This is a genomic window from Shewanella sp. M16 (genome assembly GCF_018224605.1).
Classification (GTDB): Bacteria; Pseudomonadota; Gammaproteobacteria; order Enterobacterales; family Shewanellaceae; genus Shewanella; species Shewanella oncorhynchi.
This window is the reverse complement of sequence record NZ_JAGTUL010000007.1, coordinates 115,343-173,013: the sequence shown is the minus strand read 5'-3', so window position 1 is coordinate 173,013 and position 57,671 is coordinate 115,343. Positions and strand designations below refer to the sequence as shown.

Genomic DNA, 57,671 nt, shown 5'->3' with positions numbered 1-57,671 from the left:
GTACTTGCTTGAGCACGGCTTGAATTTCATCCATAAACCCCATGTCGAGCATACGGTCAGCTTCATCGAAAACAAGCACACTCAATTGCTTAAGATTTAATGCACCTTGTCTAAGGTGATCAAGTAAGCGGCCCGGAGTTGCGATTAACACATCAATCCCTGCATTAAACACGGCGACCTGCGCATCGATACTCACGCCGCCGTAGGCGATGCCGATACGAATATCAGTCCCTTTAGCGTACTGAACAAAACTCTGCTGTACCTGCACCGCCAGTTCACGTGTCGGCACTAAGACTAATCCGCGTACGGGTCTCACAGCCGTTAACTCTTGCGAAGGGCTGAGTGTCATCAAATGATGCAAGATAGGCAAGGCGAACGCAGCGGTTTTGCCTGTACCCGTTTGGGCGCCAGCCATCACATCCCGTTTAGCTAAGATGGCAGGGATCGCTTCTAACTGGATAGGCGTTGGCGATTCATAACCAAGAGCCGCTAAGGTATTCACTAACGTGGAGTTTAAGGGTAAGGCACTAAAAGACATTGCGGTTAACCACTGAAAATAATGGCCAGAATTTTAGCAGACACAACCCTAAGCGACTAGCGGCATAGCGTTAGTCCTATTGTTCTATCGGGTGAAACTAAATCAATTTCAGGATAGTCAGCCTTACCATAAGTCAGTCTCGCAATACGCCAGCATCACGATAGAAATGCGTCGAGATCTGCAGCTAGTTGCGGACGACTAAAAAGGTAACCTTGGGCTTGATCGCACTGGTTTTGTTGCAGAAAATCAGCTTGGTCTTTAGTTTCAACCCCTTCGGCGATAATTTCCAGCTTCAACGCATGTCCAAGTGCAATCACAGCCTTAGCGATAGCGGTATTGTTAGTATCGAAGGGAATGTCTCGCACAAAAGATTGATCAATTTTCAATTTATGAATAGGCAGTTTTTTCAAATAGTTGAGCGATGAATAGCCAGTACCAAAATCATCAACCGATAATTCGATACCCAGATCGCCAAGTCGCTTTAAGTCACGGATAGCAAGATCAGGGTTCTGCATCATCACACTTTCGGTCACTTCAAGCTCTAAATGCTTGGCGGGCAAACCCGTTTCAGCTAAGACACGTTTCACATCATCCACAAAGGAACTGCGCTGTAACTGTTGTCCTGCCACGTTCACGGCAATACGGCCAAAATGTTTGCCTTCACCAAGCCAACGCATGCCTTGACGGCAAGCGGTTTCTAACACCCATAAGCCAATTTCATGGATAAGACCTATTTTTTCTGCCACAGGAATAAATATCGCAGGCGAAATCAACCCCAGTTGAGGATCGTGCCAACGCAGTAATGCTTCAAATCCCACGGTTTGTCGAGTCACTAAATCAAGTTTTGGCTGGTACATTAAGTACAAGGCATTTTGCTCAATCGCGCCATAGAGAGCACTTTGCAGCTTAAGATGTTCAAAAGACTGTTGAGTTAAGGACTCAGTATAAAAAGCATAATTATTGCGGCCATCATTTTTGGCGCGATACATGGCCGCATCGGCGTTACGCAGTAAAGTGTCCGCATCGGTTCCATCATTTGGATACAAAGAAACGCCCATACTCGCCGTTAAACGTAAGTGGTCGCCCGTGCTCACAATAAAAGGTTGCTCAAACACTTGGCGCAATTGATTTATGGCAACTGCGGCATCTGCACTATTGTCGATCCCTGAAATCAATGCCACAAACTCATCGCCACCAATCCGTGATAACACATCCTGATCGCCTACTTGGCTGCGTAAACGCTTGGCAAGCTCAACTAACATTTCATCGCCTATACTGTGGCCAAAACTGTCGTTGATATGCTTGAACAGATCGACATCAATCATCACAGTCGCTAATTGCAAATTCAGCCGCTTAGCTTGTCGCACTTCTTGCTTAAGCTGCATCATGAACTTCATGCGATTGGGCAAATGCGTTAGCGGGTCAAAATACGCTAAGTGCGTGAGTTGCGCTTCATTCTCTTTCTGGGCTGAAATATCGGCAAACACAGCGACAAAATAACGCACATCTCCAACGTCATCATAAATAGTGCTTATGGTGATATTTTGCGGAAAAATCGTGCCGTTCTTGCGCCGATTCCAAATTTCGCCATTCCATTTACCTTGAGTAAACAAGGTATTCCAGAGTTTATCGAAAAAATCTTTATCATGCCGACCCGAACTAAAGATCCGAGGATTCTGGCCGAGTAACTCTTCCCTCACATAACCTGTGATCTCAAAAAATGCACCGTTAACGTCGGTAATATTGCCATGCCGGTCGGTCACAACGACACCTTCAACCGAGTTTTTAAACACATTGGTCGCCAGTGTCAGCTGTTCTTCAACTGCTTTATGCTTGGAAATGTTGCGAGTCATACCGATAACGCCTACGAGCTCACCCAGAGCATTGAGTGTTGGGAGTTTTAGCGTTTCTAGCCAAAGATGATTTTTAGCTTCACTGCCATCTAAACACTCAGCAACAATGATAGGCGTACCAGATTCGATAGCGAGCCTATCACCCTCTAGAAAAATCTCTGCAATATCAGCACCAAAGAGTTCAACATCGGATTTACCAACAATCTCACTACGGGGCATTTCCCACGCATTCTCAACACTACGATTGCAAAGAGTGTAAATGCCAGCGGCATTTTTCATCCAAATATGTTCGTCAAAACTATCGATAAAAGTTTGTAAATCGACCGTATCGACACGACTCGGTGAACCTCGGCTTAATGCTTCAGCCGCATTATGTTGGCTCAATATCTCGCCTAACTGGTGTTGAATGCTATCGCTGATAAGCTTAGCGAGTTGTAGCGTTTTTGAATCTACACCTTGTGCCTCGTTGTGATAGAAGCATAAAAAGCCAAAATTTGCCCCAGATGGCCGAGCGAGAGACAAACAAATCACGCTGCCGATTGCACTACAAGTGTGCCAATCTGAGTGCTGCCGAGTATCCATAATTAACAGAGGCTCACGTACCTGCTCAGTTAGCTGTGATACAGATAATGCAGCCGTGATTTGATGACGACCTAATCGCGGCAATGCTGAAATTGGCGCGCTCAAGCTGTACAACTTAGCATTGCTTAGCGGGGAAATAGTAGGTTTATCAATAATATCAAAGGGGTTAGGAACGATTTCAGATGGTGTGAGCATTGAGGGCATCACAACGGACTGGCTTATAGCAGGCTGAGGGTTAGCCAAATGATTGCCACTTAGGTGGCTGAGTATTGCCTGTATTTCACTTTCAGCCGCAGAGTCTGAACTTAACATGCTGCTAAGTTCACCCGCAGCATTCCATGCTAATAACATTGCTTTACTGCTTGATATCTCAGCGACTAAATTTAAGTCACTCAACCAGTTATCCAGCTGTTGCTGCGTAATAGGTACATCTATCATCATCTTGCCAACTCAGATCTCGTTACTGCTCAATCGGCCTATGGCGAGAATACCGTAAGACCTTAAACACATGCCCAATATTGCTACAGAGGGAAAACGTTAACCAAGCAGTAAAATCTCATAAAATTTTACGTTTAACATCAAATCAATACATCTCAATTGGCACTAAGGTTGGATCTAAAACTTACTCCATCATATCCACCTTTTAGGGTGGTAGAGGTCAAACCATCAAAATTCACACTAACTTACTCACACCCAGCAGACTGCTTGCACGGGTAAATCCAACTAACATTGCATTTGCTACTTTAGCACAAAATTTTAGTGTCAGTATCGCGATAAGTTTATTGAGTAACAATTAGTTAGACTTAATCAATTAAGTCTTCCCCCGATAATTCAGCACTTTCTTAGCGAGAGAAAACCATCCCTAAAGACATATATCAGCAATAACAGGGTTTTGATTGACAAAAATGCTATCTTATTGTCTACAATGGAAATAATAAGGCTGAAAAACCAAGGATATTTATGCCCACTGACGTCGTATCAAGCCAAGCTACCCTGCTCAACAGTAAACAATTATATCGCATTTGCGAACTCGACCAATTAAGCACAGATTGCCAATCGACAGCAGAACTCACACCTCTCAATGACATTGTCGGCCAAGAACGCGCCCAGCAAGCGGTAGAGTTTGCAATGGGAATTAAAGAAAAGGGTTACAACATCTACGCCATAGGTCAGAACGGCCTCGGCAAACGGACCATGATGCTGCGTTACCTAAGCCGTCACGAGCCAAACGACCATACCCTGTACGATTGGTGCTATGTGGTTAATTTCGATGATACCCGTTGCCCTAAAGTACTGAAACTGAGTGCAGGGACTGGGCTTGAATTTAAAAAAGCCGTCGAAAAGTTGATGCTTAAACTTGTCAAAGCTATGCCTTTAGCCTTTGATAATGAAATGTATTATGCCCGCACCGAAAAGCTCAAAAGCCAATTATCACAGAAGCAAGAAGTCGCACTCACTGAATTAACCGAAGAAGCGAAACAGAAAGGCATCAGCCTCAGTTTAACCATGCAGGGCGACTATCAAATGGTAGCGCTCAATGGTGAAGAACCCCATGACGAAGCTTCATTCGAAGCATTGACAGAGACTGAACGTAGTCAATTTGAAAGTAATATCAATGGTCTAGAGGTTAAACTACGGGGTATTATTCGCCAAATCACTGAATGGGAAGAAGAATTCAGCGACAAGCAGCAAGAGCATGACGAACAAGTCGCCAAAGAAGTGTTAATTCATTTTATTAAGCCACTCAAAGATAAGTTCAAGCACCAGCCCGAAGCGCGGACTTTCCTAACCGGTATGCAGGCGGATATCTTAGACAATTTAGATATCTTTTTAGAAGAAAGTGAAGAACAACTGGGCCTAGCCTACGCTTCCCTTGAAAAGAAAATGCCCCGCCGCTACCAAGTTAACGTTTTGGTCGCTCAAGGGACTCAAAAATTCCCTATTGTCGTAGAAGAAAGCCCAAGTTATCACAGCCTATTTGGCTATGTGGAAAACGCCACATTTAGAGGCACAGTGTTCACCGACTTCTCGCTTATCCGTCCCGGCAGCCTGCACAAGGCGAATGGTGGCGTGTTATTAATGGATGCCGTTAAAGTATTAGAGCGCCCTTACGTGTGGGACGGACTAAAACGCGCCCTGCGTTCACGCAAACTCGATTTAAGTTCACTCGAACGGGAAGTGTCACTGTCGGGCACGATTTCATTGGCGCCTGAGCCTATCCCCTTAGATGTGAAAATTATTCTGTTTGGCGATCATGAAACTTATCAGCTATTACAGCACTATGATCCTGACTTCAGTGAGTTATTCCGCGTTACCGCCGATTTTGAAGATGTGATGGACAGAACCTCAACTTCTGAGGCGCACTATGCCCGCTTTATTTCGAGCATAGTTCACGACAACAACATGCTACATTGCGACCGTGCGGCTATAGCACGCATCATCGAATACAGCTCGCGGGAGGCCGAAGATCAACAAAAACTGTCGCTACACTCGGCCAATATTGCCAACCTACTGCGGGAATCAAACTACTGCGCTAAATCTTCGGGCAGTCAGCAAATTTTAGTGCCGCACGTTGAGCAAGCACTGCGAAATCAAGAGCAAAGAGTCTCGCGTCTTCACGATAACATAATGCAAAGCTTTACCAACGGCACGACCTTGATTAGCACTCAGGGTAAAGTGGTTGGGCAAATCAATGCCTTATCCGTAATCTCGACCTCAGATCATCAGTTTGGTATGCCCAATCGCATCACAGCAACCACTGCCTTTGGTAAGGGTGAAGTGATGGATATCGAGCACAGAGTCAAACTTGGAGGCCGGATCCATTCTAAGGGCGTGTTGATCTTAACCGCTTATTTAGCCTCAGTTTTAGGTAAGACGGCGCAAATCCCGCTCACCACTTACCTCACCTTTGAGCAATCATACAGCGGAGTGGACGGTGACAGCGCGTCGATGGCCGAATGCTGCGCCATTATCTCGGCTATTAGCGAGCAAGCAATTAGGCAAGATATTGCCATCACAGGTTCGATGAACCAATTTGGTGAGGCTCAACCCATTGGCGGCGTGAATGAAAAAATTGAAGGCTTCTTCGATGTTTGTAAAATAAAAGGCCGTACACCGGAACAAGGGGTGATTATTCCTGCCTCGAACATGGCCAACCTTATGCTGCGCAAAGACATTGTCGATGCAGTGGCACAGGGGGAATTCCATATTTGGGCTATTACCCATGTGACTCAAGCAATGGAATTACTGCTCGGTAAAACCGCAGGAAGTTTGCCGCAAACGGCCGCACCTAGCCAAGGGCAATATTCTCCCGAGAGTATTTTCGGCATAGCTCAGCAAAAACTCACCGCACTCAGATCCTTAGTTAAAGCGGATTAAATAAAAGGCACGAGACAAACGAAAAGGGTTAGCACATGCTAACCCTTTCTTTATTCAGCTATTAAATGAAATTACACTAAGCTTGCTAGCATTTCGTCGCTGTAAGGAACCAGTTCAACGCCATCACGCACGCGAGCAACATAGTCAGGATTGGCAATGAATGGGCGACCAATAGCAATCAAATCAAACTTATTCGCCGCAATCGCTTCACTGGCAGTTTCAGCGCTGTAGCTTCCAACTCCCACTAAGGTTTTGCCATAGTGTGCGCGCACATAGCTTGAAGCTCTGCCACCAAGATAATCGAATTCCATGCTGTCATCGAAAATCCCAATATGCACAAAAGCGATATCGCGGGATTCCAGCTCAGGCAAGAAGTAATCGAACACTTCGCGGTCACGACTATCTGCCGCCATATTGAAATAAGCCCCTGGAGAAATCCGTAAACCGGTTCTGTCTTTGCCGATACGAGCCACAACAGCATCGACAACCTCAAGCGCAAAACGGGACATATTGGCAGGTGTTCCACCGTATTCATCGGTGCGGCGATTGCTGTCATGGTGTAAGAAAGTATCAATCAAATAACCATTTGCACCATGGATTTCGACGCCATCAAACCCAGCTTCAATGGCATTTTCCGCCGCTTTGGCGTAATCACGCACTAGGCCTTGAATATCCTCAAGTGTGGCAGGTTTTGGCGTGACATATGTCAGTTCGCGCATTCTTGGCACGCTGCCTTCAATCTTCTGTGCTGATGCCGCAAGCACATCACCACCACCGAAAAAGTGTGGATGAGCAACACGGCCCGTATGCCATAACTGCACAAAAATCTTACCGCCATTGGCATGTACCGCATCGGTCACTTTACGCCAGCCAGCAATTTGCGCTTGAGTAAAAATACCAGGGGTATTTGGATAACCTTGAGCATCGGGACGAATAATCGTCGCCTCTGTGATGATCAAACCCGCTTCGGCGCGGCGTGCATAGTAGGCAACCATATCATCGGTCGGCACTAAATCGGCATCCGCCATACAACGGGTTAAAGGTGCCATTAAGATACGATTATTTAAGGTAATAGTGTCATTAAGTGAGTAGGTATCGAACAGATTCACCAATGAATTTGGCGTGGTTTGTGTGGTCATTTTCTCAGTTCCATTCTTGAATATGCATTCAAGATATTATTATTTGAACGATCATTCAAGTTCATTTTTGAATGTTTATTCAAATTTAGGTAGAATCTGGCCTAAGCGTTTCTATATAAGTGAATTAAATTCGATGCGTAATGCAGAGTTCGACCGAGAACTGGTACTTCGCGGCGCTATGGCCGCCTTCATGCACAAGGGTTACACCAAAACGAGCATGCAAGATCTTACTCAAGCCACGGGATTACATCCGGGGTCGATTTACTGTGCCTTCACCAATAAACGCGGATTACTAATCGCGGCCATTGAGCAATATCAACTCGACAGAAACGAGCAATTCAACAATCTATTCGGCAATGGCGAGAATGTGCTGACTAATTTGAAAACCTACTTAGATCATCTCGTTATTGAATGTCTGAGTTGCGATAGCGCCCAAGCTTGCTTACTGACAAAAGCGTTAAATGAAATTGCAGAGCAAGATGTTGAGATCCGAGACATCATCAATCAGTATCTACAATCTTGGCAGCAAGCACTCACACTACAATTTGCCACCGCAACGTTACAAGGACTCCTCCAAGGCAATCGCAGCAGCGAGCAAAGAGCCCAATATTTAATGATGGGAATTTATGGTTTAAGAACCTTCGCCCACACCCATCCTAATGCCGAAACCTTACAGTACCTTGCAGACCAATTATTGGCAGAAGTCTGCCATTAAAGTGCGTTAATTTGTGGGACAGTAAATATCTGAATGACTAACCGAATATGATTAGGCGAACAAGCGCTAACATTAATAGAAATAGATGGATTGAATAGAATTTTTGCAGAAGATGTCGGGACGATAATTTAGCAAAGCGAATTATTCGTCCCAAGAATGACGATTAGTTTAAAATGTTAACCTATATTAGCTTGAGCAAACACTCGCTCGCCTAATGAATTCAATATCTTACACTCACCTTCAAGTACAGCAATGATAGATTTTCCCTTGCGGAAACTTGCAGGTATCATCACACGCCCAGCTTCACTCACTGGCAAATTACCTAATACGGCGTTGTGCATAATTAACCCTACGGGGGCATCATAATATAAAACAGTTACAGTCGCTTGATTTGCTTGCATCACATTTAACTCACATTAAGCAGCATCTACTGCGTTATATTTACGTCGCAAGAGAGCTCCCTGTCCTCAACATTTTAAAATATCCAGGAAGATATTTTAAACATTTTAAATCAATTACTTAAGGTCTTATTCAAATTTTATGATTTTTTATTGGATACAATACTGTCTTATACTGTACACCTTGGGCTATTTAAGCACTTCGGCAAAAAGATGCCAATCTATTTCTATTATGTTAATCAATTACCCACTATCGATCACATATAAGACACAAATAAAGATGCGTTTTTATGCATTTTTTAGAGTAAATAACCTAAATTTGAGTTATCAGTAATCTACTTAGCTTTAAATCCCACTCGAAATCCGCCCCAATGTTTACCGTTTACAAAAATGGGCACCGACAAGTCGTGCATCACTTCGCCCGTATCGCGTTTATAAGTTTGCAATAGCACAGGTTCAGTATGGGCGCCGCAACGGATCCCTGTCGGATCATTAAACAAGCGTTTGGTTCGATTGTGCACCATATCAACCTCAACTTTGCCTGTCAGTGCTTGGCTAAAGCGTTTATTATGGGTCGGAAAATAACCTTTCCTATCAACGGCTCCCGCATAAATAATTTCGCTGTGTTTTGCCAGAATGGGCTCTTGAATCGTTGGAAAATGCTGATCGGTATAACGATCGAAAGCCGTGCTGTATTTCTGCGGCTGAGTATTGGTAATAGGTTGGTATTTAGGATTAAACAAATCAGCCTCGCTAAAACTGCCACTGGCTAAACCTTGTGCTAACTTGTCACCGCACGCTTTAGCGGCAACATTCGCCAATTGCAGAACCTGCTGATCGAAGGTTTGTGTATCCCATTTAGACAGCGCTTTAAAAATACCCTCAGTGGTCAAGGATAAAGTAAAGGCCTGCTCGGATACGCTATGACTCTGTTTACCCGTCGAATTTAACGAGTCACGTATTTGAGTCACCGAGCGGCTAATGTCGTTAGTAGTGTTGTTATATTGTTTGAGTGAATCTTCCATATCACCTAAGGCATGGGCCGATTGAGTCACAGAAGCCGAAATCTCAGTGAAGTGCGCGTCTAACTCGCCCATGGCGGCGACCACATCGGCGGTTTGCGTCACGACTCGCTCCATCAGCCCAGAAGTTTTATCCGTTTCACTGCGGATTTCTAATAGCATTTTGCCAATATCTTGGGTTGCACCCGCCGTTTTCCCCGCAAGGCTGCGTACTTCGTCAGCCACTACCGCAAAACCTCGACCCTGCTCCCCCGCACGAGCCGCTTCGATAGCCGCATTTAAGGCCAGCAGATTCGTTTGCTCGGCAACGGAGTTAATCACCTCGGTAATTTTTTGGATTTCTTCGGCTCTTGATTTAAGCGCCTGCACTTGCTCAGCGGCGGTATCAATATCCGTACTCAGTGAACGAATAGCCGCAACACCTTTCTGAGCTTGACTTCGTCCCTGCACGCTAACGCGCTCAGCCTCTTGAGCTTGGCCTAAAATATCTGCCGCATTATCGCCAAGTTGGGCCGTAGTGTGGCTCAATTGCCCCGCGGCAACCGCAATGGCACTGGCATGCTCGCCATTTGATTTTATTGATTTATTCAATAAATCAATAAAATGCGACACCTCAGCCGAACCGATAGCAATTTTGCTGGTTTGCACACTAATGTCGTGGGCGGGGATGCTTTGCTCTTGTAATGCCTTAATGTTTGCCTCATCGGTGTCGAGCTTAGCCTTAGATGCGCGCAAACACACCCTCACCACTAAGCCACAGGCAAGAACGCCCAAGATCACCGCCTGCACAATACTCGGAAGATGCAGTCCCTCAAGTAATAAACTCCCCAGAGTGACCAGCGTAAAACTGATGAAAATTAAAATTTTGTGCTGTATTTCCATATACTTCCCGTAACTGCGCAAGGTAAAAATGAAAGGGAAATGCTAAGAGTCGAATCATTAGCCTTCGTTCAGTTGGTATCAATTACAGCGGCTATTGCTTACAACTGACGAGGGAGGGCTAACTATGATAGCGCTCAAGATTTATAGTTTTAGTCTATTTCTCTGAATAAGCTAGATAATTTATCTCGCTAAATAAACAAAGTAGAAGTTAGCTATCATCAACAGTCTCACGAGCGTATGGCATTAGACATTAGTATTAATCTATCGCGATATAGTCCTAGCCTATCTAAAAGCGGATCTTCCTTGATAAAACCAACTTTGCCCTGAAATGCGTGCCCCGTCGCCTTCTCGGTAATAAATCACATAGGGACGACTGCACTTATGCCAAGAAAACTGCTAATATCGGCGCAATTTTTTTGAGCTAACGAGATCAAGATGGGCAGAGCATATCAAAACAAGAAAGAATCCATGGCGAAAACAGCCGGTCAAAAAACCCGCATTTATTCACGCTACGGTAAAGAGATTTACGTTGTCGCTAAGCAAGGCGGCGTTGAGCCCGATGGAAACTTATCACTGCGTCGCTTAATTGAACGCGCTAAGAAAGACCAAGTGCCTGCGCATGTTATTGAACGCGCAATTGAAAAAGCCAAAGGCGGCGGTGGTGAAGATTACGATACCGCCCGTTACGAAGGTTTTGGTCCTGGCAACTGCATGGTCATTGTTGACTGCTTAACCGATAACGTAAAACGTACCTTCACCGAAGTGCGTCAAGCCTTCGTGAAAAACGATGCCAAACTCGGCGGCCCAGGTACAGTTGGCCACATGTTTGATCATCAAGCCGTGTTCGTGTTTGCGGGTGATGACGAAGATGCGATTTTAGAACTGCTGATGATGGCTGACGTTGATGTAAGCGATGTTGAGCTGGAAGATGGCTTAATCACAGTTTACGCGCCGCACACTGAGTACTTTAAAGTCAAAACTGCGCTGACCGAAGCGATGCCAGAAGTTAACTTTGAATTTGACAATATCACCTTCGTACCGCAGGACATGACTAAAGTTGAAGGTGAAGATGTCGTTATGTTTGAAAAGTTTATTGCCGCACTTGAAGATTGTGACGACGTACAAAACGTCTATCACAATGCGGAAATTGATGAATAAACGTTTCTTTCGCCTGAAACAAAAACGCAGCCAAGAGCTGCGTTTTTTATTTATAGATCAAAATATTAAGCTTCAATAAAGCAGCCATGAAACCCTAGTGGCAATACCCTGTTCATTTGAGCTGAAGCGATGGGGCCCGCACTGATATCACTTGCACGAAACAAAGACAAACCAGACTGTGCATTATGGTAATCGAGCCAAGTCATCAGTAAATAGGCTTCGTGCTGCTCAGTGGCGGGGATATAGAGCGGCTCTTCGGCAATTTTGCCTTTGCCAAGATAAAACGCGCTATAGCTCGCGTCGCCAAGTGTATCCGCACTGTGCTTGCTGCTGTCTTTTGCATTATGAATACAATACAGAGTGTTACTTAGCCCTGATTCAGATTCGGCTTCTGCTTCATATTTAAAGTTAGAGCTGGAGCCAGAGTTAACAGCTGAATCTGATCTTGCTCCAACGCCAAATAACGGAGCAAACGCCGAAGCCCCGCCTGTTTTCTCTGCAAACGTTTTTTCACCGCTAGTTTGTTTTTTACCCATAATGTACTGCGAAAACTGGGGAAACTCCATCATCACGCCGCTGCGGTTAATACGTGCAGAGGAAGACAAGGTCTCTGCAAACTGCGCTTTGCTAGCTGCTGTGAGTGGTACTGTGAGCGGTACTGTGATAGTCACTAACTCTGCATGGGGTGTCTTAGTTTTACGCTCCCCCGTCAGTAACCCCTTCATCCCTTGGGTTAAAATAGCTGAATTGGGGTAGAGGCAAAGCTGCACAGAAAGTTCGTCATTCTTCTCAATGGCTTGACCAAAGTGAAACACAAATCCCGCAGGCAGCGGGTGTAACTGGCGCGCTTTAAAGTCGGCTTTGTCGATAACCAGTAATTGCGATGGCAATTCGGGGCGCCATTTAAAAGCATCAATATAAGTTTCGCCCTCTTCATACACGCAGGATGAAATGTAAAACACCAGCTTATTCTCACTCTGCGCGAAGGCATGTAAGTAACTCGCCTGTGGTAATTCAATCACTTCCATTCTGGCTATGCTGTCATCGGGCGCCACTTGATACACAAGTAATTGCTTCTCACCACCGACATACCAGACACCAAAATTCCATAGTCCACCTTGTCCGTCATCGAGCGGGTGAGCAGAAAAGGGCAAGCCCTTAAACTTGTCACCAAAGCTTTTCACGCCAAGCGTGGTTAAGGTCTGGGCATCAAGTCGATAGGGTGAACCCGCCTCCCATAAAGCGAGCAACTCGCCGTAGCGCGGCAATAAACTGGTATTGGCCACATTCAAGTCATCGTTATTTCGAATAGGTAAAGCATTGGGGATCACTGTGCCTGCGGTCGTGTACTTAAACGCGCCAGCGGCCTCTTCCACTTTAAACTTCTTTGTTTGGATAAACTTAGCCTGATGCTGAATTTGCCCATTGCTCACACTAAACTGTTGCACCATGCCATCGCCATCGAACCAATGCTGATATGCCTTACCTGCCCGAGACATTTTCGCTGGCCCATTACGATATAGATTCCCACTCAACTGCGCTGGCCACTCACCCGAAACCTGCATAGTGAGTGGCGGATAGTCGCCTTCAGCACCACTAAATCCAATCGCCCAAGGCTCACGTGCGACCTTTTGTGCGCTATCCAGCGCCAATAACTTATCCACTGAACTGGCCCAAACAGCGGTCGTCATTAGGACGGCTGAGCCTGCTAGAAATTGACGTCTATCCATGGTGCAGCCCCCCTCTTAGCGAATGTGTATGGTGATTTGCGCATCGGCCTGCAAACTAAAGCTGGCGTCTTTAAAGCTCGCAGGTCCAAAACTGCCAGCGTTATTGCTAAAGCCATAGCCTTCACTCGGCACACCTAACATATTGGTATCTAAACTGTGATTGTTGTTTTCATCATGAAAGACCTTTACCGCGTATTGGCCATCGGCGAGATCGCTAAATACCAGCCTATGCTCTGTCTTAGTGACGGGTTTTATCATAGAAGCGCTAGGATTATGGCCTGCAGCGTAATCCTCGGCATTGGCATAAAGCTCAACCATCAAGGCGCCGGTTTGTACTTGAATATTATCGATATCGACAGTCAAGGTATGTGCCTGAATCCCCGTGGAAATGCTCGCTGCAGACAAGAGCAAGCAAGCTAAGCCTGCGCCCCAAATCGCTGATAACGCCCTTTTCGTCTTATTAGCTTGGGAAAACTGTGTTTTTGTCATAGCCGAGTTCACGTGTTTCATGTCTTACTCCTGTTATTTGCGCTCATAAGTAACTGCGATGGAGTTAGCTTAAAAAATCACAAGACGAAAAACAGGTGCCAAAAGTCATGAAACAAAATGATAACAACATGACTTTTGGCATAGTGACATCTGGCGGTGATACCCTAGAATGGTCGGCAGAATTGGATTAAGGAATAGACATTCGTGCTAGAAAATCGATTAGCGAAAGAAGAAAACATGTTGATTGCCGCTGGAGTGCTCACTTGGGCATTAGTCGCTTGGGTTGGGATAAACCAAGCCGCATTACATACATGGCAAGGCATGCTCAATGTAACACTTTATGGGCTGTATTTAGTGCAATTTATACTGATAGCTACCGATAAAGTTGCGCATAATAATATTCAACTTCGCCGCATAACCACGCTAGTGATGCCGTTGACCGTGATGAGCTTAATGCTCACAGCAAACAACGCATTACTGCCTATCCTCTTCGTCATTTGGGCGTCACTGTTGCCTGAGTTTTTTAGTCGTCGCCAAGCCATTTCACAGCTAGTGTTGGTCAATGTTGTTTATTACCTACTGCAGCAATGGCAATTGCATGAACAAAGCAATGTGTTCAATATTTTGATTTATCTTGGTTTTCAATTCTTTGCCTACAGCAGTAGCCAAGCAAGGCTTTCTGAACGTAAATCACGTTTGATACAAGAACAGCTAAACCAACAGCTTATTGCCACTCGCGCGCTGCTGAGCCAAGCCAGCGAACAGCAAGAAAGATTAAGGATATCACGCGATTTGCACGACATTCTCGGCCACCAACTCACAGCGCTTTCCCTGCAATTGGAAGTACTAAGCCATACAGCGCCCGAGGAGCTCAAACCTCAAGTCAATCAAAGTAAATCCTTAGCTAAACAGCTACTTGAAAGTATTCGCGCCGTCGTCAGGGCTCAAAGAGTGCAAGTGGGATTGGATTTAGTCCCACCTTTAGAGGCACTGATGACCCGCTTACCCAGCGTGACTCTTCACTGCAAAGGGATGAAGCCACTGCAATCAGCCGAACTGACTCAGGCACTACTGTTAGTGCTGCAAGAAGGCATCAGCAACGCCGTACGTCACGGCAAGGCGAATCAACTGCAACTGAGCATGGAAGACTCCCAAAGCGCACTGGTATTACAACTGAGCGACAACGGCGTTGGGCTAACACGGGGAGCTGCGCGAAACGCATCAGCTAAAAGCGGCACTGGACAGTTCGGTACTGGGCTCGGCGGCATGCAGGAAAGGCTACAACCCTTTAATGGCACCTTGGAGTTAAGGGCAAATGACTCGGCGTCCGGTTGCCAACTCACCCTCACACTCCCAGCACTCGCTTAACTTTTTATTAAAAAAATCTTTGGAATAGCTATGGATATGCAAAACAACATCATCAGTGTCGGTTTAGTGGAAGATCAGCAATTGGTTCGCCAAGGGATCGCTAGCCTGCTCGCTATTTCCGACAACATTCGCGTGTTATGGCAAGCCGAAGACGGTCAAGATGCACTCAAAAAGCTTGCCAGCAATCCCGTCGATGTGCTGCTCAGTGATATCCGTATGCCAAATCTTGATGGTATCGCCATGCTCAAACAGATACGGCAAAGTGCCAATCGCTTACCTGTCATCATGTTAACCACCTTCGACGACAGTGAGTTATTCCTCAATAGTTTACAGGCGGGAGCCAACGGCTTTTTGCTCAAGGACGTGTCACTCGACAAGTTACTGCACGCCATCGAAACCGTCGCCAAAGGCGGCTACTTGATAGAGCCTTCGGTACTCAAACAGATGAGTGAGCCTAAACCTGCACCTAGCGTTGGGGTAACTAGAAATGAATTATTGTCGGAACGGGAGCGGGAAATTCTCAGTTTTATGGCGGGCGGCTTCTCCAACAAGGAAATCGCCAATGCGGTATTTTTAGCCGAGGGCACAGTGAAGAATCATGTCTCTAACATACTCACTAAACTCGATTGCCGAGACCGTACCCAAGCTGTGCTCAAGGGATTACAACTGGCATTGATTTAACCCATTAGCATTAAACCAAACCCGATTGCCAACAAAAAGGGCCATTTAAGGCCCTTTTTGTGCTCATCTAAAGCGATGAGTTATAGCTAAAACCTAACGAAGATCCATCTCTTGGATAATTTCATGGGCAATAGCTGGCGTTGTACAGCTCGGGGTTTCATGCAAATCCGCTTTTAACTGACCTTTACGGTGCTTAAGTGCTGCATCTAATTTTTTCGATGCTGCTTTGATTGCTGGGTACATAACCTCATCGGTACCTGAAGCAGAAATACGGCTTCCTTCATAATTCGTACGAAGCTCAACCTGATACTCGCCATGCTCTTTCGCAATAATAATGTCCAGTGCGATCAGAGAGGGGAAATGGGTGGCGATTTTTGCAAATTTTTCGTTAACATCTTCTCTAATAGAATCAGTAACATCGACGTGGTGACCAGAAATATTTATTTTCATAGGTTGTCCCTTTTAGTGTCATTACTTTTATTTTTGCTTCACTAATAGAGCTTGGGGCATGCAGGATAAAACACAAGGGTTATTGGCAAATATTTCGGTCAACTCAGGTATTAGCATCTCCTAAATGTGACCTCCATCAAGAAGTCAAAAATAAAACAGCGAGAAAAACATGATTAAGTGATTGATTTATAAACAGGCATTAATAATAAATCAATCACAAAATGCAATACGACATAAGGTAAATACGCTTAATATTTACGTTGCACACTCTGCTGCCAAAACTGTTGGGACAAATGATGCGTCTTGGTCGATAAACGCGACACTTGATCACCCCGCGCCGCCGCATCGAGCGTCTGCTCTAAACTCTGCTGAGCCAAGTCGCTGATCACATGGATAGCTCGGCTAATTTCTGCGGCCACCGAAGTCTGCTGCGTCATCGCCGCCGCATTATCATCACTCAAAGAATTAATTCGCGAAATAGATGAAAGCAACTCGCCAAAAGCCACACTCGCATCTTGCGCTAAGCTTACCGAACGTTTTACCTGTTCCTGCCCTGCCATCATGGTCGAGGTCGCCCTTTGAGTGCTTTCCCTAAAACGGCTAACAATTAACTCGATTTGCGAGGTGGATTGGCTAGTACGGCTCGATAACTGCCTGACCTCATCGGCCACCACGGCAAAACCACGACCACTCTCCCCTGCCCGTGCCGCTTCAATTGCCGCATTTAAGGCTAATAAGTTAGTTTGGTCGGCAATGGCACGTATGACTTCGAGCACTTGGTGAATCGCACTGCTATCTTGTTCAATAGCTTGTACAACATCGGAAAAGTGGCTCACTTGTACACTTAACTGATGTATCGCATCAATAACCGTTTCTAAACGAGAATGCCCGCGTTGAGCCGCCTCATGGCTCGACACCATTTCCGAGGCAGTGCGATGAATGTTTCCCGTTACTTCAGCAAAACTGGCACTCATCTGCTCCATCGCAGTCGCAGCTTGCGTGGTTTGTTCACTCTGACTATCGGCATGCTCCCAAGTGTTTGTAATGGTTTGTTTAAGGCTGACACTTTGTGCTTGGATCTCACTGGCAGAATCAGCCATACGGCCAACAACGCCACCAATTTCAGTGATCAAAAAACGTAGGGCGAGGTCTAATTTACCGATCTCATCTTGGCGGCCGGTGTACACGCCCGTAGCGACGGGATCGTCAATAATGTTGGTTGCCATAGACACAAGCTTTTGCAGCGGCTGCATCAGGTAATACCATGCTAGGCACGCGAGACTCATCCCTACCATCGCGGCAACTATGGGGGAATAACTGGCAATCATCGCCGTAGCCGTAATCGAAACCAACATGGCCAGCAGTATTTTGCCACTGAAACCTAACCTATCTTTACGCAATACTTTAGGTTGCTTGCCTTGATTAATATCACTGTAAATACTCTCAGCGGCTTTAATCTGCTCAGGGGTAGCTTGGCGACGAACAGATTGATACTCATGAACTTTACCATCTTCATACACAGGCGCGACATAGGCATTCACCCAATAATAGCCGCCCGTTTTGGTGCGATTTTTAACTATCCCCATCCAAGGCTTGCCCTGCTTAATTCGCTCCCAGAGGATCTTAAATGCAGCCGCAGGCATATCTTGATGGCGCACTATGTTATGTGGATTCCCTTGCAACTCAGCAACACTAAACCCACTGATCTGCGAAAAGGTCTGATTCACATATTTAATATTTCCCTTCAGATCCGTCGTTGATAGTAAAATCGCATTATCTGACAGGTGTGTTTCACCATTTGTAGAATTTTTATGCATAGGGTTATCAGGCTAGGTCTCGGTAAAAAAGATAACGCATTCTGCCAAAACCGTCGTCTATCAAAATTGATAAAGCTCACATTGGCAGCATAAAAATTAACCTAACGCTAAACAAGCAGTAACCACTAAACACATATCAACAAATAAAAACAAACAATTGTGACAGGGCGCTCGTTACGCTACATACGTTAAACTCGTCACCCTACACTCGCTAAAGCAGATCAGCTTAAGATCACAAATTCACATTCGAATCTAAATGATATCGTTTATCATTTGAATTAACTAAGTTATACTTCTCGCGGTTAGCTATCTACTGCTATAGAAATGCATTTGTCGTTAAGCCAAAAAGCTCAAGCACACTTTGCAGAATCAACAGTAACGGATAGCCATAACAGACCCATATTGGCTCGAAATGAGAAGTGGCACTTATGTCTAATACACCCGCGTTTGAAACCTCAACGCAATCTTCTACAACTCAAATGCGCTCGTTCTCGCTGATTTCGCGGGGAATTGTGCAATGGTTTAAACAAGAGCAATCGCAGTTTGCCTTCAAAGTCTTTGCCCGTGCGAGTGCCGCTCTAGTGGCGGGTTATGTTGCGGCAGCAACCTTGGCTTGCCTGCTGACATTAGTGCTACCTATGCCGCGCTTTGAAAGCACGATAACAGCCAATATGTTAGCTTTCCTGTTTTATGCCATCGCTATTATTTATGCCTTTTGTGTGCGTAAAACCTGGCATGCATGGCGAGATTTAGGCTTAGTGAGTTTGTTATGTTTTGGATTGATCAAAGTATGTGGGCAATAAGATGAAAGAGACATTTTTTAGAACTTTATCTTGGCTACATACCTGGGCAGGCTTGCTCGTATGTTGGGTATTATTGTTGATCTTTTTTGCCGGTAGCTTGAGCTATTTTCGCCATGAGATCAGCCTTTGGAATGAACCCGAATTACACAAAGGGGTTTATCAAGACTACCGAGCCGATACCCTCGAAAACCAATTAGATAAAGGTCAAAGTTACATAGAAGCGCATTCGCCGGCAACAGCGCAGCGCTGGATGATAGGTTTTCCAACTGAACGAACCCCCTTTCAAAGCGTTAGCTGGCAACTGCCACCAGAAAAAGGTCAGCGTCGTGGCAAGACTGAAGAACATGTAGCCTTAGCAGATGGCAGCGGCATGATCTCAGAAGTGCGTGAGAGTCGCGGCGGTGATTTCTTCTATCGTCTGCACTTTGACTTGCACTATATGTCTGCTATTACAGCCCGCTATATCGTCGGCGTTTGCACTATGTTTATGCTGATCGCCCTTATCAGTGGCATAGTGATCCACAAACGGATCTTCAAAGATTTGTTCAGTTTTAGACGGGATAAAGGCGCTCGCTCTTGGCTAGACGCGCACAATGTGAGCTCTGTCATCGCCCTGCCCTACCATTTGATGATCACTTATACAGGGCTTATTACCCTAATGCTTATCTATATCCCATGGACGGTTAATACCGCCTATTCGGGTGATAACCAAACTTTTTTAAAAGAACTTAATCCCGCCAGACAAACCGAGAAAGCCGCGGGGATTAGTGCGCCACAGGTGCAACTGAGCCAATTACTACCTCAAGTGAAAGCCGCATGGGGCGATGCGCCAATTAAGCAAGTGATAGTGTCATACCCTAAAGATCAAAATAGCCAAGTGACCTTTTACCAAAACACAGGTAAAGATGTGACCGATGAAGCCAATATTTTGATATTCAACGGGGTAAATGGTGAGCTTAAATATGCCAGCCCGCACGAGGCCTCAGGAGCATCCGCGACTTACGATACTATGATGTCGCTGCACACGGCACGTTTTGCCGCCCCGCTGCTAAGATTTTTATTCTTTTTCTGCGGTTTATTAGGCTGCGCTATGATCGCGACAGGCACTTTGATGTGGGCCATTCGTCTACGTCAAAAACAGCAAAAATTGATCGATAAAGGCGAGAAACCAAGCTTTGGATTACGTTTAGTTGAAGGGTTAAACTTCATGTTTATCTTAGGATTACCCTTAGGCACTGTAGCCTTCTTTTACGCCAATCGTCTCTTATCGACAAGTTTTGCAAGCCGCTCTGAATGGGAAGTTCACAGTTTCTTTATCGCGTTAGCGGCAATGGGAGTTTGGGCTTTCTTGGGTCGTTCACGTCGCCAGTGGCAAACCGCATTACGACTCACAGGGACTTTGTGCTGTGCGCTGCCCGTGCTCAATGCCTTCACATCACCAAGCAATATCATCGACAATATCCAATCCCATCAATGGGCTTTAGTCGGATTTGACGTGCTCGCAGTGCTACTTGGTGGCGCTATGCTATTTGCCAGTAAAAGAGTGACTTTGATTGCTAAGGCCCCCACTAAACGCCCAGCAAAAGCAAAAAATGCACGTAGAAGCGAATCCCAAACATCCCTTGCCAGCGACCTTAGTTCGTCATCTTCATTGGAGGAAGCCAAATCATGATGCCAGAATTTATTCCCCTACTTGGGATCTTAGGTTTGAGTTATCTTTCCCTCGCCCTGTTTGCCTTAGCTAAATTTGGTCACTTCAAGGATGTGTTCAATCGTCCACCAGCACAATGGCAAAGTCGTTTGCTAACCTTGTTTGCTTGGTTACTACTAGCATTTAGCTTAAGTGCCTGCGCGAGCGATCAGGGCTGGGCCTACGGGAGCATTTTGTTTATGGGAATAATTTCCCTCGCGGCAATGCTGGTCATCCTAACGTTAAGCTACAGCCCGCGCCATTTACCGATAGGAATCGTCACTGGCAGCGTGCTCACTGGCACTCTATTACTGAGTGCTGGGATCTAATGTCCAGCTAACACTGGCATGGCGATCATGGCTAAGTGAGCACCGCTAGGCTATAGTGCCCTGATGTCCTTCAGATAGGAGAAAATAATGGGCTTTAACTTAACGGTTAACTGGCAAACCTCGCCCGCCGAAGAAGGCGAATTTTGTCGAGACCACAGTATTACCTTTGGCAGCGGCCAGACGATTCAAGCCTCGTCGGCACCGGAATACAAAGGCAATGGGCAAAATGTCAATCCAGAGGAAAGCCTGTTGGCTGCATTATCCTCATGCCATATGTTGACCTTTCTAGCAATTGCGCATCTTAAGCGCTTACCTGTAACCTCCTATGTGGATAATGCCACTGCAGAGCTGGGTAAAAACGATGCGGGCAAGTTGGCCGTGACAAAGATGGTGCTCAATCCTAAGGTCATTTTCGCTGAAGGGGTCGAAGTCAGCCAAGAAACCCTTGAGAAAATTCACGAGAAAGCACATGCAAATTGCTTTATCGCTAATAGTTTAGCAACAGATATTCAAATCAAGTTTTAGGATTTGAGTAGATCTTTATGGCCCGCTGATGGTTTTCCTAAGCGGGCTTTTTTATTGCCGCACCGTAACTCAATACCTGTCCGAATCATTGCTATCACCGAATTATCCGCGCCACCTAACCATCCACAGAGTCTAAATTTTCACCATTATTCAGCTCAGGTCCAGCTTTTAAACAGTACGATAGAAGCCAATCTTAGCTTGGTATCATCTGTTGGAGTTAAAAGATGCACATTCAACCACTGCGAAATTCCCCGTCTGTCAGCCCACAAAAAAATGTCTCTAATGCTGAATTTGCACAGGTTAAAAATCCAGTTCAAACCAGCGCACCAGCATCAACTGATACAGTAACGCTTTCTAGCGATGCAAAACAATTGGCGGCAAATGCGCAAAAACCAGCAGAAATGCCAGCACTGAGGGACAACATAGAAACCTTAGTCGAATTGAAACACGCGAAGATGAAGTATCAAGTGATCGCCGACATGACCAATTTAGCGACAGGAACGAGCCAAGGAATTTCAGCGCCAACGGCCTATTATCTAAGCCATAACGAAGACGCGAGAGCAATGACAGTTAATCACCTTGCCCAACAACAGCAAGTGAACACTATGCAAACCTATGCGGAAACAAGTAAAAATGGGAATAGAAGTATTAATGAATGGGCATAAAAATGGGTGTTGTCTCGGGAACCAAGAGACAACACCCTAACTTTGTACGCGGACATGCTAGCCGAGATACCTTAAATTTCGGTTAAATACTGAATTTAAATATCAATTACTTAGCTTTAATATCCTGTGCCATACCTTTTACAGGCAAAGGTTGCACTTTTAAGGCTGGGATTGGCTGTTTAACCAACTCATCCTTCAAATAACTTATTGCAGTTTCAAGCTGCGCATCTTTGCCATTAAAGGTAGCGAAAGGTAAGTTATCAACTTCAATATCCGGCGTTACGCCATGGCCTTCAAGCACCCAGCGGCCATCCATTGCATACTGTGGATACTCGGCCACCCGCGCCATCCCTTTATCGGTCAACGCATTTCGCCCAGATAACCACACACCCGCCCCTGCCGTTTGCTTACCAATTAAGGGCGCAATACCGAGTGCTTTAATCCCTGCGGAGAAGGTTTCGCCGTCGGAATAGGTCAGTTCATCGGTTAACACCACTAAATGACCGCGGAAGGTTTGTTGCATATTGGTGTTTGGCGTGCCGTGGGTCGGTTGCCAAAACGCCCAAGCGCGGCGTAGTAACTTCTCGATAATCCAACTGTCAATATTGCCACCGCGGTTACGGCGAACATCGATAATCAAACCCTCTTTATCGTAGTTGGCATAAAACTCACGGGCGAAACTTTCAATATCACCACCGCCCATGGCATATAAGTGCAAATAACCCATCTTGCCCTGACTTGCATCCTCGACCACAGCCGCGTTATGGCTCACCCAATCTAAGTAACGTAATTGACTGTCCACCACAGCGCTAACGGGCATGACGATGGTTTTATGGGTTTGGCTACCACGCTTAAGCTGTAGTAATACTTGCTTATCCTGTTGATTGCGCAGAAGACGCGTGACGTCGGCCACATTCACCACTGGCGTGCCATTAATAGCCAACAGCATATCGCCTTCTTTAGCATCGACTTCGATACGATTTAACGGTGAAGCATTAGCCGGTAACTCAGGATCGTTACTGTAAATGTGCGCGATTTTAACGCCATCTGCAGTTTGTTGTAGGCGCGCGCCAAGGCTTGCCGCTTTAGCCGCATCGGGATCTTGAGGTAAATCACCACCGCGCACCTGTGAGTGCAAAGAATCTAACTCGCCCATCATTTGCATGAAGATGTCATTCAGTTCGTTACGATCGGTCAGGCGGTCGAGCAAAGGCTGATACTTAGCCTTAGTGGCTTGCCAATCGAGGCCGCGCATCTTCTTGTCGAAGAAAGATTCTCGGTGCATCAACCACGCATCTTCAAACATTTGCTGCCATTCAAGCTGCGGAGAAATCGCTAGCTGCCATTGTTCCGTTTGCACTTTGGCATTATCCGTATCGCCTAATTTATCACCGCCATCAACAATCAGGAGTGATTTTTCATTACTGTGCTTACGTAGCATCAGCTTTTTACCATCGGCAGAAACCTCATATTGGCCAATGTCCTCGGCAAAAACCTCGGCTTTGGGGCTTAATCGGTCAAATTTGATGGTCATTAAATTAGGTGCGACATCGTCGCCAATAGCTTGATCTAACAAATAAAGTCTATCATCGACGACGCGCAGCTTACTGTAATTTCCTGAATCGACAGGCACTTGCCATAAACGCTGAGAGATCCCTGCCCAATCGATTTTTACTGGATTCGGTTTATCCTTAGCATCGGTTTTTTCAACTTGATTAGATTCGAGTTCATTGGGTTTACTAAAGGGGAATTTGGCATTTTTGACCAGTGCGATGGCAAAAATTTGGCTGCGTTTATCAAACACAGGGCCCATGTTTCTATCGCCCCAAGGTGAACTTGGTGTTGCGCTGAATTGGCGGTTTGACAGGAAATATAGCCACTGGCCGTCACTGCTAAAGGTTGGCGAATAGGACTCGTATTTGTCGCTGGTGAGCGTCTCGGCCTTATTTTCATCCACAGAATACAGAACGATTTGCGGACGTTGTTTACCGATTTCCGACTTAGTGAATGCAATAAAACGGCTGTCACCGGACCAGCGGATATCGGCGTAAGGCCCAAGTCCCTCGCCGTTAGTGATGATTTTTTGATTGGTATTTTTCTTTAAGTCGAGCAGCCAAACGTTACCATCGTTATCGTCATGGGCGATAAATCGACCGTCACTGGACAAATTAAGACTCATTCTTAAAGTATGACTGTCTTTGGTTAATTGTTTAGCGCCACTGCTGCCATCAGCAGGGAATTGCCAAATTTCCTGCTGACCTGTCATGTCGCTAATCGCATAAACCGACTTGCCATCTTGGCTCAACACAGCTTCCCTTACGCGATAAGTTCCCGGCAGTGCAACTTGAACTAAACGCGAGCCATCAATACCCGCGATCGCCACGTGGCTGCGGGCGGTGATCACTACTTTATCGCCAGCGGGGGCCAAATTAGTTGAAGAAGCGTAATCCATAGGATCTTTTACCCAATGCTCGCGGCGCTCGGCAAAATCGGAAATGAGTTCAATATTGAGTAACGAGTCTTTAGCGGCCGCAATATCAAACACATGGATATCCGCACCTAACTGGAATACCACTTTGCCTTGGTCCATCCGCGCACCGCGGACTTGCCAATCTTTAAATTGAGTCAACTGTTTTGCATCTGAACCATCGAGCGCCATCGACCAGAGGTTGTCGTTGCCATCGCTGTCGCTGATAAAATAGAGTCTGTCCTGCCATAGCATAGGTTGGCGCACTGAGCCGTCGTGTTGGCCGCTAAGCAACTGTGCTTCGGTTTTACTGCCGAGTTTAAAGCGCCATAATTCACCTTTTGCGCCGCCACGGTACACTTTGGCATTATCGCCAGTCACTTGCAGACCAAAGCGGGTGAAGTACACGTATTCGTTGCGATCATCAATCACACCTTCAACTGCATCGGCTAAGGGTAAATCTGTGGTGGTGAGGGTTTGAGGATCGACGCTGCGCAGTATCCAATTATTAGCAGGACCAAAGCCCGTGTCGGTAGAATATAAAATCTCGCCTTTGGCAGTCCAGCCCTGAACTCGTACACGGCTATTCTCAAAACTCACCCGTTTAGCCACACCGCCCGTAATGGGGATCACATACACTTCGCTCGCGCCTTCATAGTTGGCAACATAAGCAACCCACTTACCGTCGGCCGAAATAGTCGCCCCTAGCTCTTCCGCAGGTAAACTCGTTAAGCGAGTCGCCGCTTTTTGACCTAAGGTCTGAGTCCATAAATCCCCTTCTGCAGTAAAGACTAAGGTTTGATCGTGCAACGCTGGCGCACGGTAATACCCTTGATTGCTCACCGCATCGGCAGCGATGGTTTGGAACGCTGTTAATGTGCCAAGGGCAAGCATGCAGCAGGCGACAGAATGGCGAAGTTTCATGTATGACCTCTATCCTATTGTTATTTTTAGCAATAGACTCTTTACTACGAGATTTTGCTAGCAGATTTAGCGAAGAAATTCTTGCCATGGGCTTTTGTAAAAAACCACAATCAAGTCCAAAGCATGACAATTGAGCCCAACAAGCTAGCAGAATTTGATAGAGAGTTCAGTAACTTCGAGTCAGAGAAGTTTTAGCAAATGTGTCACATCTTAAATCGCGGAGGAACAACTGAATAAAAGACAGGATTCATTAGAGGAAAACATCAAAGATCATAGCGTTACCATATTGCACTAGGATAAAAATATACCAGAGTCGGACATGAGTGGCTAACGTGAAGGGCTAATGTTAAGGGCTGACATACAGCGTCTTTAGCGGACTGTTTAGGCGGCTCATATTAGACTGTTTCGCCAGTGTCATTTGTTGCCATTTATTGATCACTCGTGCAATTTCACCGTTATCCATCAAGGCCTTAATAGCATGATTAAACTGCTCTAACTGGCTTGGCGTCATACTCGCTTTGCTGAACATTAAATGAATATGGTTTTGATCTAACACTAACTTAAGTGGCACTAGCTTGATGCGTTGATGCTGGCTGGCGATATAGGGCATAGCTAAGGTATCTCCGACTATCATATCTCCTCTACCGTAGATAAGCATTTGCACAGACTTATCTGAGTCTGGACTTAATACTAACAAGTGCTCCTGCTCTAATCGATATTGAGATTCTTGATAATCTGCACCATACCAACCGCTAGAAGGGACAAGTAGACGCAATTTTTGGGTAAAAATGTCCTCCCATTTATCGATATTAATCTGATCTTTTTGCTCATCGAGTACAAATAAGCGCAGCTCTTCATCCCGGTAATAGGTTGAAAAAAGAGCATAGTTTTGACGTTCATCCGTCGTAGTCGCTCCCATCAACACATCTAACTGCCCTGCTCGCAACATCTGATGCGAGCGCTTAGCGGGCACATTAATAAAATGAACTTCACAACCAAGATACACTGCAAATGCCCGCATCAGATCCACATCTAAGCCTTGGGCTTCTCCTTGAGGATCTTGCCAAGCATAGGGAGGCCAATCGTTGTAACCGACTTTAATCGTGTTCTTACAAGGTAAAGGGCTATTGACCTGCGACGCACTTACAGCGGGCAAGACTAAAAAAAGCATAAATAAGACAGGAACGTATTTAAACCATGGCATAGGCTAAGTTACTTGCCTCTTAAGTTGATGATCCTCTCTTGATTAAGATGAAGTATAACGATTCAGCGTCAGACTTCCGCGAGGGAGTTCTACCTCAGTAAGCGTAGTTGTCACTTAGATAGCGCGCCATAAACACCGGCGAGATCACAGTAATTAGCCTAAAAAAGGGCGAGGAATAATAACAAAAAAGCACAACAGCCAAGAGTGAGATCTAAACGACTCACTATGCTGCGATAAAGGCTAAGCCTGAACGCAGGAGATAAAATAAAACTTTATAGATTTAAATTAGACACTTATAAATAATAGCAACAACTTTAGTGGGATCCCCCATATCGACTTGTAACCAAACTATGTGTGTCCCCCCCAATTCCTCACCCTGAGCCGTGGCGGACTCTTTAGCTTCATCAAGCCGGTTTTCATGGCGGCTCACCCCAGTGACTAAAGCAAAACTATCGCAGTGGGTAACTTCAAAATCGTAGGCCACGTTAATGCGACGATATAGTTCATGCTGCTTGGTCGCACATCCAGATATTAAAACGCAAAAACATGTACTTAACAGAAAAAATTTAGACAAATCAATTAACCCACAGATTAAACACGCGGGTGAACATAACTAATTGCAATCGATAAAATTGTGAACAATGTCACATATAAGAAACCAAGGATAATACAGAAAGTTACAAATATTAATTAAATATCATGTAGTTAACTAAGGGTTGTTTTATGTTCACTGGTAACACAAGCTCATCAATTCCTCACCATAAAACTCACACTTGTAAAAAAAGGGAGCCAAGCTCCCTTCCTACTTTTACGCCATGTTATTCCACTGCTAGGCAGACATCAGTAGGGCTAAAGCCCTTAAGCTAATATTTTGAATAAATGTACTTTTAATGCAGCAAAATCTGCCGCTAATTCCGCGGATAAGATGGGCTTACTCGCAACAGCTTCAAGCTCAGGCGGCAAGGGTAAGTTAAGCGTTAACTCTCTATCCACAACATCCTTAAATTTAGCGGGATGGGCAGTCCCCAAAAATATGCCCACTTCATCGGGCACTAAGGTTAAAGATAAGGCCTTAGCCGCAATCGCCGCGTGGGGCTCAGACACATAACCTTGAGCGTGTAACTCGGCTAATGCCTGTGACGTTTGTTCCTCCGATAAGCGAATACCCACTAAGCTACTCAGTGGCCAGCCTAATTTCTCACAAATGGCTTCCACACGCGGCCAGTTACTGGGTTCACTCACATCCATGGCATTGGACATAGTCGCTTGAGTCGGATTGGGCTGCCATTGGCCATTGTCTAAATAACGCGGCACTGTATCGTTGGCATTGGTCGCGGCAATAAAGCGTTTAACTGGTAATCCCATCGCTTTAGCGAATAAACCTGCGGTGAGGTTGCCAAAGTTACCACTTGGCACTGAAATCACAGGATCGGCTTCATGGCGTTGTTTAGACTGGGCAACCGCTTCAAAGTAATAGCAAATTTGCGCGAGTAAGCGGCTGATGTTGATAGAATTTGCCGAGTTTAAGCTCAACCCATCGCGGACTTCGGGATCATCAAAGGCGCGCTTAACCAGATCTTGGCAGGCATCGAAATCGGACGAGACGGCAACTGTATGGATATTCTTGCCCAAAGTCGTGAACATCTTTTCCTGTAGTTCACTGATCTTGCCCTTAGGATAGAGCACCACCACATTGACTTTCTCAAGCCCATAAAAAGCATCGGCAACCGCGGCGCCAGTGTCACCCGAAGTAGCAGTCAGAATGGTTAAGCGTGTGTCGCCGACAAAGGCATTGACGCATTGCGCCATAAAACGCGCCCCAAAATCTTTAAACGCCAGTGTTGGACCGTGGAATAATTCGAGGCAGGCACGCTGCTCATCGACGGCAACCAAAGGTAAATCGAAGTTAAAGGCACGCTCAACCAGTTCATCAACCGCATCTTGCCCTAGTTCAGAGGCAAGCCATGCACCGAGTACTTTTTTACTGCGCTCAACGAATGGCAACGCCAGCAATCCTTCAATATCGTCTAGTACGGGTATTTGACTAGGAAAGAACAAACCTCTGTCTTTACCTAACCCCAGTTGTACCGCTTCTTTAAAGTTCACTTTCTGCGAAGGGTGTTTTAAATTATATAGTTCCATGCTCACTCAACCTTTTGATGCTAAACCTTAAATGCTAATTTGGGGTACTTAGTCGTAGCTAAATTAACTATTAATCGACTCTACGCGTGCCTTGCTCATCGAGGCGACACACGTGGGCAAAGCCACCCTCCTCGGTGAGATAATGCTGTTCTAACCAAGCTTTAGCGGTATTTGCCGTGGCTAAATCATCGGTTATTGAAAACAGCGTTGGGCCGCTGCCCGAAATCCCCGTAGTCAACATGCCTAAATCGGCTAAAGCGGCTCTGGCCTTGTCGTAACCCGGGATCGCGGCGGCGCGATAGGGCTCGGCTAACACATCCTTTAATACGCTGATCGCAAGCTTGGCATTCTGCTGGTACGACGCATGCACAAAGGCGCTTAAATAACGGCCAAAATCGATAGTGACACTTTTATCATATTGATCAGGCATGAGTTTGCGCATCATTGCCGTTGAGAGTGAAATCCCTGGATAGGCCACAACCCAATACCATTCTTTAAAGCTGGGTATCGCTTCACAGACAGTGCCCGGCACATTGAGCATCAATTGCATGCCGCCCAAATAACAGGGGGCAACGTTGTCATAGTGCACACTACCGCTGATCTTCCCTTCAAACTCACCCATCAGTTCCAGCAGTGCTTGCTCGTTATAGGGTCTGTCAAAATGTTCATTCAAGGCATATAACGCCGCCACGACTGAGCTTGCACTCGACCCTAAACCACTGCCGACGGGCAGGTTCTTTTCCAGTGTGAGTGCCACACCTTCATCTGCTTTACCCTGCGCAGTTAAAAACTCCTTACTCATGGCTGTTAAGAAGAATTCGGCACATTGGTACACAATATTGTCTTGCGGATTATCAGGCAGTTTATGGGCCCAAGCGCCGGTCTGTATCAGACTCACACCCGACGCTGCTGCGGCGATAGTCACTCTATCGCCCAGTAAACTACCATCAATCGGCGCTAATGCTGCACCAAGTAAATCAAATCCGACTCCTACGTTACCCATAGAGGCTGGAGCGTAAACGGTCAAACTCATACACTCACCTCACGAGTCCAATTCAAGGTTCTTAATACATCGGCAAAGGCACCAGCAGCGGTCACTTCAGTCCCTGCGCCATAGCCGCGTAGCACAAAGGGAATGGGCTGATAATAGCGGCTATAGAACGCTAAGGCATTTTCACCGCCTTTAACGCTATAAAGCGGATCCAGTGCATCCACTTCGGCGATACGCACACGGCACACACCATCCTCAATTTGCCCAACATAACGCAGCACTTTACCTTGGGCTTTGGCCTGCGCCACTTTTGCGGCAATTGCGGCATCAACTTGCGGTAATCGTGCCATAAAGCTTTCAACATCACCTGAATCATCAAACTCGGCTGGCAATACAGATTCAACCTGCACGTCACTGAGCTCTAACTTTAGTCCCACTTCACGGGCAAGAATGAGCACTTTACGCGCCACATCCATACCACTCAAATCATCACGGGGATCGGGCTCAGTAAAACACTTTTCCCGCGCAAGACCTGTCGCTTCAGAAAGTGTCATGCCTTCATCGAGCATGCCGAAGATAAAGGATAAAGAGCCCGATAAAATACCGTTAAACTTATGCAGTTTATCACCCGCAAATAACAGTTTTTTCAGGTTATCGATCACAGGTAACCCCGCACCGACTGTGGTTTCGTATAAAAATTGGCGACGCTGTTTTAATGCCGTTTGGCGCAGTGCTTGATAATAAGCATAATCGCGAGTGTTCGACTTTTTGTTCGGCGTGACCACATGTAAACCTGAGTTCATCACATCCAAATACAGATCCGATACTTGCTCGCTCGAAGTGCAATCCACCAGCACTGGATTAAGCAATTGTTGCTCTTTTGCCCATGCGAGTAACGCTGGGATATCGCAGGTTTGCTGACTATCGGCAAGCAAGCTAGACCAGTTGCTTAAATCGATGCCTGCGCTGTCGAGTAACATCTTGTTCGAATTCACTATGCCGCAAACACGGATACTGATGTGCTGCTCTTTGAGCATGGCAGACTGTTGTTTTATCTGCTCGAGCAGGCCTGCCCCTACATTGCCGCAACCCACTAAAAACACATCTAAATACTGCTGCACATCGAAAAAGCCTTGATGACAAGCCGCCACCGCATGCTTAGTCTTACGCTGCTCGATCACAGTCGAAATCGAGCGCTCGGACGAACCTTGGGCGATGGCGATAATGTTCACGCTCGCCTGCGCTAACGCTTGGAAGAAACGCGCTGCCACGCCTTTGTGGGTGCGCATGCCATCACCAATCAAAGAAACGATAGCGAGCTCATGACGCATAGCAATAGGTTCAAGCAAGTCACTTTTTATTTCTAATTCAAACTCTTGCTCTAAGGCCCATTTCACTTTGGCCGAGTCAGACGTCGCCACACAGAAGCTAATACTGTATTCAGAGGAGCTTTGGGTGATTAAAGAGACTGACACGCCGCTGCGGGAAATCGCCGCGAGAGTACGGCTCGCCATGCCAACCATGCCTTTCATGCCTGGGCCTGATATATCGAACATGGTCTGGTTATCTAAATTGGAGATAGCTTTAACCTGCAAGCCGGTTTCATCGGCTTGGTTTGATACCAGAGTGCCGGGCGCATCGGGGTTAAAACTGTTTTTGATATAACAGGGAATATGGAACTGGGCGATAGGCGCAATCGTCTTAGGATGCAGCACCTTAGCGCCAAAATAGGAGAGTTCCATCGCCTCTTGATAGCTGAGTTGTGATAACAGCTTAGCATCGGCAACCACACGGGGATCGGTATTATAAACACCGTCAACATCGGTCCAGATTTCACAGCTCGAAGCATCTAAACAGGCGGCGAGCACGGCAGCAGAATAGTCAGAACCATTACGGCCTAACGTCACCACTTTGCCCTGTTCATCGGCGGCGGTGAATCCCGGCATTACCCATACGCGCTTTTCACCTAATGCCAACGCACGAAACCTTGGCTTACTCACAGCGATATCGACCACGGATTCTAACGGCCGACCACGACCCAGAAACAAGGCGCGAGGATCGAGTTGAGCAGACGTGATCCCCTTAGATAGCATCACTTGTTCCATCAAGGCTGCAGATAAACGCTCACCTGCCACCACGATTTCAGCACGTATGCCATCGGGACACTCTTGCAGTAAGCTAATGCCACGTAATCTATCCTGCCAAATCACCAACTGCGCATTAAGTCCAGAAAAGAGCTGTTCACTCTGCTCACTCGACAACATTGAAGTAACAGCATCTTGGTATAGCGAGGTAAATACCCGCTCAACATGCTGCAGCACAGACGAATAATCTTCACCTTTAACGGCTACATCAACCATTTCTAGTAACGCATTTGTCACAGTCGCCGGGGCCGATAGCACAGTCGCTATGGGTTCAAGCTTAGATGACTTAGCAACGATATCCGCCGCCATCGAGAATCGCTGCCAATTTGCAAGCGAGGTACCACCAAATTTCATTACTTTCATCTTGTTCTCCTGTACCGCGCCCGACTTAGAAATAAGAGCTAGAAACAAAAAAGCCCGCTTCTTTGTGGGAAGCGGGCTCATCGTTAAAATTCTTTAGGGTGTATCAGCCCGCCCCCACTGTTGTTGTAGTGGTGGTTGTAATAATGGTAGTTACTACGAAACCTAGGCTATGCATGTGTTTGGGCTAATCCATGTTAATTTCTTGATAAACAGAATTGCTTTTTTTACCCGCGCTTGTCAACCCCTAAAATGGATTATTTATAGGCAAATATTAACGCTCGATAAAATACTGTATCAAGATTCGTTAATATGAAGTTTTCTAGGGGTAAAAATGCGATTTACGCAATAGATAACTGTTGACGTCAACGTAACACGGCACGAAACCATTAGATAATCACTTGTTTTCCATCTAATTATTTATAGTGCACTTTTAAATAATGCGTTATTTGTTCTACCTCATCACTCAGGCTAAATTGACAGGCTAACGAGCAAAAAACACATTACTCATCCTTTCTACCGTAAAGCACCGACAAATTTGCCTAAAAAAACCTGTGCGATATCTAACATAAGCCACTTCAAATTATCGCCAGCACTAAAAAAGCACGTTATTATGCGCGCACATTACGAATTGGAGGCGATATGAAGATCACTCAACACAGCGCGGTAACCATTCATTACCGTTTATCAGATCAAGAAGGCAGACTATTAGAAGACTCTTTCGACTCTGAACCTATGCTATATCTACACGGCACTGAAAACCTGATCCCAGGTTTAGAAGCCGCATTAGATGGTAAAAGCAAAGGCGAAAAACTCGATGTCACTATTAGTGCCGAAGAAGCCTATGGCCCTTATCACGATGGCCTACGTCAAGCAGTGCCATTAGAAGCCTTTGGTGATATCGAAGATATCGTCCCAGGTATGCGCTTCATCGCTGAAACTGAAATGGGTCAGCGCCCAGTTCAAGTCATGGAAGTGAAAGACGATGTGGTTATCGTCGATGGCAACCATCCTTTAGCGGGCCAATCGCTCAATTTCAGCGTCGAAATCGTTGACGTTCGTGAAGCCTCAGCCGAAGAAATCGCTCATGGCCACATTCATGCCCAAGGTGGTTGTGGAAGCCATGGACATGATCACGACCACGGCGGTGGATGCTGTGGCGGTTCAGGCAAACAAGAAGCGGGCGGATGTTGTGGTGGTTCAGACCACGATCATGGACACCACCATGAAGAGCACGAAGCCTGTGACACACCTAAAACAGGTTGTGACGGTAATGGCGGCTGTGGTTGCCGCGGCTAAACAAAGCCTGATACCAGAAGTTAAACGAGAAGTTGTTTATCCGTAAGTGATTAAACTGCCATGGTTTAACCTTTTAAGATGCACGCCCTTAATTTAAGGTCGTGCATTTTTTATACACAAGCGTTTATAATATTCGTAATAGATAAATAACTGACTGGTAAATTGAAGTATTCAAATTTTATATAAATATTTTCAATTAGATATTGATATCAACCTAAGTTAAGCGACGGAGTGCTTATGTTAACCAAACCACTTTACGAAATTTTGCCTTTTGGCTACATGGCGCTCGGTAGTTCGAGTTTTATTGCACTCGACATCAGCTATGCCTTGATAGCGGCAACTGTGGTATTTGTATTAGGTGCGAGGATCTACGTTATGCGTTCTCAAAACCGTCGAACAGACTCGGCTAAGCGGCGTAAATCGGGTTATCTTCCCGAGATAATTTATAACTTTCTACCTTTTATCTATCTCTTAGCGGCGCTGGCTATCTTTAAATTCCTTCCCAAGGATCTTTACCCAATTCTGGCTATCTGTTTACTCAGCTACGGCTTATACATTCTGGTTCGTCGTTCCCTCTATCGTCGTCATAAGCTTCCCATCACGCCTTAAGACTTAGTTCTATTCACCACAATAAGAGCATCACAAGAGTTGTATCCAGGTGAACACTAACCAATTAATTTTTGAACTTTCGCCCTATGCTCAGAAGACATATTCTTCAAATAATTAGAACAACGTGTAATCGTTGCAATACTGACTTCATATTCCGCAGCGATATGCCTTTGACTCATTTCCCCGTCTAACAGCAATTGAAAGACCTTCAAACGTCCGGCAACGGCACTACGTTCTTCTTCGGTTAACAGTAAATGAAACAACACAGAAAGATCTTCATAATTGCTGTGGCTCAAAATTTTTTCTAATACTAGATCCCAGTTAGCTCGCATAATCACCCTCATAAGTACTGTTCAAGCATTACATTAGCAGTCTAACAGATTTAGCCTACTTACAAATAAATTGTTACGTTTAGCAGTCTGATCCAGACAAAAACTGACAAAATTGCTTCTAGTACATCAAGTTAATTTGTGTACAATAGGAGTGCAATGTCACACTTCGACGCTAATTTGTGAGAATACGATGAAAAAATCACTACTTACTCTCGTTGCCAGTACCTTATTGGCTTCAACTGCTCAAGCACACAATTTCGAAGACTCTAAAGATGCAATTGAATACCGCCAATCTGCATTTGGTCTTATTGCTTATAACTTCGGCGATATGGCTGCCATGATGAAAGGTAAAAAACCTTTCGAAGCCGAAACCTTCGCAATGCGCGCAACGAATGTTGCTGCATTATCCAAAATTCCTTTCGAAGGTTTTATTGATGGCTCAGACAAAGGTGATACCGAAGCCCTAGCCAAAGTTTGGCAAGACAGAGCTGATTTTGATGCAAAAATGAAAACCTTCCAAGAGAATGCTGCCATTCTGGCTACTGTAGCTCAAAAAGGTAATCAAGCTGAAATCAAACAAGCCTTTATGGACACAGGAAAAAGCTGTAAAAGTTGTCACGATATTTATAAGAAAGATTAGTTTGACGTTGTTTTTCCCATCAAAAAGCCTGCTAAATAGCAGGCTTTTTGTTGTTCCCAAACTGAGTATAAATCTACAGAACTTGCACTATTGGCCACATTAAATAGCCAAAGACCACAGCAGCGCATACTGTGAACAGCACTAAAGCAAGCCACTCAGACTTGAATCGAAGCTCGCTCTTCGCACTTGATGAAAAAGCAACCTTCGAGACTTTCTTGTAACCACTGATCATAGCACCAACTAACTTATCCCCTTTCATGGCATGAATAATCACAGCCAGTACATGAATGGCACTCAGCAAGAGAATAAGGTTAAAGTTCGTTTTGTGTAACCAAGTCAAAAAACCACTGGTATCTGAACTGACGTAGCTATATAGCGGACCTTCGGTAAAAATATTATCAGTCGCAAAAAGGCCTGTAACTAATTGAAGGCTAATGATCCCAATCAACGCGATGACCATATAGCCACCGATAGGATTGTGTCCAAGTACCACAGACATCCCTTTAGTTCGAATCGTCCTCAAGTAGTCGAGTACAACTTTGGGGTGATGAACAAAGTGGCTAAACCTTGCCGTATCGCTACCAATGAGCCCCCAGAGGATCCTAAATCCAATAAGGATCAGCAAACTATAAGCAAAAATTTGATGCCACTGCATTTCGCCCGCATCGGCACTCCACCATAAAAGTGCCAACAGACACACCATGCCCCAATGGAAAATTCGCGTGGGTAAATCCCAGACCTTAATTTTAACGTGTTCAGTATTCATAAAATGGGCAAACTCAAAGTGACCGAATGGAATAAGTAGAGGTATTTTATCGGGATTCGGGATGAAACTTAAAGTAAATATAAGTAAATAAGGGCAAAGACTGCGGAGTTATCCCATCGAATATGACCCCATTTAGCTGGCAATACAAGGCTTTTGGGCCAAGAATTATTGATATTTGTCTAAGTGATCAAATATCCAACGAACAGTATCTAATGGGCACAAAAACGTGATCTACATCTCGTTTTATAGTGCGAACCTTGGTAATCTGAAATCCAAGGAAACAACAGAAGGTTCGAAATATGCTAAAGATTACTAGCAAGCAACTTGAAGTCACATCTCCTATTCGCGAACGCATTGAAAGCCGTTTTGAAAAACTTTCAAGGCATGATGTGCAAATGATAAATCCCCATGTAATCATTACGGAGGAGAAACCTGGTTTCAAAATTGAAGCATCGGTTGGCATCCCAAATGGAGAACTCTTCGCTCAAGCAAAACATGAAAATTTATATACTGCGATTAACGCTATGGGCCAAAAATTAGAGAAGCAGCTCAATCGCATAACACACAAACCTGAAGCTCAACGCTCCACATCACTAACACCGACTAATAATGTTGTTGAAATTGACGACGAGTACGAGGAGGAAGATGCGGCATAATTTAAATCTGGTGAGTACGAGAAACGCATCACTTTGAGAGCAATAAAGTAGAAATATTTAATCAGATCACAGTTTTTACAAAAGCTTAGTGCAATCATTTTAATGATGAAAAAAACAGTTCTTTTGACTAAATACCTACTACACTTTACAAAGTGACAGCAAGAATCGAAGTGGTGCGGATTTAAATCGTTTCAAATGTTGATTTACTTTAAATTTTGATTTACAAATATTGATTAACAGATCTTAAGTTCTAAGTAACGTTACTGGATATAACTAAGGAGCACTACTAATCTAAGCTATATAGTTTTAAGTACTAAGGTTTACTGTTAATGATTAATTTTACTTATAATTTCTACGTTTAAAAGTTCAATTTTTATTTTCAACTAGGTTCCACTTTCAATAGCAAGTTTGGAAAGGAGGCAACACAAGAGCGAACAATTTGATTTTAGAAACAATCAAGTATGTTGGCATTCACTAAAAGCAGTACTCAATTTTGACCCAATATCAGGATGACCACCAGAAACAGGCGGCATTGCTGAATACCAGAGTTAACATAAGGAGCCGAGTACAGTACAACGAGTACATTAGCAAAACCTTTAACTATAAAATGTTTATATCCACAATGGAGGCTCAGGTAAACATAAACAAAAGTCACATTTACAAAAGCTACATGAATAAAAGCGTTTATTGTAAAACGGGTCAGCACCAATACGTGCTAAACACTGAGATAAAATGAGGTAACAACTGTCACGTTTAGTTAGATGTAGATTAGTTATATAAAGAGAGTCATATTTACACTGATATGTTAGTTAGCGTTTTTAGCGTGTGATTTAATGTAAGTGCAATACGTTGATTTGATTAAAAGTCATTAGTTTACTTAGTGTTATTTGTATAGTAAAAACTGTAAAACGTATAAATGTTTATTTATGTAATGTGTTAACGTTTACCATTAGTTGAGTTTTGATATTTATAGACACCTTAAATAATGTTTACTTATCAACTTAAAAGGAGGAAATCTAGACTTGACGAAAATTGTAATAACAGTAAATGAAAGTTTTTATACGCTCCATGTATTAACATGTTAGGTTTTAAAGTAAAAAATAATAATGGCAATAATGGTAATAATGTAAGTAGCAAGACCTAAACGCGTGACAAGGCTAAGCTGTTCTTACAGCAAAATGTACCTAGTACAACCAATGAGCCGTAAATCGTTTATTTTTAAATGTTCGTTTTGTTAGTGTTAGTTTTTAATGTTATAGCTCCATGCAAGTGTTAATTGTTAAAATATAAGTGCAAGACATGTCAACGTAAGTTCGCTGGTACTGCAAACTGCATAGTTTCAAGGTTATACGCTATGCTGCATAAAGTACTTGTTAATGTTCATTGTAAATGCAAGTCGTTATCTAGTGAGTTGTCAATGTTTTACTGTTACACGTAAATGTAAGATAAACGAATGTGTTACCTTGTCCCACACTGACCATAAGGAGGATAAACTCGCTTGACCATATATACATACTTGAACCAAACCAGCGCACCCTCGGGTGCGCTTTCTTTTTAGATTACCTTTAAGAAAGTTTTGATTGACAGCTAAGCCCTAGCCCTTTAGTTTTAAGATCATGAAAATGATAACAGCAGCTTTTTTTACTTTCTTTTTTACACCCCCACTCTAGGAGGCGGATTTACTGTGTAAAAACGAAAGTAAAAATCCAAAGCCTCCCAACTGGGAGGCTTTTTTGTCTTAAACGATTGATAAAATACATGGCGGCAATTGAGGTCAGAATGCATACACCACAGCCTTTAAATCAAACCCGAGAGCAGATCACCCATCTGGATAATGAACTGCTGGCATTACTCGCTGAGCGCCGTCGCTTAAGTTTAGAAGTAGCCCGTAGCAAAGAAGTGGATGTCAGACCCATCAGAGATACTCAAAGGGAAAAAGAACTGCTCGCTCGCCTCGTGAAAGAAGGCAGAGAGAAAGGATTAGATGCCCACTATGTTATCTCCCTTTACCAGAGCATCATTGAAGATTCAGTATTGAATCAACAAGCTTACCTTCACGGCCGCGCCAATCCAGAGACACAAAAACAACAGTATTGTATCGCTTACCTCGGTGCTAGAGGTTCATACTCTTATCTCGCAGCTACACGCTATTGCCAACGTCGCCAAGTTGAAATGCTGGACTTAGGTTGCCAAACTTTCGATGAAATAGTGCAAGCCGTTGAGTCTGGACATGCTGATTATGGTTTCCTGCCGATTGAGAACACATCTTCAGGTTCAATCAACGAAGTCTACGACGTGCTACAGCACACCAGTCTGTCGATTGTTGGCGAAACGACGATTGAAGTCAGCCATTGCCTACTAGGAAAAGCTGGCAGTAAATTAGCTGAGATCAAAACTGTCTATGCCCACCCTCAGCCTATTAGCCAATGCAGCAGATATTTAACTCAACACAAAAACTTGAGACTGGAATACTGCTCAAGCAGCGCAGAAGCAATGGAAAAGGTAAACCAAAGTCCAGATAACAGTGCAGCAGCGATTGGCAGCGCCGAAGGTGGTGCACTCTATCAACTTGAGTCCATAGAAGCAGGTTTAGCGAATCAGAAGATCAACCAAAGTCGCTTTATCGTTGTTGCACGCAAAGCCGTTGCCGTACCAGAGCAGTTACCCGCTAAGACTACATTGATCATGGCAACAGGCCAAAAAGCCGGTGCTTTAGTGGAAGCCTTACTGGTTCTAAAAGCGCATCAGTTAAACATGAGCAAATTAGAGTCACGCCCGATTCCAGGGACTCCTTGGGAAGAGATGTTCTATTTGGATATCGACGCGAATATCTCCAGTGAATCTATGCAGGCGGGTTTAAAGCAACTCGAGCGGATCACCCGTTTTATCAAAGTATTAGGCTGTTATCCTTGTGAAACAGTCAAGCCCACACAGCTGAGCAACAGCCAGCTACTGATTGAGCCCAGCACCTCTAAGGATCAAGTCATCAGCGAAAATGGTGCTAATGCCAGTCCAGTTCGATATAGCAAAGCCTATAAAGAGCAAGCCAGTGAAATCAACTGTGGCGCAATGACAATCGGTGCAGGGCATGTCGGTGCCATAGCCCAAATCACACTGAATAATGACATTTCACATTTAGCATTATCGGCTTTCGAGCAGCAAGTGAAGCAGCTTAAAGAAGCGGGATTCCAAGCCGTTTTGCTCAGCGCTGTTAATCAACTGACTATGGCAGAAGTTACTCTCGCTAAACTACGCCAAATCCTGCATCAATATGGCCTAGTGTGCATTATTGCCATAGCGCAAGAAGCTGATATGCCATTAGCAGTCCAGCACGCCGATATGTTATTCCTCGCAGGCAAGCAGATGTTTAACCAAACTTTACTGACTCAAGCAGGAACCCTACCGATACCTTTAATACTTGAGCGTAACGATATGGCAAGTTTTGAAGAATTACTCACGGCAACAGAAGTCATTTTAAGCCAAGGCAATCAGCAACTGGTTCTGTGTGACTCAGGCATTAGAACCTTAAATAACGCCAATCTACCTACACTCGATTTAGCGAGTCTGATCCAGATTAAAGCCACGAGCCATTTGCCGATTTTGATCAACCCAAGTTATGCCGTATCAGATGATGCCCTATTGGTTCAAACACAAGGTATTAAACAGCTTAAAGTGGATGGATTGATACTCAATTGTCCACTAGCTAGCAGTGATGACCATGAGTCGCTTAACTTAATAAGCGCTGTGGTACGGGAATTATATCGGGCGAACTAAAGCTTTGATCTTGATTGATTTAATTTAAAGTGAAATGTGGTTAGTTCGAAGTGTGTTAAGGGAAAAATAAGACATCTTTTATCCCTAATTGACTCAGACAAGCTTGCTAGCCAGTGTGATGACTAGCAGGCTTAATATTGTTTAGTATTGCAGCGCAGTGATCCTTTATGCATTTTAAGAAGAGCCAACAGCACTCGATGGTTTAGTAACGGCATTACTCCTACGGATAAGCCCTGTCATAGTAGAGCCCTGCACTAAAATCGAAAATACGACGACGGCATAGGTCATCACTAACAACAACTCCCGCAGCTCTACACCACCAATAGCATCTATGACGATACCCTCAGGCAAACTCATCGCCATAGCGAGGGCTAATCCTCCCCTTAAACCACCCCAAATCAAAATCGTCTCAGCATAGGGGTTGTATGACTTAAACAATCGAAAGCCCAAATAAGGTAATAACACACTCATTGCACGCGCCAACAACACTATTGGTATAGCCACAAACATAAACCACCATAATGGCGCTTTAAAAGTGACTAACAAAAGTAATAAACCAAGCAATAGGAAGAGTAAGGCATTAAAGAAGGATTCAATCAGCGACCAAAAAGTAAATAGTTTCACTCGCTCATTACGAGCAAAAAACTTAGGCACGCTGAAATTTCCTATGATGATCCCCGCACTCACCATAGCTAAAGGACCAGAAACACCAAGCACATCCGCCATGACATATCCCGCGGTTGGGATCAGCAGGGTAACCAGCATTAATTGCGTTTCTTCCTCGCAGTAGCGGAAAAAATGATGCAGCAGAAAACCAAGCACGCCACCGTAAATAACCCCACCTACTGCCTCACGAATAAATAACTCAGAGATATGGATAAACGTCAGTGGCTCGGTGGAGAAAGCCAATTGCGATATTGCCACAAAAATCACTAACCCTATGCCATCGTTAAATAAAGATTCTCCTTCTACTTGAATCGCAATATCTTCCGGCGCACCCATTTTCTTTAAAATAGCCAAAACAGCGATAGGATCGGTGGGCGAAATCAAGGCGCCGAACAGTAAGCAGTGGCTGAATTGTAGCGGGAGACCCAGCATAGGCGCGAACCAAAATAACAGCCCACCTATAATAAATGTCGACAATAAGGTGCTTATAAAAGCAAGGATTAGGATCTCCCACTTTTGATGCCTCAGTATTTTTAAGCGGATTTGTAATGCGCCAGCAAAGAGTAAAAAACCGAGCATGCCATTGAGCAGTAAAGCTTGAAAATCGAGTTTCTCTAAGCCAGAGACAAAATACACATAAATGTCCCCACCTAAAGCCTTTCCCCCAAGGAGCAACAACAAACTCATTCCTAGGGCAATAGCAGTAATGGCCACAGTTTCCTGCAGTTTATGGACGCGAGAGGAGATAACCGAAGTCACTAGCGCCAACGCGCAGAGGACACACAGAATTTGGTAGCTGGACATAAGAGCCTCTAAAAATCATCAATTTAGAGACTCTAGCACAAGTTTAGATTTCTAAACCATCCAATAGACTTAACCACCCTTTAATGATCCTGTGGCAAAACCAAATGATCCCAAAGAGATAAATCGAAAGACTGAGCCAAGTCAGTGGAACGCAATAGCCGAGCACTAGCAAGCCAAGAAAGGCGAGATTAGAATGCCGTTGCCAACGTAAATGCGACGCCAATAATGGATTACCATGGAATTGGCGTTGGGAAAGATTAATGAACAAACTTAGCAGCACAGGAAGTAATAATAAGGGAAAACCCGACATCAAGGCGTACAACAAATGTCCCAGAGTACGGTCTTCAATTTTTGCGGCATAAGTAGTTGTCATTGTCATTGAGAGACTCCAGCCAGACTAATAGACTGGGCGCAAACATCATACGCCCTTGCCATTAACCTTACGTTCTCACTGAGATAAGCGCAACTAAGGATTAGAAATATTTCCATCCATTTAAAAATAAGTCACAAGTAAATGACGCTGATTAGCAGCACGTTAAAGTTTAAGTGTCACGTCGGATGCTAATGTTGTGGAGCAAGCGAGTACAAAACCGGCCTCAATTTCTGCAGCAGTCAGTGTCATCACACTTGTCGATACCGTTTCTCCCTCCAAGACTTGACACTTACACGCGCCGCAAACGCCCGAACGACAGGCTGCAATAATCGGCAACCCTTCGGCCTCAATTCCCTCCAGCAGACTTTGTCCTTGATTTAGCGTCGTGCTTCGATCGCCAATAGACAAGGTAAAAGTCCCTTCAGGTGGGTTTTCACTCGTTCCATCTGACGAGTTTGCTTGCATAAGCTGACTGCGGGCAACTTTCTCGGCCGTGGCAAAACTCTCATGGTATAACCGACTCATATCAAAATTGAGTTCGACCAATAAGGCTTTTACCGCTTGCATATAAGGTTCTGGCCCACAAAGGTAGATAGTACGCTCTGCAAAATCAGGTACTAAGGTTTGTAGCATCTGTGCACTTAACCGCCCGAAATCGAATGCTATCTTTGGTGAACACCCCAGTGTTTCAGTGACAGTCTCAAGTACGTAGCTGAGCTTAAATGCATTAAAACGGTTGGCCATAGTCGCCAATGATGACTTAAAAATAATATCATTCTCTGATCGCGCACTGTGCACAAAGGCAATATCAGCATCAATTTGCGTATCAGTCAGATAACGCGACATAGAGTACATGGGGGTAATACCGCAACCAGCACTCAAAAAAAGGTATTTCTGCGCCGTTATAGCTAACAGATTAGCATCTAACTTTTCAGTCTCTGGCTGTTTATGGCTTAGCCGAGCAATATCAAACAGATTAAATTGCCCCGCGGGCGGCAGCACTCGCACACTCTGGCCGAGTAATAGATTGTCGATAAGATAATTAGATACGAGTCCACCCGCAACACGCTTAATCGTCACCATCAAGGAATATGGCCTAGATGGCGATGATGACAAGGTATAACTGCGGCACACTTGCTCGCCATTAATCTCAAGCACAAAGGTCATAAACTGACCGGGCTTATAGTCAAACTTCATCGGCTCGCCCGCTTGAAAACGAAAACTCACGACATCCGAGGTTTCATTCCAGCGTTCGACGCACACTAATTGATTAACACTTCCAGGTTTATGGGGCGAAACCGATAATGCCCGCGCTCCCGCTATCACACTCATGTTCATAGCATTTACCCACAAAACACTGCGGCCTCAGTAAATAAGCAAAAACCGCAGTTCAGCAACAATTCTTGGTTGATTTAAGCCACGTTTAACATATTTTTTAAATCGGCTTCGACTGTCGTGGTATTACGCAAGCCAAACTTATCTTCCAAAATTTTGGCTAAATTGGCCGTCAGGAACGCAGGTGGCGTCGGGCCTGTTCGAATATTTTTAACGCCAAGTGACAACAGGGTCAGCAGTACTACAATGGCTTTTTGCTCAAACCAAGAAAGCACTAAGCTTAGAGGTAATTCATTGATATCACATTCAAACACTTCAGCTAATGCAATCGCTAACTGAATCGCTGAATAGGCATCGTTACATTGGCCCACATCGAGCAAACGTGGAATACCGTTAATGTCACCAAATTCGAGCTTATTGAATTTATACTTACCACAGCCTAGCGTCAGGATTATTGAATCCTTAGGTGTGGATTTAGCAAGTTCAGTGAAGTAGCTTCTGTCGGCTTTGTCGCCATCGCAACCGCCAACAAGGAAGAAATGCTTAATCGCACCACTCTTTACATTTTCAACCACGGCGGGCGCTGCGGCCATCAAGGCATTGCGGGCAAAACCAATAGTGATAGTGTGTGGGATTTCATCATAGATAAAGCCTTCTAAGGCTAACGCTTTATCAATGACAGCCGAGAAATCATCTCCTTCGATATGCACCACACCAGGCCAGCCCACTATGCTGCGAGTAAAGATACGATCACTATAACTACCCACATTTGGATCGATAATACAGTTAGATGTCATCACTACAGCGCCAGGGAAATTGGCAAATTCTTGCTGTTGATTCTGCCAAGCACTGCCGTAATTTCCGACAAGATGTGCATATTTTTTAAAGGCTGGATACGCTAGTGCAGGAAGCATTTCACCGTGGGTAAACACATTGATACCCTTGCCTGCAGTCTGATCGAGAATAAGCTCTAAATCCTTCATGTCATGGCCAGAGACTAGTATGGCTTTACCCTTAACTGACTTAGTGTTGACCACTGTTGGCTCAGGATGACCAAAGGCCTGAGTTTCACCCGCATCCAGCATTGCCATTATGCGGTAGTTCAACTGACCTATGTCCATAGCCGTAGTAAACAGCTTATCGCCATCTACACTCGGCTCACCTAAGAAAGACATGATTTCATGGAAGCGCCCTGCCACATCAGCATCAGTCTGACCCAACACGCGAGCATGCTCCATATAAGCAGCCGCGCCCTTAAGACCATATAAACACAATAACCTCAATCCCATGATGTCTTCATGAACTTCATGCTTATCTTTATTCAGCAGTGCAATCGGTGCCTGCGCTAGCATTTCAATCTTACTGGTCCCCAGCACTAACTGAGCGACTTGCGGCACTTGCTCAGCAGCAATACCGGCTTGTTCACAAGCCGCTTCGTAAGAAGCTTTTAACTGAGCACGATACTTAGCCGCCTGCTGGGTATAGGCCATAATGCGCTCATCATCGAAGTTGACGTTGGTGAGGGTCGCGAAAAAGGCTTTAGGCACAAAACTATCAATTTCAGCATCGATAATGCCCAGCTCGCGAGCTTTAACCGCATAAACAGACACGCCTTGCAGCATGTAAATCAGCAAGTCTTGCAGATCGGACGTTGCCGCCAACTTGCCACACATACCTTGGGAATAACTACAACCATTGCCAGCGGGTGTACGAATGGTTTGCTCACACTGAATACAGAACATGGATAGACTCCTAATTTAAATTCATGCTTTATTTTTGCATGTTTAAAACTAGTCTACCTAAACGTGCCATAAGCGACAGTCATTTCTAAAGTGAGATGCTAAATGTTAGAGAAAGATCACCTTAAGCAATTACTAATAAATACAATGTGACCTGTTAAAAATCCATAAAAAAACGCCCATCAATGATGGGCGTTTTAAAGAGTAACTGTTTATTTATTAATTGGTTTTCATATCATTTACCGATTGCAGCATAATACGGCTTTCGCGTTGGAATTGAGGGGCAAAATCCCCAAACCATTTGGCGACACTTTGGAACTGCTTAATAAACTCGTTCCTGTCACCCCGTTTTAGTAGCTCTAACGCTTCACGGTAGTTATCTAAATAATCACCAATAGCATGCTGGCTATCTTGCTGTGCAAAAATAATATCGGCGTAAAGCTCTGGGCTTTGGGCGAATAAGCGCCCTACCATAGCTAATTCTAATCGGTAAATCGGCGAGCTAAATTGCAGTAAAGTATCAATATCGGCCTCTTCCTTACACAGATTCAAACCATACACAAAGGTCGAGAAGTGACGCATTGCCTGCACTAGCTGCATCGCATTGTCGTGACGCTCAGGTTCTGCTTCGACAATCCGAGCTCCCCAAATGGCGATCTGCTCAAGTAACCACTGGTATTTTTCCGGCGAGCGACCATGACACACCACCACGACTTGCTTCGCCAGACTGCCCACATCAGGACCAAACATAGGATGAAAACCAACGACGGGACCAGAATGCGCCTCAAGCATGGCTTTAACTGGCTCAGTCTTGATGGAGGTCAAATCCGCCAGAATGCAATCTGCTGGTAACTGGGTCAGCTTTTCACGAATAAGCTCGCAAGTAATCGCAATCGGCACAGTCACTAACACCATCCCCGCATCGGCAAATAGGTTATCCGCTTGCTGCCAATCATCTTTATCGAGCAGATTCACTTGGTAGCCGGATAAGGTCAGCATTTGTGAGAAAAGTCCACCGAGTTGCCCTTTACCGCCGACAATCACCACAGATCCTAAATCTTTTTTGACTTGTTTAAAGCCTACATCTTTCTCATTAAGGTAAGACTCGCGCATCAAGCGACGCAAAATATCTTCGATCAACTGCGGCTCGATCCCCATAGTTTTTGCTTCTTCACGGCGTTTAGCCAGCATGGCGGCTTCACGCTGAGGTGCATAAATAGGTAAACCGGCGCCGTGTTTCACCGTGCCCACTTGCGCAACGAGATCCAAGCGCTTACGCAGTAAGTGCAGTAATTGCTGATCAACACCATCAATCAGGCCGCGAAGGTGTTCTAATTCGGCCGTTGTTTTTTCATTCATACCTGAGTCCATTAAGCTGTAACCAATTTAAGCATTAGCTACTTTAAGCATATCGAAACGCGTTGGAAGTATTGAAGATAACTTCGCTGCGCCTTCCCGTAAAATGGTTTCTGTTTTTTCCCAATTAATACAAGAATCTGTTACAGAAACACCGTAAGCTAGCTCGCTTAATGGCCTATCACAACTTTGATTGCCTTCATTTAAATGACTTTCTAGCATGACGCCAATAATCGACTTATTGCCGTTATAAATCTGCTCGAACACATCTTCACACACAGGCTTTTGGCGGCTGTAGTCTTTGGATGAATTGCCATGGCTGCAATCGATGATCAAACGGGCATTGAGTTTGGCTTTATGGAGCTGCGTTTCACACTCTGCCACACTTGCCGCATCATAGTTGGGCGTTGCACCACCGCGTAAAATAACATGGCCATCGGGATTACCTGCAGTTTGCAATAATGCGACTTGGCCCTGTTGGTTAATACCCATAAATCTGTGGCTACTGGCCGCCGATTTTAGCGCATTAATCGCTACATCGAGCTTACCATCGGTGCCATTTTTAAAGCCCACCGGCATAGACAAACCCGATGCCATTTCTCTATGGGTCTGCGATTCAGTGGTGCGAGCGCCAATGGCAGACCAAGTGACAAGCTCAGAAATGTACTGAGGACTGATAGGATCGAGTGCTTCGGTTGCAACAGGCAGTCCTAACTCGGCCAACCAAATCATCAGCTCACGGGCCATTTTCAGGCCTTTTTCGACATCGAAGGATTCATCCATATCGGGATCGTTGATCATGCCCTTCCAACCTACCGTAGTACGCGGCTTTTCAAAGTAGACTCGCATTAAGATATAAAACTCATCACTGAGTTCATCGTGCAGAGTTTTAAGCCTTAAAGCGTATTCTTTTGCGGCGGCGATATCATGGATTGAGCAAGGGCCAGTGACAATTAATACTCGATTGTCACGCTTATGAACAATATCAGCCACGGTTTTGCGAGCATTGAGGATATAGCGATAAGCATGCTCAGAGAGTGGCAAGGCATTTTTAAGCTCTTGCGGCGTGATTAAGACTTTCTCTGAACTGATGTGTACGTTGTTAATCGTATCTTGTTGCATGCTTACCACCTAAGACTTAGTGTTTAACCCAGTTGTCGAAGCAGGACTTCAAGTCAGCTTGGGTATTCATTTCGGATATAAAATAGCGTAAATCCGTCGCAATGTACTTTTGTAATGTTACACCATTACAATCGGACGACCACTATGCCTTTTCATTCTCTTTAGATCAAGTATAAATACTCAAAAAACAGCAACAAAAAACCGCCACTAGGGCGGTTTTCTGTGCGAACACTACGTCTTGTTTTCTGTAGCGGTAACTATTACTTAGTTGCCAGCTTCTCACGGATACGTGCAGATTTACCTGAACGATCACGCAGATAGTACAGTTTGGCGCGACGAACGCGACCACGACGCTTAACTTCAATGCTAGCGATCAGTGGGCTGTGCGTTTGGAAAGCACGCTCAACACCTTCGCCATTAGAGATTTTACGTACTGTGAATGCAGAGTGCAGACCACGGTTACGCTTAGCAATTACAACGCCTTCAAAAGCCTGTAAACGCTCTTTATCGCCTTCTTTAACACGAACCTGAACGACTACTGTATCACCAGCACCAAACGCAGGTACGTCTTGTTTCATTTGCTCATCGTTGAGCATTTTAATGATGTTGTTCATAACTTACTCCGTTCTAGAATTAACTGAGCTACGACTAAGCATGCTTGTTCATTGCTTCAACGAACTGCGCTAATAGAGTCGTTTGTTCGTCAGTCAGAGCTAGATTTTGCAATAATTCTGGCCGTCTAAGTAAAGTCCTACCAAGGCTTTGCTGTAAACGCCAGAGTCTAATTTGTTCGTGGTTGCCACTTAGCAGCACTGCCGGTACGTCAAGACCATCCAAGCTTTCAGGGCGAGTGTAATGTGGGCAATCCAGTAAACCGTCGGAGAAAGAATCTTGCTCCGCCGAAGCTTGTTTTCCTAGCACGCCAGGAACCAATCTCGATACTGAATCTATCAGAGTCATCGCCGGTAATTCGCCGCCCGAAAGCACGTAATCCCCTATCGACCACTCTTCATCCACTTCCGTTTGAATGATGCGTTCATCAATACCTTCGTATCGACCACAGACCAAAATCAAACGTGATGATTGAGCCAACTCAGTGACGCCTTGCTGATCCAGCTTGCGTCCTTGAGGTGACAAGTAAATCACCTTCGCACCTTCACCCGCTGCGGCTTTCGCTGCATGGATGGCATCGCGTAAGGGTTGCACCATCATCAACATTCCGGGACCACCGCCGTAAGGCCTGTCATCTACCGTATTGTGTCTATCATGGGTGAAATCACGGGGATTCCACGTATGCAACTCGAGCAGGCCGTTTTTCACGGCTCGACCCGTAACACCAAAGTCTGTCACGGCACGGAACATCTCTGGGAACAGGGTTATTACCCCTAACCACATCTGTTGTACCTCGACTTAGAAGTCAGGATCCCAATCCACTAAAATCTGTTTACCTTGCAGGTCCACCGTTTTGATGAACTGCTCAGGGACAAAGGGGATCATACGTTCCACTTTGCCGAAACTATCTTTAGCGTTGGCTTTAACGAGTAATACGTCGTTCGATCCTGTTTCCACGATCTGATCGACAATCCCCATGTTATAGCCTGTTGTATTGACCACTTCGCAACCGATGAGATCACGCCAGTAGAATTCATCTGCTGGCAAATCGTTCATCTGTTCCGGCAAAATCGCAATCTCACAATTTGTGAGCATTTGCGCTTGCTCCCGTGTTTCTACGCCATCAAGTAAGGCAACAACGGCCTTACCTTGATAACGCCACTGGGTGACCTTTATTTCGCGCCATTCACCATTTTCTTTAATAAGCCAAGGTGAATAGTCAAAGATACCTTCAACAGAATCGGTATAGGCGGTGATTTTCAGCCAACCTTTAATGCCATGACAGGAGCCTAATTTCCCCAGTACGACTGGCTGTTGGTTACTGCTCATCAATCTATACCTTAACGCTATTAAGCTGTTGCTTTACGAGCGTCTTTGATCAGTTTTGCTACACGTTCTGTAGCAGCTGCACCGTTAGAAACCCAGTGCTCAACGCGAGCTAGGTCTAAACGTAAAGTTTCTTCTTGGCCACGGGCCAATGGGTTGAAGAAACCAACACGCTCGATGAAACGACCGTCACGAGCGTTACGGCTATCAGCAACAACGATGTTGTAAAATGGACGCTTTTTTGCGCCGCCACGAGCTAAACGAATGGTAACCATGCGTTTTCAATCCTCTAATGATTTGCTTGAAGCAAAAATAAAAACTGGAACCCCGTGTTCGCGAAGAGTCCCAGATAGAAAGCCGGAAGATTTTACCTGACTTTCCAACGAATGCAACCAAAGATGGCGATTATTACGCCTGCGCCCTCAGTAAGCGGTTCATTGTTGCCAGATTCAACCGACTGATAAAGTGCTAAGTTTAACTAAAAATGCCCGATTAACGTCCCGGAAATTTCATTCCTGGCGGCATCATGCCACGCATTCCGCGCATCATTTTTTGCATGCCGCCTTTAGCAGACATTTTTTTCATCATCTTTTGCATTTGAGTAAACTGTTTCAATAAACGGTTTACATCTTGAATTTGCGTGCCAGAACCAGCTGCGATGCGACGTTTGCGTGAGCCCTTGATTAAATCAGGGTTCTTACGCTCCTTGGAAGTCATCGAATTAATGATGGCTTCCATTTGACCTGTCATCTTGCCGTCTTGGATTTGCGCTAAGGCTTCTGGGGGCAATTGACCGACACCGGGCAGTTTTTCCAGCATATTCATCATGCCGCCCATATTTTTCATTTGCTGTAACTGCTCACGGAAATCTTCTAAATCGAAACTGCCACCTTGCTTCACTTTCGAAGCCAGCTTCATGGCCTTTTCTTTATCGACGCCGCGCTCAACTTCTTCGATAAGCGATAACACATCGCCCATGCCCAAAATGCGTGAGGCAATACGGTCTGGATGGAATGGCTCTAACGCGTCGGTCTTTTCACCCACACCGAGGAATTTAATCGGCTTGCCCGTAATGTGGCGAATCGATAACGCCGCACCACCGCGCGCATCACCATCGACTTTGGTTAAGATAACCCCTGTCAGTGGCAAAGCTTCGTTAAACGCCTTAGCGGTGTTTGCCGCATCTTGACCTGTCATAGCATCAACAACGAACAAGGTTTCGATAGGCTTAACCGCTGCGTGTAAGCCTTTGATCTCGTCCATCATGGCTTCGTCGACATGCAGACGACCCGCGGTATCGAGGATCACCACATCGATAAACTTTAATTTAGCGTGGGCAATCGCCGCTTTCGCAATGTCGATTGGCTTTTGGCTAACGTCCGATGGGAAAAACTCCACCGCCACTTCTTGCGCTAACGTCTCAAGCTGTTTAATCGCCGCAGGGCGATAAACGTCAGCACTGACGACTAATACCGATTTTTTATGGCGTTCGCGTAAAAATTTACCCAGTTTGGCCACACTGGTGGTTTTACCCGCACCTTGCAGACCTGCCATCATAATCACAGCTGGCGGCTGAGTGGCTAAATCTAGGGCTTCATTCGCCTCGCCCATGGATTTTTCAAGTTCACTTTGAACTATCTTAATAAAGGCTTGGCCAGGGCTTAAGCTTTTAGAGACTTCTTGGCCTACGGCACGTTCTTTTACGTTATTAACAAATTCACGCACCACAGGCAGGGCAACATCGGCCTCCAGCAGTGCCATACGCACTTCGCGCAGGGTTTCCTTAACGTTTTCTTCAGTTAAGCGACCACGGCCACTGATATTTTTCAGTGTGCGTGACAGTCTGTCGGTTAGGTTCTCAAACATCGTCCTGTTCTATACCTTTAAGAATCTCGATTGATGGGCTGTATTATAACGATGCATGCGCATTATGCTACTGCTGCACCTATCTTGATTGTGGTTAAGTGTTTTACTTGCGCTGAGTCATGTTTTATTGTCGTCGACACACTATTTAACCCTAACAATAAGAATCTGCTAAATTTTGCAACTCATGTCACTGCCCATTTGCCGACAGCTCATGTTATTCTAGGGAAAATATTGATCTGTATGCCCCGTTTTTAAGGCACCTTTAACTACACAAATAGGTTAATTACCCATGGTCATCTTTTCTGCCTCAGCCATGTTTTTTTATTGCATTGCATTGGTACTAGTGACGAGTCGATTGTTTCACCCAGACGGTCCGAATCGCCGTGCTGTCGCAGGCTTTGCCGCTATTGCGGTAATTTTGCATGCCGCAGCATTATCACAAGTGATTTTCACCACAGATGGCCAAAACTTTAGCCTGACGAATGTGATTTCCTTAGTGAACTGGATTATCGCTTTTACTTTTACGATATTGATGTTCAGGCTGAAAGTCATCGTCGTCGTGCCCGTGGTTTATGCCTGTTCAGTGCTTTCGGTTGCCCTACTCTGGTTATTGCCGCCTAAGTTCATCACGCATTTTGAGCTTTATCCTGAAGTATTAGCCCACGTCGTATTGTCACTCATGGCCTACAGCGCCCTGATGATTGCCGCCCTGTATGCGATACAACTGGCGATGATCCAAAATAAACTGAAGAAAAAACAATTTATGCTGAGCCCTGGCATTCCGCCGCTGATGACAGTTGAAAAACAACTGTATCACCTAGTGATTATCGGCGTTATCTTGCTCAGTTTGTCGCTCGCGACTGGTTTTATCTTCCTTGAAGATATGTTCGCCGATGGTAAAGGTCATAAGGCAATTCTGTCGATAATGGCTTGGTTTGTATACATTACTATGCTGTGGCAACAGTATTGGGTCGGTTGTAAAATTCGTACCGCAGTCATTTATACTCTGACTGGCGCATCCTTACTTTCGCTCGCATATTTTGGCGCGCGCATTGTCAAAGAGTTAATCCTCAACTAAACATTTAAGTCGGCTGGGGCAGTTATTGCTGCGGCCGACTTGACACTTTTTTTAAATGTCGGTATTTACTTAAGTTTACTGGCCACATTGGAGCCTTTTTTGGACGCTATATCGACAAGCGCACTCCTGATCGTTTTACTAGTGCTTATCCTATTCTCTGCCTATTTTTCAGGCTCAGAAACCGCAATGATGACTCTCAACCGTTACCGTCTACGCCACTTAGCCAACAATGGCCATAAAGGGGCGATTAGAGCCTTGAAGTTACTTGAGCGTCCTGACCGTTTGATTGGATTGATCTTAATTGGCAATAACTTAGTCAATATTTCCGCATCTGCTATTGCGACTATCATTGGTATGCGTCTTTGGGGCGACTTAGGGGTCGCTGTTGCAACAGGCGTGCTTACGTTAGTCGTGCTCGTTTTTGCTGAAGTCACGCCAAAAACCATCGCCGCGCTAAATCCTGAGCGTATTGCTTTTCCCTCTAGCATACTGCTACTTATACTTTCCTCGACCTTTGCCTATGTTGTCTCAAGCGTTAATTTAATAACCACAGGCATCTTACGTTTGATGGGGATAAAAACCGTTAATAGTAGCGATGCGCTAAGCCAAGAAGAGTTGCGCACAGTGGTACATGAGGCAGGGGCACTCATCCCCCGACGCCACCAAGAAATGCTGTTATCTATCTTGGATTTAGAGAAAGTCACCGTTGAAGATATTATGGTGCCACGCTCAGATATCTACGGAATTAACGTCAATGACGAATTTAAGGTTATCAATCGTCAGGTAATCCAAAGTCCACATACCCGAGTTTTAGTGTATCGCGACACCATAGACGATGCAGTGGGCTTTATTCACTTACGTGACGCCCTGCGCCTCCAATCTAAAGAGCAATTTAGCAAGTCATCTTTGCTACGTGCAGTGAAAGAACTCTACTTTGTGCCAGAAGGTACGCCACTCAATGTGCAGCTAGCTAACTTCCAACAAAATAAAGAGCGCATCGGCTTAGTCGTTGATGAATATGGTGATATTCAAGGTCTAGTAACACTCGAAGATATTCTCGAAGAGATTGTCGGCGACTTTACCACTTCTATGTTGACCACCCCGAGTGAAGACATTAAGGTCCAGCAAGATGGTAGCTACTTAGTTGATGCGGGCATTACGATCCGCGATTTGAATAAAGAAATGAAGTGGAACTTTCCCACCGATGGCCCTAAAACCCTCAATGGTCTGATTCTGGAGTATCTGGAGGAAATTCCTTCTGCGAATACCAGTTTACGTTTAGCAGGTTATCCATTAGAGATAATTGATGTGTCAGAGAATATGATTAATACAGTGAGAATTATCCCGCTGTATTATCATCCCCCCAGAGTTTAATCCTCAATTTTGAGCATAAAAAATGGCCGAACCACACAAGTTAAGATGTGGTCCGGCGGACGATTTCCTCCAAGCGATGATGCTCCCCCAAGCTATAAATCTATCTACTCTAATTCACTATCTAGCCAAGCTATGCAGACTTTTTCGCCTCAAGCATACGACGCTTCTCAAGCGCCATTGGTGTTATCTGGGCATTCAGCGCCTTTTCTAAGCCCAACATAAAATACACTTCCGCCATTAAGAAAAATGGCCCAATTAATAGCTGATTTAAGTCATCCACAAAGGCAGGCTTGGCTTTTTCATATTGATGGCCGATTAGCTGGAACACCCAGCCCACCAAAAATACCCCTAAGGCAAGCCAAGTGGCACCAGCGATATGCGCCGCCCACTCAGTTGTGAGCAGCACAGGTACCATAAATAAGATGAGCCCCATTGAAAGCCTTAAGTGTAAACGGACATAATAGGCCAACACGAATATACCGACTATCACTGCTAAACTTGCCTCCCCCATACTGCCCAGCGGAATACGCACTGTGGCCAACAACAGGAAAGCAGACCAAATAATCAGTGGGATGCCAATAAAATGGGTCTGAATATTACGCTGATTTAAATGCACACTTTTGTAGGTCGATAACTGCTCTGCGGCGGATTTCATGTCGGGTTCCTCTTCATTTGCCCCTGATTTTACGTGCGCCAAATTGAGCGACGCGCAAGCCATAAACTAACGTAAAACAATTAAGCTGAACAGTAAAAGTAAATAAATTGTTGCATTCAGTAATTTGGCACTGATTTGGATACCCATCCAGAAATGAAAAAAGGAACCCTAAGGTTCCTTTTTTACCGCCAACAGACACAAACTCGGGTTTATTGAGACTCTATGATTACCGTCGCAATCGCATAGGATTTTTCATCGGCAATAGAGATATGCCCAACCGTCGCTTTAAGCTGCTGTAAGCGCGTCAGCGCACCCTCGGTAAAGTGAATCGTCGGTGCACCATCCTCATTGTTGCCAATGTGAATATGCTGAAACGACACACCGCGGCCAATACCCGTACCGAGGGCTTTGGCTGCGGCTTCTTTTGCCGCAAAACGCTTGGCAAGATAACGACTTGGCTGACTATGGGCAGTATAAATGGCTAACTCAGACTCGGTCAGCACACGTTTCGCCAGCTTGTCACCTGCGCGTGCCACATGGACCTGAATACGCTCAATCTCGACGATATCTGTGCCTAGGCCGACAATCGCCATTATTCGCCTCGACGACCTTCAAGCATTAACACTTTCATGTCTTTCACTGCTGTCGCTAAACTGTCAATGGCGGCACGTGCGACAATCGCATGACCGATATTGAGTTCATATAACTCAGGAATCGCCGCAATCGGTTTCACGTTGTGATAATGCAGACCATGACCTGCGTTAACCACTAAACCTTTGCCATGGGCGTATTTTGCCATTTCGCTAATACGCGCTAACTCAGTGGCTTCTTCTGCTTCCGTTTTAGCATCGGCATAACAGCCCGTATGAATTTCAATAAGCGGTGCGCCAGAGGCAACAGCGGCATCAATTTGAGTTTTATCGGCATCGATAAATAAGGAGACTTGAATACCCTCAGCAGCTAAACGACTAACTGCAGCAGTGATTTTATCTAATTGTCCCGCCACATCTAAGCCACCTTCAGTGGTGACTTCTTGACGTTTTTCTGGCACTAAACAGACATAGGTCGGCTTAATTTCACAGGCGATGTTAAGCATTTCTTCGGTCACAGCGCATTCAAAATTCATGCGGGTTTTCAAGGTTTTTGCCAACAAATATACATCGCGGTCTATGATGTGGCGTCTGTCTTCACGCAAATGAATAGTGATGCCATCGGCGCCAGCATGTTCAGCAACGGCAGCAGCATGCACAGGATCAGGATAACTGGTGCCACGGGCTTGGCGCAGAGTAGCAATATGGTCGATATTCACGCCCAATAAGATACGGCTCATCGGGAACTCCTTAATGTTTAACGCTGATATTGCGGCCTATTGTACTTAGGCTCACGCTAAAAAACAGGAGCTAGGGCGAATTATTCCCATCAATCTTAGTTGGTACGGCAGTGCTGACGAACAATTGTCGACTCAACAAAGGTTTAGTCCCGAGTAATGGCGTTAACAGGGAGCGCATCAACAACTTCGCGCTCAAAAAATGTGCTTCGGTGAGCTGGTTATCGTTAAGCGCCGTCAACATTGCCCCTTGGTAGGCGTTGCGAGCACGGGAGTTAAGCACAAATTGAAAACCTAACTCAGGCACGAGCTGGTAATAATCGTCAGGCACGAGTGGTTCACCTTGAGTATCGCGGCTAAGAGAAGGCATAAAACCTAATTCCCGCAGCAAGGCAAGCTCAATATAACGCAGTTGGGATTGGCAAAACTTCGCGGCAAGGCCGACTAAAGCTTGATGATAAATGAGGAACAACTCTTCGGCATTGTGCTGTACAGACAAAGTGCGAACCAATAACTCATTGATATACATGCCAGCAAACAAGCTTTGACCAGAAAGAGGCACAGCAGGCGCAGCGGCTTCGACTTGAGTTAAGGTTTTTAATTCAGACTTACCGCTAAATTCGAAGATCAGCGGTTGAAAGGGCTGGAGAATACTCTTGATAGAGCGCTTACCGCTGCCGGTTCGGGCAACCACATCAACCCGTCCAATGCCGTCAACTAACAGGTTAACTAAGACACTGGACTCTCGATATGGGCGATGATGTAAAACGTAACCACGTTTCATCGGTAAGCGCGCTCGCTGAAATTAATGCTTAATCGTCGCCGTAACCTAAGCTACGCAAGGCGCGTTCATCATCGGCCCAACCGGATTTCACTTTCACCCACACTTCGAGGAAAACTTTATTATCAAACAAGGTCTCCATGTCTAAGCGAGCTTGAGTTGCGATAGTACGAATACGTTCGCCCTTGCTACCAATCACCATACGTTTTTGACCTTCACGCTCAACAAGGATCAAGGCATTGATTTGATAAACACCATTTTCCATCATCTTGAACTGTTCAATCTCAACTGTCGCATCATAGGGTAATTCATCACCTAAGAAGCGCATCAGTTTTTCACGCACAATTTCCGACGCCATAAAACGTTGCGAACGATCGGTAACATAGTCTTCAGGGAAGAAGAAAGGTCCTTCAGGAATCGACGCCGCCGCTAGCTCTAAAATGCGCTTAACGTTGGTACCTTTACTGGCTGAAATCGGCAAAATTTCATCGAAAGGATATTTTTTGGCGACTTCTTCCAAATACGGGAACAGCGATTCTTTGTCTTTGATATTGTCGACTTTATTGATCGCCAGAATTGTCTGACGCTCTTCACCGCCACGGCGTAATTTACTCAACACCATCTCATCATCGGCGGTCCACGTCATGCCATCGACCACAAAAATCACCATAGCCACATCGGCAAGCGAACTGGCTGCTGCGCGGTTCATCAGGCGGTTAATCGCCCGCTGCTCTTCT

Annotated in this window: 50 protein-coding genes and 1 other annotated feature (2 of these 51 running past the window's edge); of the genes, 17 read left to right on the top strand and 33 right to left on the bottom strand. The window is 45.1% G+C overall.

The genetic code is table 11. The features are described 5' to 3' along the window. Nucleotides 1-538, bottom strand: the start of a protein-coding gene (locus KFE26_RS07110) for a DEAD/DEAH box helicase (RefSeq protein ID WP_212600009.1). 701 nt of this gene lie to the left of the window's left edge; the window shows 538 of its 1,239 coding nt (coding positions 1-538); its start codon is at nt 536-538; its stop codon lies beyond the left edge, outside the window. A gap of 155 nt (nt 539-693) precedes the next feature. Continuing rightward, nucleotides 694-3,414 (bottom strand): putative bifunctional diguanylate cyclase/phosphodiesterase, encoded by a 2,721-nt coding sequence (locus KFE26_RS07105; protein WP_249195599.1) that lies wholly within the window; start codon nt 3,412-3,414, stop codon nt 694-696. Nucleotides 3,415-3,933: 519 nt separating this feature from the next. Between KFE26_RS07105 and KFE26_RS07100 the strand changes: the two genes are divergently transcribed. Then, nucleotides 3,934-6,351 (top strand): Lon protease family protein, encoded by a 2,418-nt coding sequence (locus tag KFE26_RS07100; protein WP_212600008.1) that lies wholly within the window; start codon nt 3,934-3,936, stop codon nt 6,349-6,351. A 71-nt stretch (nt 6,352-6,422) separates the two neighbouring features. Here the strand turns inward: KFE26_RS07100 and KFE26_RS07095 are convergent, their stop codons facing one another. Then, complete coding sequence (locus KFE26_RS07095; protein WP_212600007.1) at nt 6,423-7,490, bottom strand: alkene reductase; 1,068 nt, start codon at nt 7,488-7,490, stop codon at nt 6,423-6,425. 133 nt (nt 7,491-7,623) lie between these two features. On the opposite strand from KFE26_RS07095, the gene KFE26_RS07090 reads away from it, so the two are divergent. Beyond that, on the top strand, nt 7,624-8,205 hold the full coding sequence (locus KFE26_RS07090; protein WP_212600006.1) for a TetR/AcrR family transcriptional regulator: 582 nt from the start codon (nt 7,624-7,626) through the stop codon (nt 8,203-8,205). Between the two features lie 176 nt (nt 8,206-8,381). Here the strand turns inward: KFE26_RS07090 and KFE26_RS07085 are convergent, their stop codons facing one another. Then, a complete protein-coding gene (locus KFE26_RS07085; protein WP_028760777.1) occupies nt 8,382-8,606 on the bottom strand; it encodes a TIGR02922 family protein in 225 nt (74 codons plus the stop codon). Nucleotides 8,607-8,938: 332 nt separating this feature from the next. Beyond that, complete coding sequence (locus KFE26_RS07080) at nt 8,939-10,507, bottom strand: methyl-accepting chemotaxis protein (protein ID WP_212600005.1); 1,569 nt, start codon at nt 10,505-10,507, stop codon at nt 8,939-8,941. Between the two features lie 435 nt (nt 10,508-10,942). Here KFE26_RS07080 and KFE26_RS07075 point away from each other — a divergent pair, with 435 nt between their 5' ends. Beyond that, nucleotides 10,943-11,665: a YebC/PmpR family DNA-binding transcriptional regulator gene (locus KFE26_RS07075; protein WP_212600004.1), complete on the top strand. Its 723-nt coding sequence runs from the start codon at nt 10,943-10,945 to the stop codon at nt 11,663-11,665. A gap of 65 nt (nt 11,666-11,730) precedes the next feature. On the opposite strand, the gene KFE26_RS07070 is transcribed toward KFE26_RS07075, so the two are convergent. After that, the gene (locus KFE26_RS07070) at nt 11,731-13,395 is read right to left on the bottom strand and encodes a carotenoid oxygenase family protein (protein WP_212600003.1); all 1,665 of its coding nucleotides are present in this window, start codon (nt 13,393-13,395) and stop codon (nt 11,731-11,733) included. A gap of 15 nt (nt 13,396-13,410) precedes the next feature. Continuing rightward, nucleotides 13,411-13,905: a DUF2141 domain-containing protein gene (locus tag KFE26_RS07065; RefSeq protein ID WP_028760781.1), complete on the bottom strand. Its 495-nt coding sequence runs from the start codon at nt 13,903-13,905 to the stop codon at nt 13,411-13,413. Nucleotides 13,906-14,088: 183 nt separating this feature from the next. Between KFE26_RS07065 and KFE26_RS07060 the strand changes: the two genes are divergently transcribed. Together KFE26_RS07060 and KFE26_RS07055 are read left to right on the top strand one after the other, a co-directional pair. Next, entirely contained in the window at nt 14,089-15,252 is a 1,164-nt protein-coding gene (locus tag KFE26_RS07060; protein WP_212600002.1) for a histidine kinase, read from the top strand. 30 nt (nt 15,253-15,282) lie between these two features. Further along, nucleotides 15,283-15,933, top strand: coding sequence for a response regulator transcription factor (locus tag KFE26_RS07055; RefSeq protein ID WP_173246072.1), 651 nt, complete (start codon nt 15,283-15,285; stop codon nt 15,931-15,933). Nucleotides 15,934-16,026: 93 nt separating this feature from the next. Here KFE26_RS07055 and hpf (KFE26_RS07050) read toward each other — a convergent pair whose 3' ends face one another. Together hpf (KFE26_RS07050) and KFE26_RS07045 are read right to left on the bottom strand one after the other, a co-directional pair. Then, nucleotides 16,027-16,383: a ribosome hibernation-promoting factor, HPF/YfiA family gene (gene hpf, locus KFE26_RS07050; RefSeq protein ID WP_028760784.1), complete on the bottom strand. Its 357-nt coding sequence runs from the start codon at nt 16,381-16,383 to the stop codon at nt 16,027-16,029. Between the two features lie 248 nt (nt 16,384-16,631). Then, nucleotides 16,632-18,200 (bottom strand): methyl-accepting chemotaxis protein, encoded by a 1,569-nt coding sequence (locus tag KFE26_RS07045; protein WP_105249832.1) that lies wholly within the window; start codon nt 18,198-18,200, stop codon nt 16,632-16,634. A gap of 428 nt (nt 18,201-18,628) precedes the next feature. On the opposite strand from KFE26_RS07045, the gene KFE26_RS07040 reads away from it, so the two are divergent. From KFE26_RS07040 to KFE26_RS07020, 5 genes are all read left to right on the top strand, one after another. After that, nucleotides 18,629-19,003: a DUF3649 domain-containing protein gene (locus KFE26_RS07040; RefSeq protein ID WP_212600001.1), complete on the top strand. Its 375-nt coding sequence runs from the start codon at nt 18,629-18,631 to the stop codon at nt 19,001-19,003. A 1-nt stretch (nt 19,004) separates the two neighbouring features. Further along, nucleotides 19,005-20,675 carry a PepSY-associated TM helix domain-containing protein gene (locus tag KFE26_RS07035; protein ID WP_105249834.1) on the top strand — a complete coding sequence of 557 codons (1,671 nt, stop codon included), beginning with the start codon at nt 19,005-19,007 and terminating at the stop codon, nt 20,673-20,675. Next, a complete protein-coding gene (locus tag KFE26_RS07030) occupies nt 20,672-21,022 on the top strand; it encodes a DUF3325 domain-containing protein (RefSeq protein ID WP_113940646.1) in 351 nt (116 codons plus the stop codon). Before KFE26_RS07035 ends, KFE26_RS07030 begins: the two co-directional genes overlap by 4 nt. 87 nt (nt 21,023-21,109) lie before the next feature. After that, nucleotides 21,110-21,547, top strand: a complete 438-nt coding sequence (locus KFE26_RS07025; RefSeq protein WP_131523019.1) for an OsmC family protein — start codon at nt 21,110-21,112, stop codon at nt 21,545-21,547. Between the two features lie 224 nt (nt 21,548-21,771). Further along, complete coding sequence (locus KFE26_RS07020) at nt 21,772-22,212, top strand: hypothetical protein (protein ID WP_212600000.1); 441 nt, start codon at nt 21,772-21,774, stop codon at nt 22,210-22,212. A gap of 106 nt (nt 22,213-22,318) precedes the next feature. Here the strand turns inward: KFE26_RS07020 and KFE26_RS07015 are convergent, their stop codons facing one another. The 6 genes from KFE26_RS07015 to thrA all read right to left on the bottom strand — a co-directional run bounded on the left by KFE26_RS07015 (nt 22,319) and on the right by thrA (nt 32,447). Beyond that, nucleotides 22,319-25,603 (bottom strand): S41 family peptidase, encoded by a 3,285-nt coding sequence (locus KFE26_RS07015; RefSeq protein WP_212599999.1) that lies wholly within the window; start codon nt 25,601-25,603, stop codon nt 22,319-22,321. Between the two features lie 346 nt (nt 25,604-25,949). Beyond that, nucleotides 25,950-26,807 (bottom strand): ABC transporter substrate-binding protein, encoded by an 858-nt coding sequence (locus KFE26_RS07010; RefSeq protein ID WP_212599998.1) that lies wholly within the window; start codon nt 26,805-26,807, stop codon nt 25,950-25,952. A 280-nt stretch (nt 26,808-27,087) separates the two neighbouring features. Continuing rightward, the gene (locus tag KFE26_RS23980) at nt 27,088-27,381 is read right to left on the bottom strand and encodes a hypothetical protein (protein ID WP_028760793.1); all 294 of its coding nucleotides are present in this window, start codon (nt 27,379-27,381) and stop codon (nt 27,088-27,090) included. A 284-nt stretch (nt 27,382-27,665) separates the two neighbouring features. Next, on the bottom strand, nt 27,666-28,949 hold the full coding sequence (gene thrC / locus KFE26_RS07005; RefSeq protein ID WP_212599997.1) for a threonine synthase: 1,284 nt from the start codon (nt 28,947-28,949) through the stop codon (nt 27,666-27,668). A gap of 70 nt (nt 28,950-29,019) precedes the next feature. Continuing rightward, nucleotides 29,020-29,982, bottom strand: a complete 963-nt coding sequence (gene thrB / locus KFE26_RS07000; RefSeq protein ID WP_212599996.1) for a homoserine kinase — start codon at nt 29,980-29,982, stop codon at nt 29,020-29,022. Continuing rightward, the gene (thrA, locus tag KFE26_RS06995) at nt 29,979-32,447 is read right to left on the bottom strand and encodes a bifunctional aspartate kinase/homoserine dehydrogenase I (protein WP_168823401.1); all 2,469 of its coding nucleotides are present in this window, start codon (nt 32,445-32,447) and stop codon (nt 29,979-29,981) included. Before thrA ends, thrB begins: the two co-directional genes overlap by 4 nt. 639 nt (nt 32,448-33,086) lie before the next feature. Between thrA and slyD the strand changes: the two genes are divergently transcribed. Continuing rightward, nucleotides 33,087-33,743 (top strand): peptidylprolyl isomerase, encoded by a 657-nt coding sequence (gene slyD / locus KFE26_RS06990; protein ID WP_028760797.1) that lies wholly within the window; start codon nt 33,087-33,089, stop codon nt 33,741-33,743. A gap of 237 nt (nt 33,744-33,980) precedes the next feature. Further along, nucleotides 33,981-34,352 (top strand): hypothetical protein, encoded by a 372-nt coding sequence (locus KFE26_RS06985; protein ID WP_105249843.1) that lies wholly within the window; start codon nt 33,981-33,983, stop codon nt 34,350-34,352. A 56-nt stretch (nt 34,353-34,408) separates the two neighbouring features. Here KFE26_RS06985 and trpR read toward each other — a convergent pair whose 3' ends face one another. Further along, nucleotides 34,409-34,684 (bottom strand): trp operon repressor, encoded by a 276-nt coding sequence (gene trpR, locus KFE26_RS06980; protein ID WP_028760799.1) that lies wholly within the window; start codon nt 34,682-34,684, stop codon nt 34,409-34,411. Nucleotides 34,685-34,874: 190 nt separating this feature from the next. On the opposite strand from trpR, the gene KFE26_RS06975 reads away from it, so the two are divergent. Next, the gene (locus KFE26_RS06975; RefSeq protein WP_212599995.1) at nt 34,875-35,324 is read left to right on the top strand and encodes a cytochrome c; all 450 of its coding nucleotides are present in this window, start codon (nt 34,875-34,877) and stop codon (nt 35,322-35,324) included. Nucleotides 35,325-35,397: 73 nt separating this feature from the next. On the opposite strand, the gene KFE26_RS06970 is transcribed toward KFE26_RS06975, so the two are convergent. Further along, the gene (locus tag KFE26_RS06970) at nt 35,398-36,090 is read right to left on the bottom strand and encodes a cytochrome b/b6 domain-containing protein (protein WP_212599994.1); all 693 of its coding nucleotides are present in this window, start codon (nt 36,088-36,090) and stop codon (nt 35,398-35,400) included. Between the two features lie 299 nt (nt 36,091-36,389). Between KFE26_RS06970 and hpf (KFE26_RS06965) the strand changes: the two genes are divergently transcribed. Together hpf (KFE26_RS06965) and KFE26_RS06960 are read left to right on the top strand one after the other, a co-directional pair. Beyond that, on the top strand, nt 36,390-36,746 hold the full coding sequence (hpf, locus tag KFE26_RS06965) for a ribosome hibernation-promoting factor, HPF/YfiA family (protein ID WP_105249847.1): 357 nt from the start codon (nt 36,390-36,392) through the stop codon (nt 36,744-36,746). Nucleotides 36,747-38,367: 1,621 nt separating this feature from the next. Beyond that, nucleotides 38,368-38,484, top strand: a sequence feature (Phe leader region). 41 nt (nt 38,485-38,525) lie between these two features. Next, nucleotides 38,526-40,520 (top strand): chorismate mutase, encoded by a 1,995-nt coding sequence (locus KFE26_RS06960; RefSeq protein ID WP_212599993.1) that lies wholly within the window; start codon nt 38,526-38,528, stop codon nt 40,518-40,520. Nucleotides 40,521-40,694: 174 nt separating this feature from the next. Here KFE26_RS06960 and KFE26_RS06955 read toward each other — a convergent pair whose 3' ends face one another. The 11 genes from KFE26_RS06955 to ffh all read right to left on the bottom strand — a co-directional run bounded on the left by KFE26_RS06955 (nt 40,695) and on the right by ffh (nt 51,719). Further along, nucleotides 40,695-41,990 (bottom strand): sodium:proton antiporter, encoded by a 1,296-nt coding sequence (locus tag KFE26_RS06955; RefSeq protein WP_212599992.1) that lies wholly within the window; start codon nt 41,988-41,990, stop codon nt 40,695-40,697. A gap of 43 nt (nt 41,991-42,033) precedes the next feature. Then, entirely contained in the window at nt 42,034-42,369 is a 336-nt protein-coding gene (locus KFE26_RS06950) for a hypothetical protein (RefSeq protein ID WP_028760805.1), read from the bottom strand. 156 nt (nt 42,370-42,525) lie between these two features. After that, nucleotides 42,526-43,701 (bottom strand): hybrid-cluster NAD(P)-dependent oxidoreductase, encoded by a 1,176-nt coding sequence (locus KFE26_RS06945; protein WP_212599991.1) that lies wholly within the window; start codon nt 43,699-43,701, stop codon nt 42,526-42,528. 74 nt (nt 43,702-43,775) lie between these two features. After that, a complete protein-coding gene (gene hcp, locus KFE26_RS06940) occupies nt 43,776-45,440 on the bottom strand; it encodes a hydroxylamine reductase (protein ID WP_212599990.1) in 1,665 nt (554 codons plus the stop codon). Between the two features lie 216 nt (nt 45,441-45,656). After that, a complete protein-coding gene (gene tyrA / locus KFE26_RS06935) occupies nt 45,657-46,796 on the bottom strand; it encodes a bifunctional chorismate mutase/prephenate dehydrogenase (protein WP_113940659.1) in 1,140 nt (379 codons plus the stop codon). Between the two features lie 27 nt (nt 46,797-46,823). Next, nucleotides 46,824-47,915, bottom strand: a complete 1,092-nt coding sequence (locus KFE26_RS06930) for a 3-deoxy-7-phosphoheptulonate synthase (RefSeq protein WP_113940660.1) — start codon at nt 47,913-47,915, stop codon at nt 46,824-46,826. Between the two features lie 260 nt (nt 47,916-48,175). Further along, nucleotides 48,176-48,529, bottom strand: a complete 354-nt coding sequence (gene rplS / locus KFE26_RS06925) for a 50S ribosomal protein L19 (protein ID WP_006080791.1) — start codon at nt 48,527-48,529, stop codon at nt 48,176-48,178. A gap of 34 nt (nt 48,530-48,563) precedes the next feature. Further along, nucleotides 48,564-49,310, bottom strand: a complete 747-nt coding sequence (trmD, locus tag KFE26_RS06920; protein ID WP_028760810.1) for a tRNA (guanosine(37)-N1)-methyltransferase TrmD — start codon at nt 49,308-49,310, stop codon at nt 48,564-48,566. A 15-nt stretch (nt 49,311-49,325) separates the two neighbouring features. After that, nucleotides 49,326-49,856, bottom strand: coding sequence for a ribosome maturation factor RimM (gene rimM, locus KFE26_RS06915; RefSeq protein WP_006080789.1), 531 nt, complete (start codon nt 49,854-49,856; stop codon nt 49,326-49,328). A gap of 20 nt (nt 49,857-49,876) precedes the next feature. Continuing rightward, nucleotides 49,877-50,128 (bottom strand): 30S ribosomal protein S16, encoded by a 252-nt coding sequence (rpsP, locus tag KFE26_RS06910; protein WP_006080788.1) that lies wholly within the window; start codon nt 50,126-50,128, stop codon nt 49,877-49,879. 217 nt (nt 50,129-50,345) lie between these two features. After that, nucleotides 50,346-51,719: a signal recognition particle protein gene (gene ffh, locus KFE26_RS06905; RefSeq protein WP_006080787.1), complete on the bottom strand. Its 1,374-nt coding sequence runs from the start codon at nt 51,717-51,719 to the stop codon at nt 50,346-50,348. Between the two features lie 289 nt (nt 51,720-52,008). Here ffh and KFE26_RS06900 point away from each other — a divergent pair, with 289 nt between their 5' ends. Continuing rightward, a complete protein-coding gene (locus KFE26_RS06900; protein WP_028760813.1) occupies nt 52,009-52,797 on the top strand; it encodes an inner membrane protein YpjD in 789 nt (262 codons plus the stop codon). Between the two features lie 99 nt (nt 52,798-52,896). Beyond that, the gene (locus KFE26_RS06895) at nt 52,897-54,171 is read left to right on the top strand and encodes an HlyC/CorC family transporter (protein ID WP_113940661.1); all 1,275 of its coding nucleotides are present in this window, start codon (nt 52,897-52,899) and stop codon (nt 54,169-54,171) included. Nucleotides 54,172-54,301: 130 nt separating this feature from the next. Here the strand turns inward: KFE26_RS06895 and KFE26_RS06890 are convergent, their stop codons facing one another. The 5 genes from KFE26_RS06890 to era form a co-directional block, all read right to left on the bottom strand. Next, nucleotides 54,302-54,826 carry a DUF962 domain-containing protein gene (locus tag KFE26_RS06890; RefSeq protein ID WP_212599989.1) on the bottom strand — a complete coding sequence of 175 codons (525 nt, stop codon included), beginning with the start codon at nt 54,824-54,826 and terminating at the stop codon, nt 54,302-54,304. Nucleotides 54,827-55,035: 209 nt separating this feature from the next. After that, the gene (gene acpS, locus KFE26_RS06885) at nt 55,036-55,419 is read right to left on the bottom strand and encodes a holo-ACP synthase (RefSeq protein ID WP_028760816.1); all 384 of its coding nucleotides are present in this window, start codon (nt 55,417-55,419) and stop codon (nt 55,036-55,038) included. Further along, on the bottom strand, nt 55,419-56,156 hold the full coding sequence (gene pdxJ, locus KFE26_RS06880; protein WP_212599988.1) for a pyridoxine 5'-phosphate synthase: 738 nt from the start codon (nt 56,154-56,156) through the stop codon (nt 55,419-55,421). Before pdxJ ends, acpS begins: the two co-directional genes overlap by 1 nt. Before the next feature lie 70 nt (nt 56,157-56,226). Further along, nucleotides 56,227-56,937, bottom strand: a complete 711-nt coding sequence (gene recO / locus KFE26_RS06875; RefSeq protein WP_212599987.1) for a DNA repair protein RecO — start codon at nt 56,935-56,937, stop codon at nt 56,227-56,229. Between the two features lie 28 nt (nt 56,938-56,965). Next, nucleotides 56,966-57,671, bottom strand: the 3' portion of a protein-coding gene (gene era / locus KFE26_RS06870) for a GTPase Era (protein ID WP_028760819.1). Its footprint extends 311 nt past the window's final position; the window shows 706 of its 1,017 coding nt (coding positions 312-1,017); the start codon falls outside the window, past its right edge; it ends in the stop codon at nt 56,966-56,968.

What these genes read in the sequence shown, in the direction of transcription:
- KFE26_RS07105 (WP_249195599.1), bottom strand. Translation starts at nt 3,414, where the DNA reads ATGATGATAGATGTACCTATTACGCAGCAACAGCTGGATAACTGGTTG.
- KFE26_RS07100 (WP_212600008.1), top strand. Translation starts at nt 3,934, where the DNA reads ATGCCCACTGACGTCGTATCAAGCCAAGCTACCCTGCTCAACAGTAAA.
- KFE26_RS07095 (WP_212600007.1), bottom strand. Translation starts at nt 7,490, where the DNA reads ATGACCACACAAACCACGCCAAATTCATTGGTGAATCTGTTCGATACC.
- KFE26_RS07090 (WP_212600006.1), top strand. Translation starts at nt 7,624, where the DNA reads ATGCGTAATGCAGAGTTCGACCGAGAACTGGTACTTCGCGGCGCTATG.
- KFE26_RS07085 (WP_028760777.1), bottom strand. Translation starts at nt 8,606, where the DNA reads ATGCAAGCAAATCAAGCGACTGTAACTGTTTTATATTATGATGCCCCC.
- KFE26_RS07080 (WP_212600005.1), bottom strand. Translation starts at nt 10,507, where the DNA reads ATGGAAATACAGCACAAAATTTTAATTTTCATCAGTTTTACGCTGGTC.
- KFE26_RS07075 (WP_212600004.1), top strand. Translation starts at nt 10,943, where the DNA reads ATGGGCAGAGCATATCAAAACAAGAAAGAATCCATGGCGAAAACAGCC.
- KFE26_RS07070 (WP_212600003.1), bottom strand. Translation starts at nt 13,395, where the DNA reads ATGGATAGACGTCAATTTCTAGCAGGCTCAGCCGTCCTAATGACGACC.
- KFE26_RS07065 (WP_028760781.1), bottom strand. Translation starts at nt 13,905, where the DNA reads ATGAAACACGTGAACTCGGCTATGACAAAAACACAGTTTTCCCAAGCT.
- KFE26_RS07055 (WP_173246072.1), top strand. Translation starts at nt 15,283, where the DNA reads ATGGATATGCAAAACAACATCATCAGTGTCGGTTTAGTGGAAGATCAG.
- hpf (WP_028760784.1), bottom strand. Translation starts at nt 16,383, where the DNA reads ATGAAAATAAATATTTCTGGTCACCACGTCGATGTTACTGATTCTATT.
- KFE26_RS07045 (WP_105249832.1), bottom strand. Translation starts at nt 18,200, where the DNA reads ATGCATAAAAATTCTACAAATGGTGAAACACACCTGTCAGATAATGCG.
- KFE26_RS07040 (WP_212600001.1), top strand. Translation starts at nt 18,629, where the DNA reads ATGTCTAATACACCCGCGTTTGAAACCTCAACGCAATCTTCTACAACT.
- KFE26_RS07035 (WP_105249834.1), top strand. Translation starts at nt 19,005, where the DNA reads ATGAAAGAGACATTTTTTAGAACTTTATCTTGGCTACATACCTGGGCA.
- KFE26_RS07030 (WP_113940646.1), top strand. Translation starts at nt 20,672, where the DNA reads ATGATGCCAGAATTTATTCCCCTACTTGGGATCTTAGGTTTGAGTTAT.
- KFE26_RS07025 (WP_131523019.1), top strand. Translation starts at nt 21,110, where the DNA reads ATGGGCTTTAACTTAACGGTTAACTGGCAAACCTCGCCCGCCGAAGAA.
- KFE26_RS07020 (WP_212600000.1), top strand. Translation starts at nt 21,772, where the DNA reads ATGCACATTCAACCACTGCGAAATTCCCCGTCTGTCAGCCCACAAAAA.
- KFE26_RS07015 (WP_212599999.1), bottom strand. Translation starts at nt 25,603, where the DNA reads ATGAAACTTCGCCATTCTGTCGCCTGCTGCATGCTTGCCCTTGGCACA.
- KFE26_RS07010 (WP_212599998.1), bottom strand. Translation starts at nt 26,807, where the DNA reads ATGCCATGGTTTAAATACGTTCCTGTCTTATTTATGCTTTTTTTAGTC.
- thrC (WP_212599997.1), bottom strand. Translation starts at nt 28,949, where the DNA reads ATGGAACTATATAATTTAAAACACCCTTCGCAGAAAGTGAACTTTAAA.
- thrB (WP_212599996.1), bottom strand. Translation starts at nt 29,982, where the DNA reads ATGAGTTTGACCGTTTACGCTCCAGCCTCTATGGGTAACGTAGGAGTC.
- thrA (WP_168823401.1), bottom strand. Translation starts at nt 32,447, where the DNA reads ATGAAAGTAATGAAATTTGGTGGTACCTCGCTTGCAAATTGGCAGCGA.
- slyD (WP_028760797.1), top strand. Translation starts at nt 33,087, where the DNA reads ATGAAGATCACTCAACACAGCGCGGTAACCATTCATTACCGTTTATCA.
- KFE26_RS06985 (WP_105249843.1), top strand. Translation starts at nt 33,981, where the DNA reads ATGTTAACCAAACCACTTTACGAAATTTTGCCTTTTGGCTACATGGCG.
- trpR (WP_028760799.1), bottom strand. Translation starts at nt 34,684, where the DNA reads ATGCGAGCTAACTGGGATCTAGTATTAGAAAAAATTTTGAGCCACAGC.
- KFE26_RS06975 (WP_212599995.1), top strand. Translation starts at nt 34,875, where the DNA reads ATGAAAAAATCACTACTTACTCTCGTTGCCAGTACCTTATTGGCTTCA.
- KFE26_RS06970 (WP_212599994.1), bottom strand. Translation starts at nt 36,090, where the DNA reads ATGAATACTGAACACGTTAAAATTAAGGTCTGGGATTTACCCACGCGA.
- hpf (WP_105249847.1), top strand. Translation starts at nt 36,390, where the DNA reads ATGCTAAAGATTACTAGCAAGCAACTTGAAGTCACATCTCCTATTCGC.
- KFE26_RS06960 (WP_212599993.1), top strand. Translation starts at nt 38,526, where the DNA reads ATGCATACACCACAGCCTTTAAATCAAACCCGAGAGCAGATCACCCAT.
- KFE26_RS06955 (WP_212599992.1), bottom strand. Translation starts at nt 41,990, where the DNA reads ATGTCCAGCTACCAAATTCTGTGTGTCCTCTGCGCGTTGGCGCTAGTG.
- KFE26_RS06950 (WP_028760805.1), bottom strand. Translation starts at nt 42,369, where the DNA reads ATGACAATGACAACTACTTATGCCGCAAAAATTGAAGACCGTACTCTG.
- KFE26_RS06945 (WP_212599991.1), bottom strand. Translation starts at nt 43,701, where the DNA reads ATGAACATGAGTGTGATAGCGGGAGCGCGGGCATTATCGGTTTCGCCC.
- hcp (WP_212599990.1), bottom strand. Translation starts at nt 45,440, where the DNA reads ATGTTCTGTATTCAGTGTGAGCAAACCATTCGTACACCCGCTGGCAAT.
- tyrA (WP_113940659.1), bottom strand. Translation starts at nt 46,796, where the DNA reads ATGAATGAAAAAACAACGGCCGAATTAGAACACCTTCGCGGCCTGATT.
- KFE26_RS06930 (WP_113940660.1), bottom strand. Translation starts at nt 47,915, where the DNA reads ATGCAACAAGATACGATTAACAACGTACACATCAGTTCAGAGAAAGTC.
- rplS (WP_006080791.1), bottom strand. Translation starts at nt 48,529, where the DNA reads ATGAACAACATCATTAAAATGCTCAACGATGAGCAAATGAAACAAGAC.
- trmD (WP_028760810.1), bottom strand. Translation starts at nt 49,310, where the DNA reads ATGTGGTTAGGGGTAATAACCCTGTTCCCAGAGATGTTCCGTGCCGTG.
- rimM (WP_006080789.1), bottom strand. Translation starts at nt 49,856, where the DNA reads ATGAGCAGTAACCAACAGCCAGTCGTACTGGGGAAATTAGGCTCCTGT.
- rpsP (WP_006080788.1), bottom strand. Translation starts at nt 50,128, where the DNA reads ATGGTTACCATTCGTTTAGCTCGTGGCGGCGCAAAAAAGCGTCCATTT.
- ffh (WP_006080787.1), bottom strand. Translation starts at nt 51,719, where the DNA reads ATGTTTGAGAACCTAACCGACAGACTGTCACGCACACTGAAAAATATC.
- KFE26_RS06900 (WP_028760813.1), top strand. Translation starts at nt 52,009, where the DNA reads ATGGTCATCTTTTCTGCCTCAGCCATGTTTTTTTATTGCATTGCATTG.
- KFE26_RS06890 (WP_212599989.1), bottom strand. Translation starts at nt 54,826, where the DNA reads ATGAAATCCGCCGCAGAGCAGTTATCGACCTACAAAAGTGTGCATTTA.
- acpS (WP_028760816.1), bottom strand. Translation starts at nt 55,419, where the DNA reads ATGGCGATTGTCGGCCTAGGCACAGATATCGTCGAGATTGAGCGTATT.
- pdxJ (WP_212599988.1), bottom strand. Translation starts at nt 56,156, where the DNA reads ATGAGCCGTATCTTATTGGGCGTGAATATCGACCATATTGCTACTCTG.
- recO (WP_212599987.1), bottom strand. Translation starts at nt 56,937, where the DNA reads ATGAAACGTGGTTACGTTTTACATCATCGCCCATATCGAGAGTCCAGT.